This is a genomic window from Streptomyces sp. 15-116A, assembly GCF_025290915.1.
Lineage (GTDB): Bacteria > Actinomycetota > Actinomycetes > Streptomycetales > Streptomycetaceae > Streptomyces.
Window position 1 is genome coordinate 1 of record NZ_JAOCQE010000028.1, and the last position, 41,454, is coordinate 41,454.

The 41,454-nt window shown below is 72.0% G+C and carries 39 protein-coding genes; 22 read left to right on the forward strand and 17 right to left on the reverse strand.

All coding sequences use genetic code 11. From position 1 onward, the window contains the following. Positions 1-519, reverse strand: a 519-nt coding sequence (locus N4P33_RS08005) for a hypothetical protein (RefSeq protein WP_260825615.1), incomplete at its 3' end; no start/stop codon positions are given. A gap of 92 nt (positions 520-611) precedes the next feature. Between N4P33_RS08005 and N4P33_RS08010 the strand changes: the two genes are divergently transcribed. Further along, positions 612-1,007 carry a VOC family protein gene (locus N4P33_RS08010; RefSeq protein WP_260825616.1) on the forward strand — a complete coding sequence of 132 codons (396 nt, stop codon included), beginning with the start codon at positions 612-614 and terminating at the stop codon, positions 1,005-1,007. On the opposite strand, the gene N4P33_RS08015 is transcribed toward N4P33_RS08010, so the two are convergent. The 4 genes from N4P33_RS08015 to N4P33_RS08030 all read right to left on the reverse strand — a co-directional run bounded on the left by N4P33_RS08015 (position 944) and on the right by N4P33_RS08030 (position 4,825). Continuing rightward, the gene (locus tag N4P33_RS08015; RefSeq protein ID WP_260825617.1) at positions 944-2,269 is read right to left on the reverse strand and encodes an MFS transporter; all 1,326 of its coding nucleotides are present in this window, start codon (positions 2,267-2,269) and stop codon (positions 944-946) included. The genes N4P33_RS08010 and N4P33_RS08015 overlap by 64 nt on opposite strands. A gap of 76 nt (positions 2,270-2,345) precedes the next feature. Further along, on the reverse strand, positions 2,346-3,035 hold the full coding sequence (locus tag N4P33_RS08020; protein ID WP_260825618.1) for a helix-turn-helix domain-containing protein: 690 nt from the start codon (positions 3,033-3,035) through the stop codon (positions 2,346-2,348). A 10-nt stretch (positions 3,036-3,045) separates the two neighbouring features. Then, positions 3,046-3,876, reverse strand: coding sequence for an endonuclease/exonuclease/phosphatase family protein (locus N4P33_RS08025; protein WP_260825619.1), 831 nt, complete (start codon positions 3,874-3,876; stop codon positions 3,046-3,048). Continuing rightward, positions 3,866-4,825: an AraC family transcriptional regulator gene (locus N4P33_RS08030; RefSeq protein ID WP_260825620.1), complete on the reverse strand. Its 960-nt coding sequence runs from the start codon at positions 4,823-4,825 to the stop codon at positions 3,866-3,868. Before N4P33_RS08030 ends, N4P33_RS08025 begins: the two co-directional genes overlap by 11 nt. Positions 4,826-4,987: 162 nt before the next feature. On the opposite strand from N4P33_RS08030, the gene N4P33_RS08035 reads away from it, so the two are divergent. Beyond that, positions 4,988-5,806 (forward strand): NAD(P)H-binding protein, encoded by an 819-nt coding sequence (locus N4P33_RS08035; protein WP_260825621.1) that lies wholly within the window; start codon positions 4,988-4,990, stop codon positions 5,804-5,806. A gap of 62 nt (positions 5,807-5,868) precedes the next feature. Here N4P33_RS08035 and N4P33_RS08040 read toward each other — a convergent pair whose 3' ends face one another. Then, the gene (locus N4P33_RS08040) at positions 5,869-7,011 is read right to left on the reverse strand and encodes a YihY/virulence factor BrkB family protein (RefSeq protein WP_260825622.1); all 1,143 of its coding nucleotides are present in this window, start codon (positions 7,009-7,011) and stop codon (positions 5,869-5,871) included. A gap of 85 nt (positions 7,012-7,096) precedes the next feature. Between N4P33_RS08040 and N4P33_RS08045 the strand changes: the two genes are divergently transcribed. From N4P33_RS08045 to N4P33_RS08110, 15 genes are all read left to right on the forward strand, one after another. Then, positions 7,097-8,731, forward strand: coding sequence for an acyl-CoA dehydrogenase family protein (locus N4P33_RS08045; protein ID WP_260825623.1), 1,635 nt, complete (start codon positions 7,097-7,099; stop codon positions 8,729-8,731). Between the two features lie 331 nt (positions 8,732-9,062). Further along, a complete protein-coding gene (locus tag N4P33_RS08050; protein ID WP_260825652.1) occupies positions 9,063-10,343 on the forward strand; it encodes a GAF domain-containing protein in 1,281 nt (426 codons plus the stop codon). A gap of 192 nt (positions 10,344-10,535) precedes the next feature. After that, positions 10,536-11,819 carry a hypothetical protein gene (locus tag N4P33_RS08055; RefSeq protein ID WP_260825624.1) on the forward strand — a complete coding sequence of 428 codons (1,284 nt, stop codon included), beginning with the start codon at positions 10,536-10,538 and terminating at the stop codon, positions 11,817-11,819. Between the two features lie 62 nt (positions 11,820-11,881). Further along, positions 11,882-12,454 (forward strand): GNAT family N-acetyltransferase, encoded by a 573-nt coding sequence (locus N4P33_RS08060; RefSeq protein WP_260825625.1) that lies wholly within the window; start codon positions 11,882-11,884, stop codon positions 12,452-12,454. Between the two features lie 127 nt (positions 12,455-12,581). Continuing rightward, on the forward strand, positions 12,582-12,665 hold the full coding sequence (locus N4P33_RS35545; RefSeq protein WP_310887545.1) for a putative leader peptide: 84 nt from the start codon (positions 12,582-12,584) through the stop codon (positions 12,663-12,665). 129 nt (positions 12,666-12,794) lie between these two features. Then, on the forward strand, positions 12,795-14,492 hold the full coding sequence (locus tag N4P33_RS08065) for a nitrite/sulfite reductase (protein ID WP_260825626.1): 1,698 nt from the start codon (positions 12,795-12,797) through the stop codon (positions 14,490-14,492). After that, entirely contained in the window at positions 14,489-14,668 is a 180-nt protein-coding gene (locus tag N4P33_RS08070; protein WP_260825627.1) for a hypothetical protein, read from the forward strand. The genes N4P33_RS08065 and N4P33_RS08070 overlap by 4 nt, the downstream gene beginning before the upstream one ends. Continuing rightward, complete coding sequence (locus tag N4P33_RS08075) at positions 14,665-15,375, forward strand: phosphoadenylyl-sulfate reductase (protein ID WP_260825628.1); 711 nt, start codon at positions 14,665-14,667, stop codon at positions 15,373-15,375. Before N4P33_RS08070 ends, N4P33_RS08075 begins: the two co-directional genes overlap by 4 nt. Positions 15,376-15,407: 32 nt before the next feature. Next, on the forward strand, positions 15,408-15,944 hold the full coding sequence (gene cysC / locus N4P33_RS08080; RefSeq protein ID WP_399029009.1) for an adenylyl-sulfate kinase: 537 nt from the start codon (positions 15,408-15,410) through the stop codon (positions 15,942-15,944). Next, the gene (cysD, locus tag N4P33_RS08085) at positions 15,941-16,876 is read left to right on the forward strand and encodes a sulfate adenylyltransferase subunit CysD (protein WP_260825630.1); all 936 of its coding nucleotides are present in this window, start codon (positions 15,941-15,943) and stop codon (positions 16,874-16,876) included. The genes cysC and cysD overlap by 4 nt, the downstream gene beginning before the upstream one ends. A gap of 2 nt (positions 16,877-16,878) precedes the next feature. Further along, positions 16,879-18,213 carry a sulfate adenylyltransferase subunit 1 gene (locus N4P33_RS08090; RefSeq protein ID WP_260825631.1) on the forward strand — a complete coding sequence of 445 codons (1,335 nt, stop codon included), beginning with the start codon at positions 16,879-16,881 and terminating at the stop codon, positions 18,211-18,213. Positions 18,214-18,439: 226 nt separating this feature from the next. Further along, positions 18,440-19,540 (forward strand): aliphatic sulfonate ABC transporter substrate-binding protein, encoded by a 1,101-nt coding sequence (locus N4P33_RS08095; RefSeq protein WP_260825632.1) that lies wholly within the window; start codon positions 18,440-18,442, stop codon positions 19,538-19,540. Between the two features lie 37 nt (positions 19,541-19,577). Further along, entirely contained in the window at positions 19,578-20,369 is a 792-nt protein-coding gene (locus N4P33_RS08100) for an ABC transporter ATP-binding protein (RefSeq protein WP_260825633.1), read from the forward strand. Continuing rightward, complete coding sequence (locus N4P33_RS08105; RefSeq protein WP_260825634.1) at positions 20,356-21,273, forward strand: ABC transporter permease; 918 nt, start codon at positions 20,356-20,358, stop codon at positions 21,271-21,273. The genes N4P33_RS08100 and N4P33_RS08105 overlap by 14 nt, the downstream gene beginning before the upstream one ends. A gap of 5 nt (positions 21,274-21,278) precedes the next feature. Beyond that, entirely contained in the window at positions 21,279-22,013 is a 735-nt protein-coding gene (locus N4P33_RS08110) for a sirohydrochlorin chelatase (RefSeq protein WP_260825635.1), read from the forward strand. Positions 22,014-22,026: 13 nt separating this feature from the next. Here N4P33_RS08110 and N4P33_RS08115 read toward each other — a convergent pair whose 3' ends face one another. From N4P33_RS08115 to N4P33_RS08130, 4 genes are all read right to left on the reverse strand, one after another. Next, positions 22,027-22,656, reverse strand: coding sequence for a DsbA family protein (locus N4P33_RS08115; RefSeq protein ID WP_260825636.1), 630 nt, complete (start codon positions 22,654-22,656; stop codon positions 22,027-22,029). 73 nt (positions 22,657-22,729) lie between these two features. Then, positions 22,730-23,347 carry a TOPRIM nucleotidyl transferase/hydrolase domain-containing protein gene (locus N4P33_RS08120; RefSeq protein ID WP_260825637.1) on the reverse strand — a complete coding sequence of 206 codons (618 nt, stop codon included), beginning with the start codon at positions 23,345-23,347 and terminating at the stop codon, positions 22,730-22,732. Then, the gene (locus tag N4P33_RS08125) at positions 23,344-23,709 is read right to left on the reverse strand and encodes a nuclear transport factor 2 family protein (RefSeq protein WP_260825638.1); all 366 of its coding nucleotides are present in this window, start codon (positions 23,707-23,709) and stop codon (positions 23,344-23,346) included. The genes N4P33_RS08120 and N4P33_RS08125 overlap by 4 nt, the downstream gene beginning before the upstream one ends. Beyond that, positions 23,702-24,250 (reverse strand): DUF1697 domain-containing protein, encoded by a 549-nt coding sequence (locus N4P33_RS08130; RefSeq protein ID WP_260825639.1) that lies wholly within the window; start codon positions 24,248-24,250, stop codon positions 23,702-23,704. The genes N4P33_RS08125 and N4P33_RS08130 overlap by 8 nt, the downstream gene beginning before the upstream one ends. 374 nt (positions 24,251-24,624) lie before the next feature. On the opposite strand from N4P33_RS08130, the gene N4P33_RS08135 reads away from it, so the two are divergent. Further along, the gene (locus N4P33_RS08135) at positions 24,625-26,892 is read left to right on the forward strand and encodes an MMPL family transporter (RefSeq protein WP_260825640.1); all 2,268 of its coding nucleotides are present in this window, start codon (positions 24,625-24,627) and stop codon (positions 26,890-26,892) included. A 60-nt stretch (positions 26,893-26,952) separates the two neighbouring features. Here the strand turns inward: N4P33_RS08135 and N4P33_RS08140 are convergent, their stop codons facing one another. The 5 genes from N4P33_RS08140 to N4P33_RS08160 form a co-directional block, all read right to left on the reverse strand. Then, complete coding sequence (locus tag N4P33_RS08140) at positions 26,953-28,200, reverse strand: glycosyltransferase (protein WP_260825641.1); 1,248 nt, start codon at positions 28,198-28,200, stop codon at positions 26,953-26,955. After that, the gene (gene erm, locus N4P33_RS08145; protein WP_260825642.1) at positions 28,197-28,973 is read right to left on the reverse strand and encodes an ErmE/ErmH/ErmO/ErmR family 23S rRNA (adenine(2058)-N(6))-methyltransferase; all 777 of its coding nucleotides are present in this window, start codon (positions 28,971-28,973) and stop codon (positions 28,197-28,199) included. Before erm ends, N4P33_RS08140 begins: the two co-directional genes overlap by 4 nt. Before the next feature lie 318 nt (positions 28,974-29,291). Further along, on the reverse strand, positions 29,292-30,575 hold the full coding sequence (locus N4P33_RS08150) for an ABC transporter substrate-binding protein (RefSeq protein ID WP_260825643.1): 1,284 nt from the start codon (positions 30,573-30,575) through the stop codon (positions 29,292-29,294). Continuing rightward, positions 30,575-31,408 (reverse strand): carbohydrate ABC transporter permease, encoded by an 834-nt coding sequence (locus tag N4P33_RS08155; protein ID WP_260825644.1) that lies wholly within the window; start codon positions 31,406-31,408, stop codon positions 30,575-30,577. Before N4P33_RS08155 ends, N4P33_RS08150 begins: the two co-directional genes overlap by 1 nt. After that, complete coding sequence (locus N4P33_RS08160) at positions 31,405-32,370, reverse strand: carbohydrate ABC transporter permease (RefSeq protein ID WP_260825645.1); 966 nt, start codon at positions 32,368-32,370, stop codon at positions 31,405-31,407. The genes N4P33_RS08155 and N4P33_RS08160 overlap by 4 nt, the downstream gene beginning before the upstream one ends. Before the next feature lie 164 nt (positions 32,371-32,534). On the opposite strand from N4P33_RS08160, the gene N4P33_RS08165 reads away from it, so the two are divergent. Further along, positions 32,535-33,398 (forward strand): phosphotransferase enzyme family protein, encoded by an 864-nt coding sequence (locus N4P33_RS08165; protein ID WP_260825646.1) that lies wholly within the window; start codon positions 32,535-32,537, stop codon positions 33,396-33,398. A gap of 17 nt (positions 33,399-33,415) precedes the next feature. On the opposite strand, the gene N4P33_RS08170 is transcribed toward N4P33_RS08165, so the two are convergent. Both N4P33_RS08170 and N4P33_RS08175 read right to left on the reverse strand, forming a co-directional pair. Next, complete coding sequence (locus N4P33_RS08170) at positions 33,416-34,138, reverse strand: 3'-5' exonuclease (RefSeq protein ID WP_260825647.1); 723 nt, start codon at positions 34,136-34,138, stop codon at positions 33,416-33,418. A 111-nt stretch (positions 34,139-34,249) separates the two neighbouring features. Next, positions 34,250-35,488, reverse strand: coding sequence for an SAV2148 family HEPN domain-containing protein (locus tag N4P33_RS08175; RefSeq protein WP_260825648.1), 1,239 nt, complete (start codon positions 35,486-35,488; stop codon positions 34,250-34,252). 329 nt (positions 35,489-35,817) lie between these two features. Here N4P33_RS08175 and glgX point away from each other — a divergent pair, with 329 nt between their 5' ends. From glgX to N4P33_RS08190, 3 genes are all read left to right on the forward strand, one after another. Continuing rightward, entirely contained in the window at positions 35,818-37,953 is a 2,136-nt protein-coding gene (glgX, locus tag N4P33_RS08180) for a glycogen debranching protein GlgX (RefSeq protein ID WP_260825649.1), read from the forward strand. Between the two features lie 52 nt (positions 37,954-38,005). Further along, positions 38,006-40,438 (forward strand): malto-oligosyltrehalose synthase, encoded by a 2,433-nt coding sequence (treY, locus tag N4P33_RS08185; RefSeq protein WP_260825650.1) that lies wholly within the window; start codon positions 38,006-38,008, stop codon positions 40,436-40,438. Positions 40,439-40,555: 117 nt separating this feature from the next. After that, a partial coding sequence (locus N4P33_RS08190; protein ID WP_260825651.1) for a M14 family zinc carboxypeptidase occupies positions 40,556-41,454 on the forward strand: 899 nt, incomplete at its 3' end.

Consider the following 41,454-nt stretch of genomic DNA (forward strand, 5'->3'; position numbering starts at 1 on the left):
CTCGGTCACCTCGTCCCCCGCCGGTCGATGTATGTCTCTCGCCGCCTCCCGCAGCACGTCCCGCGGCACCCCGGCATCCCCCTCGAGCCGCACCACATGCCCGGCCTTGACCACGAGATACTCCTGCCGCCCGCCCTCCCCGCCGCGGTACCAGACACCCTCCCCGTCCCGCTCGCACCCGGCGTCCTGCTGACCACACCCGGCCTCGGCCCGGGAGCCGCGGTCGACGAACAGCCGTATCTGCCGCCCGCCCTGCCGCGAGACGTACGTGGCGGAGAAGCCGTCCCCGCCGTGGACCCCCACGGACTGCTGAGCGAGGACGAACCCGTCGGGCGCCTCGGTGACGTAGACGAGTTCCGGCGCGACCCCCAGGGCCCGGGCCCGCACACCGAGCTCCCGGGAGACGGCGGCCTCCTCACCGGCGTCCGCCACCCGCCGCTCGGTGCCGCACCCGGCGAGCATCAGAGGGACGACGGCGAACAACACCACAGGCGGCAGCACACGCGGAACACGGATCATGCCCGTCATCCTGCCGCACACACGTTCGCCGCCAACCCCGGACTGTCCGATTCCTTCAAGACGGACCCGCCGCCCCCGCCTACGGTGCTGCCATGACTGCACGATTCGACGCCATCGGCCTGGTCGTCTCCGACATGTCCGCCTCCGTCGCCTTCTACCGGCGGCTCGGCCTCACCTTCCCCGAGGACTCGGAGACCCAGGGTCACGTGGAAGCGGAACTCCCGGGCGGTCTGCGCCTGTTGCTGGACACGGAGGACGTCGTCCGCTCCTTCCATCCGGACTGGAAACCCCCGACGACCGGCGGCCGCACCTCCCTCGCCGTGCGCTGCGACACCCCGGAGGAGGTGGACACCCTCTACGAGGAGCTGACCACCGCCGGCCACCACGGCGAACTCAAACCCTGGAACGCCTTCTGGGGCCAGCGCTACGCCGTCATCCTCGACCCGGACGGCAACGGCGTGGACCTCTTCGCCCCACTGCCCGGCTGATCGGGCAGATCACGCTCGTACCGGATCGGACCGGCGGCCAGGATGAGCCAGCAGACCGCGACGACGCTCGTCATGATCCACATCGCCGGGCGGGGGCCGAGGGCGTCGCCGAGCAGGCCCCCGGCCAGGGCGCCGAGCGGGATGGCGCTGTGGTTGATCACCATGGCGGTGGCCACGACCCGGCCGAGCAGGTGCGGTGGGCAGTAGGACTGCCGGAAGGTGCCGACGACGACGTTCGCCACGGAGATGCCGACGCCGACGAGCAGGGCTCCCGTGGCGAACAGCAGTAGGCCCGGCCCCGCCGTCGTCATCGGCAGGAGCAGCGCGAACGGCGCGGTGGCGAGCTGGGCGAGCAGCAGACCGCGCCCCGTGCCGAACCGCCGGCCGACCCTGGCGGCCGCCAGCGCGCCCACGACGCCGCCGGTGCTGCCGCACGCAAGGAGCAGCCCCACGGCGGCGGGATCGAGACCGACCGTCCGGACCAGGAAGACGACCTGGACGGCCTGATAGCCCATGAGCGCCATGTTGGTGACGGCACCCCAGGCGGCCATCGGCCGCAGGTAGCGGTCACGGGCGACGAAGCGGAGCCCTGCGGCGATCTGCCGGCGCACGGGGACGCGTTCCTCACCGGGATCCCGGTCCGGCTCGGGCACCGGGATCCGCTTCAGGCAGAGCGCGGAGACCAGGAACGTCGCCGCGTCGGCCACGAGCGTGGTGACGGCGCCGAACGCCTGCGCCAGCAGGCCCGCCAGCCCGGGACCTGCGACCTGGGTGGCGGCCTCGCTGCCCTGCAGCCTGGCGTTGCCCTCAAGGAGATCGCGGCCGTCGAGCACGATGCGGATGTACGCGTGGTAGGCGGTGTTGAAGCACACCGCCGATGTGCCGCAGACCGCCGCGACGGCCAGCAGGTGCCCGTAGGTGAGCGCGTCGAGCAGCGCCGCCAGGGGGATGCTGACGAGCGCCACGGCGGACACCAGGTCGCAGGCGATCATCAGGGAACGTTTGCGTCTGCGGTCCACCCACGCGCCGGCCGGCAGCCCCACCAGCAGCCAGGGCAGCCACACCGCCGCCGTGATCAGGCCGACTGCCGTCGCATCGGCGTCCAGCACCACGACCGCGATCAGCGGCAACGCCACCGTGGTGACGCTGTTCCCCAGCCCGCTGACGGTCTCCCCCACCCAGAGCAGACGGAACTCCCGCCGGGCGAACACGCCCCAGCGGTTCCGCGGCGGGCTGCTCGGCAGGTCCTGCGTCGGCTTCACCGGGGCATCATGCCGTGGGGTGTCGGAGGCTGTCGTGCCGGTTTCGGGCGCCGCGAGCTGCTGGGGAGCGGTGGTCTCAGCCCGGCCCCGACAGCAGCTTCCCCAGGGGCAGGCCCGTCAAGTCGCGTACCTCGCGGGTGAGATGGGCCTGGTCCGCGTAGCCGGTGCGGGTGGCGGTTTCCGCGTGTGGGGTGCCGGTGCGGGCGAGGGTGAGGGCGCGGTGGAGGCGGAGGATGCGGGCGAGGGTTTTGGGGCCGTAGCCGAAGGCGGTCAGGGAGCGGCGGTGCAACTGGCGGGGGTGCAGGCCGAGTTCGTCGGCGGTGGTGGCGACTGAGTGGCCCGCGTTCAGGGCGGTGACGATGCGGGTGAGCAGCGGGTCGGGAGGGGCGGTCTCCGCGGCCCAGCGCAGGGCGATGTCCTCCAGACCCGCCTGCGGGGTGGCCGCGGAGTTCACGCGGGACGTGAGGCGGCGGACGTCCGCCCTGGGCCGGAGGTCCGCCAACTCCACTCGCTGGTCGCGCAGTTCGTGCGCCGGGACGCCCAGCAGAGCGGGTGCCGTGCCGGGGAAGAAGCGGACGCCGGCCCAGGCGGTCGGGGTGCCTCCGGTGAGGTACGCCCGCGTGTCGGGGCCGGCGATCAGCAGCCGGCCCTCGTTCCAGAGCAGATCCATACAGCCGTCGGGCAGCACCCGTCCCGTACCGCTCCCGGAGGGCGTGTGGGTCCACACCACCGCCCCGGGCAGCCGCGACGCCCGTTCCTCGTACACATCGGCCAGGTTATGCCGCGTCCACGTCGGCGTGCACCAGGGCGTGGTCCGAGTACGGGGTCGGATGCACTCCGTGCTCGCGCGCGACGATGCCGCCGCGCAGGAAGACGTAGTCGAACCTGGTGTACCAGTCGGTGGTCGTCTCGCAGGTGCCGGTGCGGGACGGGTGGCACTCGGGGTTCGCGTCCGAGGCCAGGTCCCAGATGCCGGTGAGTTCGGGGGCGGCCGGTACGGCGTTGAAGTCACCGAGGACGATCGCCCGGTCGTGGCGGGACACCACGTCGGCGAGCACGCGGGTCTGCTCCGCGCGGACCGACTCCTGACGCCGTTGCGCGAGGTGGGTGTTGAAGACGCGGACGGAACGGCCGTCCACCGTGGTGGTGACCGCCAGGTAGCCGCGGTCCTCCGAACCCCCGTCGGGATACTCGGTGTTGACGGCGTCCGTCATCGGCGCCGCCGAGAGCAGCGCCTGACCGTAGGCCCCGGGACGCCACGGCGCTCCGCCGCAGCGGCTCCAGTTGCGCAGCACCGGCCCGTACTCGACGTGGTAGACCAGCCCGTGCAGGCTCCGAAGGTGCTCCCGGATCCGCTCGACGTCCCGCACGCACGCCTCCTGCAGGCCGATCACCTGGGGCGCGAACCTGGCGATCTCCGCCGCCCGGTGGACGTTGCTCTCCTCGCAGGGGTTGCACAGGTTCCAGGTCATGACCCGGCTCGGCACGACGTCCTGCACGGGTTCGACGGGCAGTGAGCCCGCGCCGCTCGGCGCACTGGGACCGACGAGCAGCGCGCAGACCGCGATCAGGACGCCCGTGAGCAGCCGTACCCCCCTACCGAACACGCTCGCCTCCCTGCTGCGACGCCCGGGTCCGCCATTCCTGCGGGCTGACGCCGTAGGCCCGTTTGAAGGCGGCGGACAGGGCGAACGCGGTGCCGTAGCCGACCTGGTGGGCGATCGCGGCGAGCGTGGCGTCGGTGTCGCGGAGCCGGTCGGCGGCGAGGGCGAGGCGCCAGGCGGTGAGGTAGGTCATCGGGGGCTCGCCGACCAGCTCGGTGAAGCGGCGGGCCAGCGCGGCGCGGGAGACGCCCGCCTTCGCGGCGAGCGCGGCGACCGTCCAGGGGTGGGCGGGGTCGTCCTGCACGAGCCGCAGCACGGGGCCGACGACCGGGTCCGCCTGGGCGCGGTACCAGGCGGGCGCCTCCGCCTCGGGCCGGGCGAACCAGGTGCGCAGCGCCGCGATGACCAGCAGGTCGAGCAGCCGGTCCAGGACGACCTCCTGACCGGGTTCGTCGCGGGCGATCTCCCGCATCAGGTACGGAGTGAGGGGGCAGTCCCACGCGTCGGCGCCGAGGGACAGCAGCGGCGGGAGCGCGTCCAGCAGGCGGCCCCCGATCTCGCCGCGCATCTGGTAGGTGCCGATGAGCATGACCGTCGCGCCGTCCGGCCGGTCGCCCCAGGTGCGGACGCCGAGGTCCATCACGCCGTTCAGGGGCCGTCCGTCCGGGTAGCGGCACTCCTCGCCGGGCAGGATCAGCGCCTGCGGTGCCGTGCCGGGGGCGTCGGCGCAGGTGTACGGGTCAGGGCCGCGGGCGATGGCGAGGTCCCCGGGGCGCAGGTGCAGCGACGCGCCCCGGTCCGGGATGATCCGGGCCTCGCCCCGGACCAGCAGCATCACCGACAGCGGCGCCTCGTCCTCGATGCGTACCGCCCAGGGCGGGTCGAAGCAGGCCCGGATCATGAACGCGCCCCGGGCGCGCGGGCCTTCCAGCAGGCCGGTGAGTGCGTCCATGGAGTCAGCGTAGACGCGGGCGTATGGGAATGAGCCGTTCGGCGATGGTTGCGTGCGCGGGGCGGGAGTTGACTCGGTGCCATGACACAGGACATGAGGAAAACGGCGAACACGAACACAGTGGACACAGCGAATGCAGCAGGCATAGCGGGCACACCGGGGATGACCCTCGTCGTCACGGGTGCCTCCGGGCGCACCGGAAGCCGCGTGGCGCGGGCGGCCGAGGCGGCGGGGCTCGGCGTACGGGCGGCATCCCGGGCCAACGGATTCGACTGGGCCGACGCCACGACGTGGGCGGACACCCTGCGCGGTGCGGACGCGGCGTATCTGGTGCACCCCGCCGATGTCGGGGCCCCGGGGACGGCGGAGGCCGTCGGCGCGCTGGCCAGGGAGGCCGTGGGGCTCGGGGTGCGGCGGCTGGTGCTGCTGTCGGCGCGGGGCGAGGACCAGGCGCTGCCCACCGAGGAGGCGCTGCGTGCGTCGGGCGCGGACTGGACGATCGTACGGTCCGCGTGGTTCGCGCAGAACTTCAGCGAGGGGCCGCTGGTGGCGGAGCTGCGGGAGCGCGGGGAATTGGTGTTCCCGGCCAGTGAGGTGCCGGAGCCGTTCGTGGATCTGCGGGATGTCGCGGACGTGGTGGTGGCCGCGCTGACGGACGGGGACCGGTACGCGGGGCGGGTGCTGAGCGTGACGGGGCCGCGGCTGCTGACGTTCGGCGGGGCGGTCGCGGAGATCGCCGCGGCGACGGGGCGCACACTGACGTACAGGGCCGTGCCGCCCCGCGACTACGGCGAGGCGCTGCTCGGCTTCGGGGTGCCGCCCGAGGAGGCCGGGTTCCTCACCGAGGTGTTCGCCACCCTCCTCGACGGCCGCAACGCGCGCGTGGAGGACGGGGTACGGGAGATCCTGGGCCGGGAGCCACGCGACTTCACCGGCTTCGTGCGGGAGGAAGCGGCGGCCGGTACCTGGAAGACCGGCTGACCCTCCCGGGGGACGACGGCGCCCCGCCGCTCACTCGCCTCACCGGACGCCGGCCCCGCCGCTCACTGCTCCTCGTCCCTCGGCTTCTCCCCGTGCTTCGCGTGGATGTTCTTCGCGGAGTGGCCGCGCAGGCGGGCCGTGACGTCCTCCGGGGGCAGGAAGCGGGACCAGCGTTCGGGGAACTCCGAGGGCATGTCGGGGTCGGACTCGCCCAGCGCGGCGGTGCGGGCGACGTACTCGGCGACCTGGGCCTGGCGCAGCCGCTCGTTGGCCTCGCGGGCGGCGGCGGTGGCGGCGGCGGGCCAGACCCGGTCGATGGCGGCGTTGACGGCGGCCCCCACGAGCACGGCGAACGCGGACACACCGATCCACAGCAGCACGGCGACGGGCGCGGCGAGGGAGCCGTAGATGGTGGGGCCCTCGACGGTGTTGGTGAGGTACAGGCGCAGCAGGAAGCTGCCGAGCACCCACATGCCGAGGGCGACCAGCGCGCCCGGCACGTCCTCGATCCACGGCGAGCGCACCGGCACGGACACGTGGTACAGCGTGGTGAGGAAGGCGATGGACAGCAGGATCACGACCGGCCAGTACAGGATCTGCACGACGGTCGTGGACCAGGGGACGATGCGGACCACCGCGTCCGGCCCGGCCACCATCAGCGGCAGCGCGACCGAGCCGATCAGCAGCGCCACGATGAACAGCAGGAACGCCAGCAGCCGGGTCTTCACGATGCCGCGCACCCCGTCGAGGCCGTACATGACGGTGATCGTGTCGATGAAGACGTTCACCGCGCGGGAGCCCGACCACAGGGCGAACAGGAAGCCGACGGAGATGACATCGGGCCGGCCGCCCTTCATCACGTCGCGCAGGATCGGCTCGGCGATCTGGTTGACGCCCCGGTCGGACAGCACGGTGCGGGAGGCGTCGAGGAGGTTGCGCTGCAGGCTCTGGATGGTGTCGGCGCCGGTCCAGGCGTCGACGTAGCCGAGCAGCCCGATCATGCTCAGCAGCAGCGGCGGCACCGACAGCAGGGTGAAGAAGGCGGCCTCGGCGGCCAGGCCGAGGATGCGGTACTCGATGCAGGAGTTGACGGTGTCCTTGAGCAGCAGCCACGCGGTCCGGCGTTTGGAGACGTTCCGGTAGAGGGCCCGGGCCCGGTGGAGGCGGCCGGAGGGGGCGTCGGGGGTTTCACTTGCCTGCTGCACGACCTAAAGGTATCCGTCGTGCCTGGTCGCCCTCACCCACAGGTCTCCAGGTGAGCAATGCGGCGGCGCGGGTAGGTTCGCTCACATGGCGCGCACCACCCACACCGTGACCAACCAGGCTCCCCCGCTCGTCCAGTACGACGTCTTCACCGCCGATCGCGCACTGGTGGAGGCCGTCGAACGGCATCTGGACCCGGCCGTCCTGGACGAGGTCCTGTCCGAGCTGTCGGCGCTGGGCCGCACCTCCGGCTCCGCGCAGGTGCAGGAGTGGGCCGTCCAGGCGAACGAGTTCCCGCCCCGGCTGCGCACCCACGACCGCTACGGCCACCGGATCGACGAGGTCGACTTCCACCCGGCCTGGCACCGGCTGCTCGGCAAGGGCGTCGGGGCGGGGCTGACGGCGGCCTGGGGCCGGCCCGGCGGTCACGTCCGCCGGGCGGCGGCGTTCCTCGTGTGGACGCAGGCCGAGGCGGGCAACGGCTGCCCGCTGTCGATGACCCACGCGGCCGTCCCCGCCCTGCGCACGGACCCCGCCCTGGCCGCCGAGTGGGAGCCACGGCTGACGTCCATGGTGTACGACCGCGGACTGCGCCCGGCGCACCAGAAGGCCGGCGTGCTCTTCGGGATGGGCATGACGGAGAAGCAGGGCGGCAGCGACGTACGGGCCAACACGACGACCGCGCGGCCGCTCGCCGAGGACGGCGCCTACGAGCTGACCGGGCACAAGTGGTTCTGCTCGGCCCCGATGTCGGACGCCTTCCTGTTGCTGGCGCAGGCGCCGGGAGGCCTCACCTGCTTCCTGGTGCCGCGCGTGCTGGAGGACGGCTCACGCAACGTGTTCCTCATCCAGCGTCTCAAGGACAAGCTGGGCAACCGGTCCAACGCCTCCGCCGAGGTCGAGTTCGACGGCACCTGGGCCCGCCGGGTCGGGGAGGAGGGCCGCGGGGTGCGCACCATCATCGGCATGGTGGCGGCGACCCGCCTGGACTGCGTCCTCGGCTCGGCGGGCCTGATGCGGCAGGCGGTGGCCCAGGCGATCCACCACTGCACCCACCGGGAGGCGTTCGGCGCGAAGCTCGCCGACAAGCCGCTGATGCGCAATGTCCTCGCCGACCTCGCCCTGGAGTCGGAGGCCGCGACGACGCTCGCGCTGCGCCTGGCCGCCGCGTACGACGACGGCGGCGAGCGGGAGCGGGCGCTGCTGCGCATCGCGGTCCCGGCGGCCAAGTACTGGGTGACCAAGCGGTGCGCCCCCGTCGCGGTGGAGGCGGCCGAGTGCCTGGGCGGCAACGGCTACGTGGAGGAGTCGGGCCTGCCCCGCCTGGTCCGCGAGTCCCCCCTGAACTCCATCTGGGAGGGCGCGGGCAACGTCCAGGCCCTGGACGTCCTGCGCGCCCTCACCCGGGAACCCCAGGCCCTGGACGCCTACCTCCGCGAAGTCGGCCGGGCCCGCGGCGCCGACCACCGCCTGGACGCGGCGATCAAGAACTTGCTGACCGACCTGTCCGACCTGGAGGGCATGGAATCCCGAGCCCGCCGCCTGGTGGAACGCCTCGCGCTCGTACTACAGGCCTCATTGCTGGTCCGCCACGCACCCCCGGAGGTGGCCGACGCCTTCTGCGCCTCCCGCCTGGGCACAGACGCGGGCCTGTCCTTCGGCACACTCCCCCACACGCTGGACCTGGCGAAGCTCGTGGACCGGGCTCGCGCAATCGACTGACGCCCAGGGCACATCCCTCAAGGGGCGCGGGGAACTGCGCGCCAAGCCACAACGCAACCCGCACCCGCCAACGACGAGCACCCGGCACCCCACTGGGCGCCCGGCCCAACCCGACCGGTAGGGGTGATGCTGCGCCGACACGGCACCACCCCCACCGCACTGGCCCCTTGACGAGCCGTGAACGCCGCTCGGGACGGCGTCGCTCAAGTTTCAATCACTCCGGAGCGTCCCGCCAGGGTTGCAAGGGGTTGCAACTTCACCCGAAGCACACGGCACTATGGACGGACAGCAAGTAACGGATCCCGGGGGAGGACCCGTGGCGCTCTCGCCCATGGACGTGACGCACCTGGCCGCCGTCGACGCGACCCGCGCCGCGCGGGTGCTGGACGAGGTCCGCTCCGCCAAGCTCTCCGGGCAGCGGACCCCCGTACCGCCCCGCCCGGTGATCGAGCAGTCCTGGCAGCGGATGCTGCGCAGCGGCGTCGACCCGGAGCACGACTTCCGCTCGGGCCTGCTGCCGCGCGAGGAGGTGCAGCGGCGCCGGGAGACGTCGGTGCTGCGGCACGTCCTGCCGGTGCTGCGCGAGGGCCTGCTCTCCGTCGCCGACGTCGCCCACCACATCATGGTCGTGGCCGACGAGGAGGGCCGCGTGCTGTGGCGGGAGGGCAGCGCGCCGGTGCTGCGCAAGGCGGACGGCCTCGGCTTCGAACTGGGCGCGGACTGGCGGGAGGACGTGGTCGGCACCAACGGCGTCGGCACCCCGGCGGTGGCCCGCCGCCCCGTGCAGGTCTTCGCCTCGGAGCACTTCGTCCGCTCGCACGCCACCTGGACGTGCGCCGGCGCGCCCATCACCGACCCGAGGGACGGGCGGCTGATCGGCGTCGTCGACGTGAGCGGCCCGCTGGAGACGATGCACCCGGCCACGCTGTCCTGGGTGGACTCGGTGGCCAAGCTCGCCGAGGCCCGGCTGCGCGAGATGCATGTGCGCTCGCTGGAGCGGCTGCGGGCGGTGGCGGCGCCGGTGCTGGCCCGGATCGAGGGGCGCGCGCTGGTGGTGGACCGGGACGGGTGGACGGCCGCGGTGACCGGCATGCCGTACACCGAGCGCCTCGCACTGCCCAAGTCCGTCGCGGCCGGGATGCGGTGGCTGCCGGCGCTGGGCCGGTGCTCGCTGGAGCCGCTGGCGGGCGGCTGGCTGGTGCGGGCGGCCGACGAGCCCGTGGCGGCGGACGGCGCGACCCGGATCGTGCTCGATCTGCGCGGGCCGCGCCGCTGGACGGTGGAGGTGTCCGGCGGCGCGGGCTCCTGGACGCGGGAACTGAGCCCCCGTCACGCCGAGTTGCTGTATCTGCTGGCGGTGCACCGCGCGGGCCGCAGCGCCTCGGGCCTGGCCGAGGACGTCTTCGGCGACCCGGCCCGTACGGTGACGGTCCGCGCGGAGATGTCCCGGGTACGGCGCTACCTCGGCAGCTTCCTGGAACACCGCCCGTACCGCTTCGCGGACCACGCCGACGTGGAGGTCCTGCTCCCGGACGACCCCCGTGACCTGCTCCCCCACTCGACGTCCCCCGCGCTCGGCAGGCAGCGCGGCGTGACGGCGACGGGGAGTTGAACCAGCTGCGGGCGTCGGTCGTGGACTGCCGTCGCCCAGTGAGTCGTTGATTGCCGTTGTGTATATGTGCAGGGTCTTCGTCCCCTTCGGGGCCCGGCTGCCGTAGCATCCCCCTACGGGCCTGCCACCCCACCTGCTCCACGGTCAACCCGCGGACCGCCGGACGCAGTTGGCTCGTCTCGGGAGGACGTCATGAAGCATCGGGGCCGACATCGCCGACGCCGGCGCGGCAGAGCGCTGCGTGCCGCACTGGCCGGAACCGCTCTCGCGCTCACCGCAGCCGCCACCATGATCAGCGCCTCGCAGGCCACCGACACCGACGACCCCGGCCCGCTGAAGCCGCTCACCGCGCCCGCGGACACCGCGCCGCTGCGGCTGGCCGAGGAGCCGGTGCCCCGTCCGTGGCTGGACCGGCTGTCCGACGAGATGGGCCGGCCCGTAGGGATCACGACCGTCCTCGCCGACAGCGACAGTTCCCTGCGCGAGGCGCGGGACTGCCCGGCCGAGGACCGGCGGGCGCTCCCGGTGGAACCGGCCGCCACGCGCGCGTACTGCTTCGGCGTCGGCGACACCACCGGCCTGCGGCCCGGCGCGGTCACCACCTCCGGCGACGCGGACGACGACGGGCACTGGGGTGCGCACCGGGTGGTCCTCTCCGGCTGGAGCGAGAACGCCGAGGCGGCGGCCGGGCAGGGGCTCGCCCGGGTCGCGGTCGTGGACGCCGAGGAGCGCGGCTACACGTGGGCGCTGCTCGCCGTGCCGGCGGACGGCGGCCGGGACTACCGCGCGCTGGGCTCGCCGGTGTCCGGCATGGTCTGGTACCAGGACAAGCTGCTGGTCACTGCCGGGCCGGGCGACGACAGCGTCCTGTATGTGTACGACGTCCACCGGATCCAGCGGGCCACCGTCGACGGCCCCGCGGTCGGCCGGGTGCCCGGCGGCTGGTCGGCGGCCGGGGCGCGGTACGTCATGCCCGCCGTCGCCTCCTACCGGATGGCGGCCGGTGCGGACGCCCCGCGGCCCGGCGGTATCTCCCTGGACCGGAGCACCGCCCCCGACAGTCTGGTGGTGCACGAGGCGGCGCCCGAGGACGGTGACGGGCCGACCCGGGTGTGGCGGTACGCGTTCGGCGACGACCCCGCGCGGTCGGGTCTGCTCGCCACGGACTCGCTACTGCGGGCGGACGCGGTGGAGGCGTACGAGACGGAGCTGGACGAGGTGCAGGGCGTGCTGTCGTACCGGTCGGCCCTGTACCTGGGCCGGGCGTCCGGGGCGCCGGACGAGCGGGGCACGCTGTGGCGGCAGGACGCGGACGGGGCGCGGCCCACGCGGTGCGGGGCGGACGAGTCGCTCCGCTGCTGGAGCGGGCCCGCGGCGTCCCTGTCCCTGTGGCAGGAGACCGGTGAGGTCTGGGCTCAGTCGGGCCGGGCGCTGTTCGCCTTCCCGCTGACCTCGGTGGAGCGCGCCCCGGACTGACGCCTCGCACCGGCTGATCAGGCGTTCGACAGAAACGCGTACCGGGTGGTTCCCTGTCGGTCATGACGAGCATCGCCGTGACCACCTGGTCCCTGGAGCAGACCGCGCCCACCGATCTCCTGCCGGCCGCCACGCCCGACGGGGACGTGCGCGTCGTCCGCTCGGAAGTGCCCTCGCCCGAGTTCAGCCGTTTCCTGTACGCCTCGGTCGGCGGGGACATCCGCTGGACGGACCGGCTGGGCTGGACGTACGCGCAGTGGCAGGAGCACCTGGACCGGCCCGGCGTGGAGACGTGGGTGGCCTACGACCGGGGAACGCCCGCGGGCTATGTGGAGCTGGAGGCGCAGGACGGCGGTGTCGTGGAGATCGTCTACTTCGGGCTGATCCCCGCCTTCCGCGGGCGCCGCATCGGCGGTCATCTGCTGTCGTACGGCACCGCCCGCGCCTGGGATCTCGCCGAGCGGTGGCCGGGCGTGAAGCCGACGACGCGGGTGTGGCTGCACACGTGCAGCAAGGACGGCGAGCACGCCATGGACAACTATCTGCGCCGGGGCTTCAAGCTGTTCGACACCAAGGTGGAGGACGAGCCGGAGGTGGCTACTCCGGGTCCGTGGCCGGGGGCCTACCCCGCCTGACCAGCGCGGACAAGACCACCCGCGCCGCTTGTGACCAAGGACACCCTTGTCTCGCCCTACGAGACAAGGGTGTCCGCATGATGGACGAAGCTGGACTGTGTCCAGATCGCCGTGACACGCTTCCGTCATGCCTGGAACTGGAATCGCCTTGGTGAGTCGGCGGCACGTCGACCTCGGCCGCATGTCCAGCGCCATCTGTCCGGCGCGCTGAGACCACCTCCAGCAGCGCCCGACACCCTCTCCCGCTTTCCTCCCGCGCAACGACGCGCACATCTGCCCGCGCGCCCATTTTGCGCAGGCCAGAGCCGCATTCCCGCCTGTCCCGAAGGACGTATCCACCATGGCCGCCACCCCGCAGAAGCCTGCCGCCGCGACTCCCCGCCGCAAGGTGAGCCGTCACCGCGGCGAGGGCCAGTGGGCCGCGGGGCACTTCACCCCGCTCAACGGCAACGAGCAGTTCAAGAAGGACGACGACGGTCTCAATGTGCGGACACGCATTGAGACGATCTACTCCAAGCGGGGCTTCGACTCGATCGACCCCAACGACCTGCGCGGCCGTATGCGCTGGTGGGGCCTGTACACCCAGCGCAAGCCCGGGATCGACGGCGGCAAGACCGCGATCCTGGAGCCGGAGGAGCTGGACGACGAGTACTTCATGCTGCGGGTGCGCATCGACGGCGGCCGGCTCACCACGCAGCAGCTCCGCGTGATCGGTGAGATCTCGCAGGAGTTCGCGCGGGGCACCGCGGACATCACCGACCGGCAGAACGTGCAGTACCACTGGATCCGGATCGAGGACGTGCCCGAGATCTGGAACCGGCTGGAGGCCGTCGGACTGTCCACCACCGAGGCGTGCGGTGACACGCCCCGCGTGATCATCGGCTCCCCCGTCGCGGGCATCGCCGAGGACGAGATCATCGACGGCTCCCCGGCCATCGAGGAGATCCACCGGCGGGTCATCGGCAACCCGGCGTTCTCCAACCTGCCCCGCAAGTTCAAGTCCGCGATCTCCGGCTCGCCGCTGCTGGACGTGGCGCACGAGATCAACGACGTGGCGTTCGTGGGCGTGAACCACCCCGAGCACGGCCCCGGCTTCGACCTGTGGGTCGGCGGCGGTCTGTCCACCAACCCCAAGATCGGCGTCCGGCTGGGTGCCTGGGTGCCGCTGGACGAGGTCCCGGACGTCTTCGAGGGCGTCATCTCGATCTTCCGTGACTACGGCTACCGGCGGCTGCGCACCCGCGCCCGCCTGAAGTTCCTGGTCGCCGACTGGGGTGCGGAGAAGTTCCGGCAGGTGCTGGAGGACGAGTACCTCAAGCGGAAGCTGACCGACGGTCCGGCGCCCGCCCAGCCGGTGGAACGTTGGCGCGACCACGTCGGTGTGCACCGGCAGAAGGACGGCCGCTACTACGTGGGCTTCGCCCCGCGCGTCGGCCGGGTCGACGGCACCACGCTCACCAAGATCGCCGACCTCGCGGAGGCGCACGGCTCGGGCCGGGTGCGCACCACCGTCGAGCAGAAGATGATCATTCTCGACGTCGAGGAGGGCCAGGTCGACTCGCTCGTCGACGCCCTGGAGGCGCTGGACCTCACTGCCAAGCCCTCCCCGTTCCGGCGCGGCACCATGGCCTGCACCGGCATCGAGTACTGCAAGCTCGCCATCGTCGAGACCAAGGCGCGCGGCGCCTCGCTGATCGACGAACTGGAGCGCCGCATCCCGGACTTCGACGAGCCGATCACCATCAACCTCAACGGCTGCCCGAACGCCTGCGCCCGTATCCAGGTGGCGGACATCGGTCTCAAGGGGCAGCTGGTCCTCAACGACGCCGGTGAGCAGGTCGAGGGCTACCAGGTGCACCTCGGCGGCGCGCTCGGCCTGGAGGCCGGGTTCGGCCGCAAGGTGCGCGGTCTGAAGGTGACCTCCGAGGAACTGCCCGACTACGTCGAGCGGGTCCTCAAGCGGTTCCAGGCCGAGCGCGAGGACGGCGAGCGGTTCGCCGCCTGGGCGGCCCGCGCGAGCGAGGAGTCGCTGTCATGAGCGAGCGTGCGGCGCCCTTCTACTGCCCCTACTGCGGGGACGAGGACCTGCGGCCCAGCGAGGAAGGGCATGGCGCCTGGGAATGCGGGGCGTGCAACCGAGCCTTTCAGCTGAAGTTCCTCGGGCTGCTGGCCCGGGGGGCCCAGCGATCCGACACGGGAGGGGACCGGATATGACGGCCGTTCAGGAAGAGCGCGACACCGAGGAGTTGAAGGCGCTCGCCGAGCAGGCGGGACGGGACCTGGAGGACGCCTCCGCGCTGGAGATCCTCCGCTGGGCCGCCGAGACGTTCGGCAAGCGCTTCTGCGTGACCTCGTCCATGGAGGACGCGGTCGTCGCCCACCTCGCCTCCCGCGCGATGCCCGGCGTCGACGTGGTGTTCCTCGACACCGGCTACCACTTCCCGGAGACCATCGGCACCCGGGACGCGGTGGAGGCCGTGATGGACGTCCACGTCATCACGCTCACCCCGCGTCAGACGGTCGCCGAGCAGGACGCCGAGTACGGTCCGGAGCTGCACGACCGCGACCCCGACCTGTGCTGCAAGCTGCGCAAGGTGCAGCCGCTGGAAGAGGGCCTGACGGGCTATCAGGCGTGGGCGACCGGCCTGCGCCGCGACGAGTCCCCGACCCGGGCGAACACCCCGGTCGTCGGCTGGGACGAGAAGCGGCAGAAGGTCAAGATCTCCCCCATCGCCCGCTGGACCCAGGACGACGTGGACGCCTACGTCGCCGAGCACGGCGTGCTCACCAACCCGCTGCTGATGGACGGTTACGCCTCCGTCGGCTGCGCCCCCTGCACCCGCCGGGTCCTCGAGGGCGAGGACGCCCGGGCCGGGCGCTGGGCGGGCCGCGCCAAGACCGAGTGCGGGCTGCACGGATGACCACGACGACCACCGAGACCCAGGAGAACCACGTGACGACCGGAGCCACCGTCTGGCTCACGGGTCTGCCGAGCGCCGGCAAGACCACGATCGCGTACGAGCTGGCCGGCCGGCTGCGCGAGCAGGACCGGCGCGTCGAGGTGCTCGACGGCGACGAGATCCGCGAGTTCATCTCCGCGGGCCTCGGCTTCAGCCGCGAGGACCGGCACACCAATGTGCAGCGCATCGGCTTCGTCGCCGAACTGCTCGCCCGCAACGGCGTGATCGTGCTCGTCCCGGTGATCGCGCCCTACGCCGACAGCCGCGACGCGGTGCGCAAGCGGCACGAGGCGAACGCGACGCCGTACGTCGAGGTGCATGTGGCGACCCCGGTCGAGGTGTGCTCCGTACGCGATGTGAAGGGCCTGTACGCCAAGCAGGCCGCGGGTGAACTCACCGGCCTGACCGGGGTGGACGACCCGTACGAGGAGCCCGAGGCGCCCGATCTGCGGATCGAGTCGCAGCACCAGACCGTGCAGGAGTCCGCGGCGTCCGTGTACGCCCTGCTGAACGAGAGGGGACTGGCATGACGACCGCGGCCACCATCGCCGAGGAGACCGACAGCCCGTACGCGCTCTCCCACCTGGACGCCCTCGAGTCCGAGGCCGTGCACATCTTCCGTGAGGTGGCGGGCGAGTTCGAGAAGCCGGTGATCCTGTTCTCCGGCGGCAAGGACTCCATCGTGATGCTGCACCTGGCGCTGAAGGCGTTCACGCCCGCGCCGGTGCCGTTCTCGCTGCTGCACGTGGACACCGGGCACAACTTCCCCGAGGTCATCGAGTACCGGGACCGCACGGTCGCGCGGCACGGGCTGCGGCTGCACGTCGCCTCCGTGCAGGACTACATCGACCGGGGAGTGCTCAAGGAGCGCCCCGACGGCACCCGCAACCCGCTGCAGACGCTTCCCCTCACGGAGAAGATCCAGAGCGAGAAGTTCGACGCCGTCTTCGGCGGCGGGCGCCGGGACGAGGAGAAGGCCCGCGCCAAGGAGCGGGTGTTCTCGCTGCGCGACGAGTTCTCCCAGTGGGACCCGCGCCGCCAGCGCCCCGAGCTGTGGAACCTCTACAACGGCCGGCACGCCCCCGGCGAGCACGTGCGCGTGTTCCCGCTGTCCAACTGGACCGAGCTGGACGTGTGGCAGTACATCGCCCGCGAGAACATCGAACTGCCCGAGATCTACTACGCGCACGAGCGCGAGGTGTTCGCCCGCAACGGCATGTGGCTGACCGCGGGTGAGTGGGGCGGCCCGAAGCACGGCGAGACCGTCGAGAAGCGGATGGTGCGCTACCGGACCGTGGGCGACATGTCCTGCACCGGCGCGGTGGACTCCGACGCCGACACCATCGAGAAGGTGATCACCGAGATCGCCGCCTCCCGGCTCACCGAGCGCGGTGCCACCCGCGCCGACGACAAGCTCTCCGAGGCCGCGATGGAAGACCGCAAGCGCGAGGGGTACTTCTAGACATGAGCACCACCACGACCGAGGAACTCTCGGCCACCACCCTGCTGCGGTTCGCCACCGCCGGTTCCGTCGACGACGGCAAGTCCACGCTCGTCGGCCGGCTGCTGCACGACTCCAAGTCGGTCCTCGTCGACCAGCTGGAGGCCGTGGAGCGCGCGTCGCTGAGCCGCGGCCAGGAGGCCCCGGACCTGGCGCTGCTCACCGACGGTCTGCGGGCCGAGCGGGAGCAGGGCATCACCATCGACGTGGCCTACCGCTACTTCGCCACGCCCCGGCGCCGGTTCATCCTCGCCGACACCCCCGGCCATGTGCAGTACACGCGCAACATGGTCACGGGCGCGTCCACGGCCGAGCTGACGGTGATCCTGGTCGACGCCCGCAACGGCGTCGTCGAGCAGACCCGCCGGCACGCGGCGATCGCGGCCCTGCTGCGGGTGCCGCACGTCGTGCTCGCCGTCAACAAGATGGACCTCGTCGGCTACGAGGAGTCCGTGTTCGCGGCCATCGCCGAGGAGTTCACGGCGTACGCGACCGAGCTGGGCGTCCCCGAGGTCACCGCGATCCCGATCTCCGCGCTGGTCGGCGACAACGTGGTGGAGCCGTCCGCGCACATGGACTGGTACGGCGGTCCTACGGTCCTGGAGCACCTGGAGACCGTGCCGGTCAGTCACGATCTGGCGCACTGCCACGCCCGGCTGCCCGTGCAGTACGTGATCCGGCCGCAGAGCGCCGAGCACCCCGACTACCGGGGCTACGCCGGTCAGATCGCCGCCGGTACGTTCCGGGTCGGCGACTCGGTGACGGTGCTGCCGTCCGGGCGGTCGACCACGATCACCGGCATCGACCTGCTGGGCAAGCCGGTCGACATCGCGTGGACGCCCCAGTCGGTGACGCTGCTGCTGGCCGACGACATCGACATCTCGCGCGGCGACCTGATCGTGCCGAGCAAGGATGCCCCGGCCACCACGCAGGACCTGGAGGCGACGGTGTGCCATGTCGCCGACGAGCCGCTGACCGTCGGCCACCGGGTGCTGATCAAGCACGGCACGCGCACGGTGAAGGCGATCGTCAAGGACATCCCGTCCCGGCTCACGCTGGACGACCTGTCGCTGCACCCGCACCCGGGGCGCCTGGTCGCCAACGACATCGGCCGGGTGAAGATCCGCACCGCCGAGCCGCTTCCCGCCGACTCCTACTCGGACTCGCGGCGCACCGGTTCGTTCATCCTGATCGACCCCAGCGACGGCACCACGCTCACCGCGGGCATGGTCGGCGAGTCGTTCGCGTCGCCGGAGCCCGTCAAGGACGAGGCAGACGACGACGGGTGGGACTTCTGAGCATGAACTCCACAGATTTCTACGCCACGTTCGCCAAGGAGGGCGGTCGCGTCGGCAGCGGTGCGCTCGGCAGCGGGCAGGGCGGAGTCGCCCGATGTGCGCGATGAGCCGCGCGCGCCACCCGGGCCTGCGCGCACCCCACCGCCGTAGACGAAAACCTGCCGACCTCCCGGCCGCGTACTGACCTCAGCGCGTGACCGCCGGGCCTGGTGAGAGGAACCCCTCCGTGCCTGCCACGACCGCCCTGCGCCGCCTCCTCGCGGTGCCGGCCGTGCTTCTGCTGTTCACCCTGGCCGCCTGCGGCTACGGGTCCCAGGCGAAGGACGGCGGCTCCGTCGAGATCGCCGCCGGGGCGAAGAAGATCGACGGTCTGGATCAGGTGCGGATCGGCTACTTCGGCAACCTCACCCACGGCACCGCGCTGGTGGGCAACCGCAAGGGCTTCTTCCAGAAGGCGCTGGGCGCGACCGAGGCGCGGTACGCGGTGTTCAACGCGGGGCCGTCGGAGATCGAGGCGCTCAACTCCGGTTCGATCGACATCGGCTGGATCGGGCCCTCCCCCGCGATCAACGGCTATATCAAGTCCGGGGGCACCAACCTGCGGATCATCGGGGGTTCCGCGTCGGGCGGGGTGAAGCTCGTCGTGAACCCCGGCAAGGTGAAGTCGCTGAAGGACGTCAAGGGCAAGCGGATCGCGACCCCGCAGCTCGGCAACACGCAGGACGTGGCGTTCCTCAACTGGGCGGCCGAACAGGGCTGGGACGTCGACCCGCTCAGCGGCAAGGGCGATGTCACGGTCGTGCGCAGCGACAACAAGGTCACCCCGGACGCCTTCGCCTCCGGGTCCGTCGACGGGGCGTGGGTGCCGGAGCCGACCGCGTCGAAGCTGGTCGCGGAGGGCGGCAAGGTGCTGCTCGACGAGGCCTCGCTGTGGCCGGACGAGAAGTTCGTCATCACCAACATCGTCGTACGGCAGGAGTTCCTGAAGGAGCACCCGAAGGCCGTCGAGGCGGTGCTGAAGGCGTCCCTCGAGACCAACCGGTGGATCAACGCCCACCCCGACGAGGCGAAGGCCGCCGCGAACGAGCAGCTGGCCGCCGACGCCGGCAAGGCGCTGCCCGCCGAGGTGCTGGACCCGGCGTGGGAGTCGATCCGGTTCACCGACGACCCGCTGGCCGCGACCCTCGACGCGCAGGCCGCCCACGCCGTCAAGGCCGGTCTGCTGAAGCGGCCCGACCTGGACGGCATCTACGACCTCACCCTCCTCAACAAGCTCCTCGAGGCTGAGGGCCAAGACCCGTTCGACGACGCCGGCCTCGGCGCCTGACCGCCCGCATCCCGAAGAGTCCCAGGAGGTGACGACCATGGCCACGACCCTCGCCAAGGCCGCCGACGGTACGGAGACCACGGCCGCGCAGGCCGCCCGGATCGAGCACGTCTCGAAGTCGTTCGCAGGCCCGGCCGGACAGCAGCTCGTGCTGGACGACATCAGCCTCGATGTCGCGCCCGGCGAGTTCGTGACGCTGCTGGGCGCCTCGGGCTGCGGCAAGTCCACGCTGCTGAACCTGGTCGCGGGCCTGGACCGGCCCAGCGCCGGCACCATCACGACGGACGGGCGTCCGGCGCTGATGTTCCAGGAGCACGCGCTGTTCCCGTGGCTGACCGCCGGCAAGAACATCGAACTCGCCCTGAAGCTCAGGGGCGTACCGAAGTCCGAGCGCCGCGACCGCGCCGAGGAACTGCTGGAGCTGGTGCGGCTCAAGGGCGCGTACGGCAAGCGGGTGCACGAGCTGTCCGGCGGTATGCGCCAGCGGGTCGCGATGGCGCGGGCGCTCGCGCAGGAGAGCAAGCTGCTGCTGATGGACGAGCCGTTCGCGGCGCTGGACGCCATCACCCGGGACGTGCTGCACGACGAGCTGACCCGCATCTGGCGCGAGACGCGGCTGTCGGTGCTGTTCGTGACGCACAACGTGCGCGAGGCCGTACGGCTCGCCCAGCGGGTGGTGCTGCTGTCGTCGCGGCCGGGCCGGATCGCCCGCACGTGGACGGTGGACATCCCGCATCCGCGCCGTATCGAGGACACCGCGGTCGCGGAGCTGTCCGTCGAGATCACCGAAGAACTCCGTGGGGAGATCCGCCGACATGGCCAGCACTGAGACGACCGCCGCCCAGGACGCCAAGGACGCGAAGGACCGCGAGGGCAACGATCTCGCCGGTCTGGAGGCGGGCCTGGACGCCCTGGAGACGGTGCAGACCGGCCGCAAGCCGCTGCGGCAGACCTTCACGGAGAAGATCCTGCCGCCGGTCATCGCCATCGCCCTGGTGCTGGCGGTGTGGCAGGCCCTGGTCTCCTTCAAGATCGTCGACGATCCGACGAAGCTGCCCTCGCCGGGCGCGGTGTGGGAGGTGCTGCGCCAGGCGTGGCTCCAGGGCGAGCTGCTCGGCTACATCTGGACCAGCGTCTCGCGCGGTCTGCTCGGCTTCTTCTTCGCGCTGCTGATCGGCACCCCGCTGGGTCTGCTGGTGGCGCGGGTGAAGGTGGTGCGGGCGGCGATCGGGCCGATCCTGTCCGGCCTGCAGTCGCTGCCGTCGGTCGCCTGGGTGCCCCCGGCGGTGATCTGGCTGGGCCTGAACAACCAGATGATGTACGCGGTGATCCTGCTCGGCGCGGTCCCCTCGATCGCCAACGGCCTGGTCTCCGGCGTCGACCAGGTGCCCCCGCTGTTCCTGCGCGCGGGCCGCACGCTGGGCGCGACGGGTCTGAAGGGCACCTGGCACATCGTGCTGCCGGCCGCGCTGCCCGGCTATGTGGCGGGTCTGAAGCAGGGCTGGGCGTTCTCCTGGCGCTCCCTGATGGCCGCGGAGATCATCGCGTCCTTCCCGGACCTCGGCATCGGCCTCGGCCAGCTCCTGGAGAACGGCCGCAACGCCAGCGACATGGCGATGGTGTTCGAGGCGATCCTGCTCATCCTGACCGTCGGTATCGCCATCGACCTGCTGATCTTCAGCCCGCTGGAGCGGTGGGTGCTGCGCAGCCGCGGCCTGCTGGTGAGGAGCTGAGGGGCATGAAGCCGGTCCTCGTCGTCGTCGCCCACGGCAGCCGCGACCCGCGGCACGCCGCGACCGTCCACGCCCTGGTCCAGCAGGTCCGCGCACTGCGGCCCGGGCTGCGCGTGGAGACCGGCTTCCTGGACTTCAACGTGCCCTCGGTGCCGAGCGTGCTGGAGTCCCTGGCGGCGGAGGGCGTGCGTGACGTGGTCGCCCTCCCCCTGCTGCTGACCCGCGCCTTCCACGCGAAGGCCGACATCCCGGCGGTCCTCGCGGACGCCCCCGCCCGGCTGCGCATCCGCCAGGCGGACGTGCTGGGCCCGTCCCCGCTGCTCCTCGCGGCGCTGGAACGCCGGCTGTACGAGGCGGGCCTGAGCCCCGCCGACAAGTCCTCGACCGGGGTCGTGCTGGCCTCGGCGGGGTCCACCGACCCGGAGGCGATCGCAGTGATCGCAGACATCGCGCGGGAGTGGCGGCACACCGGTTGGTGCGCCGTGCGACCTGCGTTCGCCTCCGCATCTCTCCCCCGCACCGAGGACGCGGTACGCGAACTGCGTGCTCTTGGCTGCGCGCGCGTCGCCGTCGCCCCGTACGTCCTGGCCCCCGGCTTCCTCCCGGACCGTATCGCCCGGGGCGCGGCGGACGCGGACGTCCTGGCGGACGTCCTGGGCCCGGCGCCGGAGGTGGCGCGGGTGCTGCTGGACCGCTACGACGCGGCGCGGACGCCTCTGCTCACGGCGATCGGCGCCTGACGGCCCCGTCGGCTCAGGCGAAGGACAGTCCGCCCGTGCGGGTCCGCTTCAGCTCGAAGACGTCGGGGTGAGTGGCCAGGGCGCGGACGCTGTCGAAGAGCCGGGCCGCCTGCTCGCCGCGCGGGATCGCCCGGAGGACCGGGCCGAACCACACCGTCCCGTCGATGTGCAGGGTGGGCGTGCCCACGTAGCCGCCCGAGTCCGGCTCCGCGCCCGCCTCGTGACTGCGGCGCACGGCGTCGTCGTACGCCGGGTCGTGCGCGGCGGCGGCGAGGTCGGCGGGCAGACGGAGTTCGGTGAGGGACTCGGCGATCACCGTGTCGAAGTCGTCCTCCATGCCGCGCTCGTGGATACGCGTGCCGAACGCCGTGTACAGATCACGCAGCACCTTCTCGCCGTGCCGTTCGGCAGCGGCGACCGCCACCCGCACCGGGCCGATCGAGCGGTCGACCAGGTCCCGGTACCAGTCGGGCAGGTCGTTGCCGAGGTTGTGCAGGTAGAGGCTCATCACGCGGAAGCGCAGGTCGAGGGGGCGTTCGCGTTCGACCTCCAGCAGCCAGCGGGAGGTGATCCAGGCGAAGGGGCAGGCGGGGTCGAACCAGCAGTCGACACGGGTGGGTGCGGAGGCGTCGGCGTTCGTCATGGGTCGACCGTACGGGGCAGGCGGCCTGCCGGCCTGGTCCACTTCCGCGCGCTGTCGCTGGGCCAATCGTCGGTCACAGGCGGGCGAGCAGGCCGTCGAGGGGCGCCGGTACGCGGTCGGGGTCGAGGGCCTCGACGAGGACGCGGCCGTAGTGGATCTTGCGGCCCTTCTTCGTGCCGAAGAAGCGCCGGTACTGCTGCTGGGGGGCGCGGCCCTGCTGGGCCGGCTGCCGCAGGAAGGTTCGCAGGGGACGGAACTCACCCTGTTCCCGGACCAGTTCCGCCACCCGGGTCACGCCCAGCGCGCGGATCAGCTCGTCCTCCAGGTCGGCCGCGCAGACGAAGATGTCCTGCTGGGCCGCACCGGCGCGTTCGAAACCGCGGACGTAGTAGGGGCGTTCCGCCACGTCGCACAGGCCCGTCACGCGGAGACCCAGGCCGGGTGCGCCGAGGAGTGAGGCGTAGCGCGCGACGCTCATCGCCCCGTCGATCGACAGGACCGAGACGCCCTCCGCCGCGAGATCCCGGCCTCGGCGCTCCGCGAGCGCGTTGACCGCGGCGACATCGCTGCGCCCTTCGAGCAGGACGACCGTCTGCAGGGACAGCTCCCTGGCGAGTTCGCGCGCGGGCTCACCGGATCCGCCCGCCGCCCACGCGGTGACCGCTTCCTGGAACGTCCCCATGGCCGTCATCCCCCGAACAGGGTTCCTTGGTGGAAGTACATCTGCCAGCCGTCCTTGGTCCGGCGCCAGATGGAACTGCGGTGGACGCGGCGGCCGTCGAGCTCCGTGTCGAAGGTGAGGTGGACGACTCCGGGCGCGAGTTCCACGCCGTCCATCCCCGAGACGACGACGGGCCGGGGCCCCGGGTCCTCGCCCTCGAGCAGCGCCTCGATGATCGACGTCCGGTCCCAGTACCGACCCGAGGCGCCGAACTCCCGGAACTCGGGGTGCAGCAGCTCGTCGAGCAGCTCCGGCGACGACCGGACCTCCGGCTGGAGCAGGCGCAGTTCGCCCTCGATCGCCGCCTGCACGGAGTCCGATGCCTCACTCACGGGTCATCTCCACAAGTTTGATCACGGTGTTCCAGTTCCGCGTGGTGGCCATCAAACCCTTGTTGAAGCGCGGGCGCGACAGCATTTCGGCGAGCTTGGAGCGGCCGAGGCCGTTCGGCGCGTAGAGGTAGAGCACGCGGTCACCGAGGCGGAACTCCTCCGGGAGGAAGGCGGCCTGGTCGATCTCCGCGAAGCGGCCGGCGTCCACCGGGGCGGAGAAGTAGGTGACGTGGAGCTGCTTGGCCTCCAACTCCTGCGCCGGGTAAGGGCAGTTGTCGGCGACCGCCTTCAGATACGCGTGGTCGCGCACGATCACGTCCACGGTGAAACCGAAGTGCTTCTCGATCGCCGAGGCGAGCTCCGCCGCCAGCGACTCCTCGTCGCCGTGGGCGGAGGTGAACACCGCCTGGCCGCTCTGGAGGTAGGTGCGGACGCCGTCGTAGCCGAGGCCGGTCATCAGGGTGCGCAGGTCGGCCATCGGGACTTTTCTGCTGCCGCCCACGTTGATCCCGCGCAGCAGGGCCGCGTATGTCGTCGCCATGCGCCCACCCTAAGGCGGCCGTCGTGCCCCGTGGGGGCGGGCACGACGGCCGCCGTCCGCGATGAGCGGACGTGCGCGAAACTCTGGCGGAACGACGCGGCGCGAGCAACCGGTACACGCGTCTCTCCACACACCTGTGACTTATTCAACAACATTGCGAAAAGACAAACCTTGATCAACCTCCGCGAGGGCCCCCTTTAGATGTAAGGGGCCAATGTCCTCCCCAGTGGGGAGAAGACGGGGGCCGAGCGGATGAGGGCGGGCCTTCCGGCTTCACCGGGCAGCACGACGAGATGGCCTGATCCGGCCCATACCTTCGAAAAGTCGAAGGTGGCGGCAGGGGTCGCTGCCGCACACGAGGGAGCGAGCCCGTCATGGGGAACGGAGATTCGCGGGTACGGGGCTTCGCCGCCCGGGCCGGCGGCTGGAGCGCCCGGCACCGATGGGCGGCCGTGGGGATCTGGGTGCTGTTCGTGGTGCTGGCGATGGGACTCGGATCGGCAGCCGGCCGGGTCGACGTCAAGGACAGCGATCAGCTGGGCGGCGAGACGCACACCGCGGCCCGCATCATCGAGGACGCCGGGATCGAGGAGCCGGCCAGTGAGACCGTACTGATCCAGGCCAAGGGCGACGGGGTGAAGGCCACGGACGCCGAGTTCCGGGCCGCCGTCACCGCGGTCGTCACGGCCGTGGAGAAGACCGGCGAGGTCACGGACGTCACCTCGCCGTACGAGAGCGACACCATCTCGAAGGACGGGCGCAGCGCGCTGGTCCAGTTCGACATGCGCGGCGACTCGGACACCGCGGGCGAGCGGGTCGAGCCGGTGCTGAACGCCGTGGAGGAGGTCCAGAAGGACCACGAGTCGCTGCGGATCGAGGAGATCGGCGGCGCCTCCATGATGAAGACGTTCGACGACGCGTTCGGCGACGACTTCAAGAAGGCCGAGTTCTCGGCGGTGCCGGTGGCGTTCGGCATCCTGCTGATCGCGTTCGGCGCGCTTGTGGCTGCGGTGCTGCCGGTGATCCTCGCCCTCACCGCGATCATGGCGACGATGGGGCTGATGGGCATCGTCAGCCATCTGCAGCCGATGAGCGACACCGCCAACTCCGTGATGCTGCTGGTCGGCCTGGCCGTCGGCGTCGACTACTGCCTCTTCTACCTGCGCCGTGAGCGCGAGGAGCGCGAGGCCGGCCGGGACGCGCAGACCGCCCTGAGGGTCGCCGCCGCCACCAGTGGCCGCGCGATCATCGTGTCCGGCGTCACGGTGTGCGTGGCGATGGCGGGCATGCTGTTCACCGGTCTCGCCGAGTTCGAGGCGATGGGCCTCGCCTCGCTGATGGTCGTGGCGGTCGCCATGGTCGGGTCGGTGACAGTGCTGCCGGCGCTGCTGTCGCTGCTGGGCGAGCGGGTCGAGAAGGGCAAGATCCCCTTCCTGCACCCGGAGAGCAAGCTCCGTCGCAACCGGGGGCGCGGCAACCGCGAGAGCCGGTTCTGGACGGCCGTACTGAAGGGCGTGCTCGCCAAGCCCGTCGTCTCGGTCGTCGTCGCGGCCGGTGCGCTGCTCGCCATCGCGGCTCCCGCACTCGGCATGAAGACCCAGCAGCTCACGCTGGACCAGGAGTTCGGCGACTCGCTGCCCATCGTGCAGACGTACAACCGGCTCAACGAGGCCTTCCCGGGCGGTTCCGAGCCCGCCGAGGTCGTCGTCAAGGCCGACGACATCAACGCTCCCGAGGTGAAGTCCGCGCTCGCCGACTTCCGTGAGCGCGCCATCAGTTCCGGCGCCTCGCGCGGCCCGGTCGACATCAAGCTGCACGACGAGCAGAACGTGGCCTTCGTCTACGTCCCGCTGGTCGGCGGCTCCGACCTCGACAAGGCGGGCGCGAGCCTGGACAAGCTGCGCGACGAGGTGCGCCCCGCCACGCTCGGCAAGGTCGACGGCGTCGAGGCGCCGATCACCGGACAGGTCGCCGGTTCGAAGGACTTCAACGACCAGCTGGGCGGAGCGGTGGTCCCGGTCTTCGCGTTCGTCGTGGTCTTCGCCTTCGGGCTGATGCTGCTGTCCTTCCGCTCGCTGACGATCGCCGTCACGTCGATCGTGCTGAATCTGCTGTCGGTGGGCGCGGCCTACGGCATCCTCGTCGCCGTCTTCCAGCACGGCTGGGGTGCGTCCCTGGTAGGCGCGGAGGGCGTCGGCGCCATCATCAGCTGGCTGCCGCTGTTCCTGTTCGTGATCCTGTTCGGCCTGTCGATGGATTACCACGTGTTCGTGGTCTCGCGGATCCGCGAGGCTCGGCTGCGGGGCCGTACGACGAAGGACGCGATCCAGCACGGCGTGGTCACCACGGCCGGGGTCGTCACCAGCGCCGCGGTCATCATGGTCGCCGTGTTCGCGATCTTCGGCACGCTGTCCATGCAGTCCATGAAGCAGATGGGCGTGGGCCTCGCGGCCGCGGTGCTCATCGACGCGACGATCATCCGGGGCGTGCTGCTCCCGGCGGTGATGGCGCTGCTGGGCGAGCGCAACTGGTATCTGCCGAAGTGGCTGAACCGGCTGCCGGACCTGACGCACGACGAGGCGCCGGAGGCCGTGACGCGGGGCGCGGCCCGGGACGACGAGGGTGAGCGGGTTCCGGCCTGAGCCTGCCTGCCCGTGAAGCGGGGCCCGTCGACTACAGGGGAGTCGACGGGCCCTCCCCGTTCACTTCCGGGGGAGCTCCGCCTCGATGAGGTCGGCCGCCCGCCGCGTACCGCCCTCCTTGACCATGCCGGCCTGGATGTCCTTCAGGCGCCGGGCGACCTCCGGGTCGTCGACGAGTGCGAGGACGGCTGCGCGCAGGGCCTCGGCGGTCGCCTCCTCTGTGGGGAGGTGGCGGGCGACGCCGAGGGACTGGAGTACGTCCGCGTTGCCGAACTGGTCGGCGGCCTGCGGTACGGCGACCATCGGTGTGGCCGTCGCGAGCCCTTCCTGGCTGCCGCCGGCACCCGCGTGCGTGATGAAGCCGTCGGCATGCTTCAGGATGGCCAACTGCGGTACCCAGTACCTCACTTCCACGTTGGCGGGGATCTCGCCCAGCTCGGCCGGGTCGACGTGCCTGCCGATCTGGAGCACCATGTGCCAGCCGGGCAGGTCGCCGAAGGCCTTGACGCACTCGCGGTAAAAGCCGGGCTGCTTGGTGAAGGCGGAGCCGAGGGAGACGAGGAGGACCTTGTCCGCGCCGGCCGGTCGCCGCCAGTCGCCCTCGGCCGAGCGGTCACCCTGACAGGCGCCGACGAAGGTGTAGCGGCTCTCGTCGACCCGGTCGGCGTTCCACTGCAGCGCCTTGGGGATGAGGACGAGCGAGCGGTCGGGTCGGCCGCCGAAGGAGTCGGGATCCTGGTCGATACCGTTCTCGTCCAGCCAGCTCTGGAAGCGGGCGTAGTAGGCCTTGCCGCGCTCGGTCCTCTTCGGCTCGGCCCACATGGGTTCGGCGACCTCCTGCTCGTAGCCGTCCCAGGCGACCATGTGCGGGGAGAGCGAGATCGCCTTGACACCCCAGCGGTGGGCGAGGACCCGGCCCGGATAGGAGGCGGTGTCGTGCAGCACGAGGTCGGGTTCGTCGCCCTCGTACGCCTCGATGAGCTGGGGCAGCGCCTGGATCGCGTCGTCCAGGAACGGCTCGACGTTGTCCAGCAGGGTGCTCCCCCAGGCTTCCGGGTCGGCGTCGGGGCCGGGCAGCGTGGAGTTCCACGGCTTGGGTTCGGCGCCGGTCTCGGCGACCTTCTCCGCGAAGGCCGGCGGGATCGCGTACGTCACCCGGTGGCCGCGCGCGACGAGTTCGCGGATCACCTCCAGGCTGGGGTTCACGTGACCGTGCGCGGCGATGGAGAACATGGCGATGTGAGCGGGGCTGGTCATGCGACGACCGTACGCGAGACGAGACGTCTCGTGCAAGTGTGGACCGGTCATGCCGCCAGCACCTCGTGCAGGCGCAGCCAGCTCCCTGGTGCCACCTCGCCGACGAGCACGCCGGGGTCGAGCCGCGCGGCCCGGAACGCCGCGTCCACCCGCCGCCTCGGATGGGCACGGCGCAGGGAGGCGTGCAGCGAGCCGCCGACTCCCGAGAAGCCCAGCTCGACCAGGTGCCGCCAGTCGCGGTAGGCGCCCGCGTCGAGCAGCGGAGTGCGGCGGCACTCGATGCGCACGATCCCGGCGTCGACCCTCGGCACCGGCCGGAAGCTGCGCCGGCCGATCCGCCCGAGAAACCGCCACTCGTAGCGGGGCCAGGTGCGCACGGTGAGCAGCGTCCAGGTGCCGTAGTCGCCGGTGCGTTTGCGGGCGTACTCGAGCTGGGTGAGGAGCGTGGCGTCGGTGAGCGCGGGCGCGCGCAGACACCAGTCCACGACGGCCGCGGTGCGCGAGAACGGCACGTTCCCGGCGACGGAGAACGGGGTGCGCGGGGGGCGGGCGGCGAGGAAGTCCGCGCCGATGACACGGACGTGGGGTGCGCCGGAGAAGCGCTCGCGCAGCACGGGTACGAGGCGCGGGTCGATCTCGTACGCGTGCAGCTCACGGCAGCGGGCGGCGAGCGCGTCGGTCAACGCGCCCTTGCCCGCGCCGACTTCGAGCAGCAGGGGGACGGTGCGGCCGTCCGGGACGGCGAGGTGGGCGAGCCGGCGGGCGCCGGCGCGGTCGAGGAAGTTCTGCGAGAGCGCGCGCGAGGTCGCGGTGGGGCGGGCCATGGCCTGCGGTCCTTGTCTTCCGTGGGAGTGGAGAAGGGCAGCCGAAGGCCCTGACCGGAAGACAGAGGAATGAAGAACGGAGGGAGGCGTGAGACGGCCGCCGCGCCGGATCAGCGGGCGGCGGGGCTCCCCGGGCCGGTCAGGGCTCCGGGGCCACGACGCATCCGGACGGAGTGCGTGCAGCCCCGGCCGAGACCGGAGTTGAAGATCGCGTTGAACGCTGCCACGGAGGGGACGTTAGGTGCGGGCCGTGGCGGTGCGCAAAAGGTTTTCGGCGCGCGACGGGTTTCGGCGGGCCCGACCCCCCGTGTGCGGTGGTCAGCGCTGATAGCGGGCGAGTACGAGATTGCCGTCCTCCTCGATGCGGTGGCGCAGCTCGTCGAGGCCGATGGCGCCGCTGTAGTACTCCTGGAGTGCCGGGGTGGCCACCTTGTCCTTCCACTCGGGGTAGCCGCGCACGGTCTGTGCGGGCGCCGGGCGCAGATGGGCGGCGAGGGCGGTGCCGGTGGCCCAACCGTGTTCGGCGGTGCGCAGGGCGGGGTCGGCGAGGGCCTCGGTGCCGGTGGGCAGCATCCAGTCGCCGAGGGCGAGGCGGACCATGTTGCGCGGCTGGAGCAGGAAGTCGAGGAAGGCGGCGGCCTCCTTCTTGTGCGGGCAGTCCTCGGCGATGGAGAGGGTCTGCGGGCTGACGCCTTGGGCGAGTCCCTCGGGCCCGGCGGGGGCGGGCAGCACCGTCCAGTCGAAGCCCTCGGGCGCCTGCTGGACGATCTGCTGGCGGTAGGAGAAGCCGAGCGGCACCATCGCGTACCGGCCGCCGAAGAATCCGGGCAGGGTGTCGGAGCCGCCGCTGCCGAGGGTGGTCGGCGAGGCGCTGTGGTCGGTGTTCACCTGGTCGTGGATGGTGCGCGGGACGATCTCGTCGCCCTCGCCGAAGCGCACGGTGACTTTGCCGTCTGGGTCCCGGTGAAAGAGCTCGCCACCGGCCGACAGCGAGAGGTTGAGTGTCGCGGACACCGGCTCCTTCAGCGGCCAGGCGATGCCGTACGTGCCTTCACCGGAGCCGAGTTCCTTGGTCACCGCCCGGAACTCGGCCCAGCTCCACGGCCGTTCGGGCGTCGGGATGCGCACGCCGGACTTCTTCAGCCAGGTGGTGTTGGCGATCAGCACGCGAGGTTCCTGCAGGAAGGGCACGCCGTAGATGCCGTCGCCGAAGGTGGTGGTCTGCCAACTGCGCTCGGGGATGTCGGACTTGAGGCGGGCGGGCAGCAGCCCGGTGAGGTCGGCGAGGTAGCCGCCGTAGGCGAAGTCGGCGAGGTCGTCGGAGGCGTCATGGATGATGTCGGGGGCCTCGCCGCCCTCGAAGGAGGTGAGCAGCTGGTCGTGGACGCTGTCCCAGCTCCCCTGGACGTACTCCACCTGGACGTCGGGATGGCGGGCGTTCCACTCCGCCACCAGCTCCTTGTTCGCCTCGACGGACTCCTCCTGCCAGGCCAGGGACTGGAAGCGCAGGGTGATCCGGCCGTCGTCGCGGGTGCCGCCGGACGAGCAGCCCGCGAGCAGCAGGACGACGGCGAGCGCCGCCACGAGCAGTCTGATCCGCATCAGCTCTTCACCGCCCCGGCGAGCATGCCGCCCGTGATCCGGCGCTGGATGAGCGCGAAGACGACCAGTGACGGCAAGGTCGCGAGGAAGGCCGCCGCCGCCAGCGGGCCGAGGTCGGCGACTCCCTCGGCGCCGATGAAGTGGGTGAGGACGACCGGCAGGGTCTGTCTCTCCGCGGTCTTCAGCAGCACCAGCGCGAAGAAGAACTCGTTCCACGCGGTGATGAACGCGAACAGGGCCGTCGCCACGATCCCCGGCGCCAGCAGCGGCGCCGTCACCGACACCAGGGTCCGCAGCCGCCCCGCCCCGTCGACCGCCGCCGCCTCCTCCAGCTCGGCCGGTACGGCCCGCACATACCCGGTGAGCATCCACAGCGCGAACGGCAGCGCCCACACCACGTACACCAGCACCAGCCCCGGCACGGAGTTGATCATCCGCAGGTTCTTCAGTACCAGGAACAGCGGGATGATCAGCAGTACGAACGGGAACGCCTGGCTGACCACCACCCAGCCGGTCGCGGCCCGGGCGAGGGCGGTGCGGTGGCGGGCCATGACATACGCCATGGGCGTGGCGATCACGACCGCGATCAGCGCCGCCGAGGACGCCGCGAGCAGGGAGTTGAGCGCGGCGCGCAGCAGCGGCTGCTCGTCGAATGCCTGGCGGAAGTTGGCGAGCGTGGGGTCCTGCGGGATCCAGGTGGGATGCAGACTGGCCAGCTCGCGCGGGGGTTTGAACGCGGTGGAGATCAGCCAGAGGAACGGGAAGGCGAGGAAGACGAGATAGGCGAGCAGCGCCGCGTACTGACCGGCGCGGGCGGTCCGGCTGGTCCTCATGACGCGTCCCCTCCCCCCAGCCGGCCCACGAGGAAGACGGGCAGCATGATCGAGACGGCGGCGACCATGACGCAGCCCATCGCCGCCGCGTATCCGAACTGTCCGTAGCGGAAGGCCTCTTCGTAGGCGAAGAGCATGGGCAGCCGGGTGCGTCCGCCGGGGCCGCCGTTGGTGAGCACATAGACCAGGGCGAAGGAGTTGAAGTTCCAGATCAGGTTGAGTGCCGTGATGGCGAGGGCGATGGGGCGGATCGCGGGCCAGGTGACCGTGCGGAAGCGGCGCCAGGCGCCGGCGCCGTCCACGGCGGCCGCCTCGTGCAGTTCGCGCGGGGTGTTCTGCAGTCCGGCGAGCAGCGCGACCGTCGTCTGCGGCATCCCGGCCCATACGCCGACGACGATCACCGCGGGCAGGGCGGTGGCGAGGCCGCTGAGCCAGTCCCGGCCGTCGCCGAGTCCGACGTCGCGCAGGGTCTCGTTGAGGATGCCCGCGTCCGGGTTGTAGACCAGCCGCCACATGATGCCGACGACGACCTCGGGCATCGCCCACGGGACGATCGCGAGGGCGCGGGCCAGCCAGCGCAGTCTCAGGTCCTGATGGAGCAGCAGGGCGAGGCCGAGCGCGAGCAGGAACTGCGGCACGGTCACCCCGACCGCCCACACGAGGCCGATCCGGAACGACTCCCAGAACAGCGTGTCGTGCAGCAGGTCCTGGAAGTTGAGGGTGCCGATCCACTGGGTGGGCTCGGTGCGGCCGGACTGGGCGTCGGTGAACGCCAGCAGGATCCCGTACAGCAGCGGTCCGACACTGAGGACGAGGATCGGCAGCAGCGCGGGCAGCACCAGGAACCAGGGGCTGTGGTCCAAGGCGCGCCCCGGCCGCCACGACTGCCGCCCCCGCCGCCCCCGCCGCCCCCGGCCGGGCTCCTTGCCCGCCGGTCTCCTCACCTCGGTCACCGATGTCACGGAATCAGCCCCTTTGCGCGGCTCGGGGTGGGCCAGGTCATGGTCGTGAAGGGTTTCCGCGTCGTCAAGGGCACGCGCATGCCGTCCGACCTGTGCGAATGGGAAACTGAGCGGACGGATGGCCGGATCCCGGCGGCGGGACGTCAGAGAGGCAGGACGGACGGATGGACGAGGCACGGGCGCGTGAGGTGCTGGCCGCTTCGGGGGTGCTGCCCGGCGCGACCGGGGACGCGCGGCTGCTCGCCCTGGGCGAGAACGCGGTGTTCGCCGCCGGTGACCTGGTCGTCAGGGTGGGCCGCGACGCCGAACTGCTGGACCGGGCGCGCCGCGAGCTGGACATCGCGCTGTGGCTGGCGGACGCCGGGGTGCCGGCGGTGCGGGCGGCCGCGCCGGAGGCGCTGCTGGTCGAGGGGCACGCGGTGACCGTGTGGCACCGGCTGCCCGAGGCGGTGCGGCCCGCCGAGCCGCGTGATCTGGCCGGACTGCTGCGGGTCGTCCACGCACTTCCCGCTCCTCCCTTCACGTTGCCGCCCCGCGATCTGCTGGGCGGTGTGGAACGCTGGCTGCGGCTCGCCGGTGACGCGATCGACCCGGCGGACGCGGCATATCTGCGCGAGCGTCGGGACGGGTTCGCGTCGGCCGCGGCGGCGCTGACGCCCCATCTGCCGCCGGGCCCCGTCCACGGGGACGCGCTGCCCCGCAATGTGCATGTGGGGCCGGACGGGCCGGTGCTGGTGGACCTGGAGACCTTCTCCGCCGACCTGCGGGAGCACGACCTGGTGGTCATGGCCCTCTCCCACGACCGCTACGGGCTCCCGGACGAGGCGTACACGTCCTTCACGGAGACCTACGGCTGGGATGTACGGGCGTGGGAGGGCTGCTCGGTGCTGCGCGGCGCACGGGAGACGGCCAGCTGCGCGTGGGTCGCGCAGCACGCGCCGAGCAATCCGAAGGCTCTGGCGGAATTCCGGCGCCGGGTGGCGTCACTGCGGGACGGTGACGAGACGGTGCGCTGGTATCCGTTCTGAGCAGGGCGGCAAGCGCCTCAGACCCGTTCGCCCGCCGGCTCCCGCAGGGGCCAGGCCCCGTCGATCGTCGCCGTGGCGTCGCCCTTGCGGCGCAGGAAGTTCTGGAAGTCCGCCGCCCATTCGGCGTACCACTCGATCTGGCGGCGGTGCAGTTCCGCCGGGCCGAGGGATGCGACCTTCGGGTGGCGGACGGCTATCGCGCAGGCGAGGCGTGCGGCGGCGAGGGCGTCGGCCGTCGCGTCGTGTGCGGAGTCGAGGGCGACGCCGTACTCGGCGCAGACGGCTTCCAGGTTGCGTTTGCCGCGGCGGTAGCGGTCGACGGAGCGGTCGATCGTGTACGGGTCGATGACCGGGGCGGGGTCGATGCCGCCGAGGCGGTCGCGCAGGGACGGCAGCCCGTAGCGGCGCAGTTCGGCGGAGAGCAGGGTCAGGTCGAAGGCGGCGTTGTAGGCGACGACCGGGACGCCCGTCTTCCAGTACGTGGTCAGGACGTCCGCGATCGCGTCGGCCACCTGGTCGGCGGGTCTGCCGTCGGCCGCCGCGCGCTCGTTGCTGATGCCGTGCACCGCGACCGCGTCCGCCGGGATCGGCACGCCCGGGTCGGCCAGCCATTCCCGGCGGCCCGTCGGCTCCCCGTCCCTGACCTCGATCACGGCGCCCGTGACGATCCGCGCCTCGCGCGGGTCGGTGCCCGTCGTCTCCAGGTCGAAGCCGATCAGCAGCTCCCGGTGCCAGCCCATGGGCTGCCCCCCTTCTGTGTGGTGCGTTCCCCCAGTGGTCCCCACCTTCGCACGCACCACTGACAATCCGAGGATCGCCTTCCGCTTACCGGCCCTCGGGAGGGCTCACGTTCACGACACCGGGCGCGAATCCGCCCACATCTGCTCGAACTCCTCGCGGTACGTGGGGAAGAGCCCGCCTTCCTCGACCTCGCCCGGTTTGACCACCTTGTTCCCGTTGCGCAGCACCAGCACCGGGGCCTCCATGCCGCGGGCGCGGCGCAGATAGTGCTGCACGACGGCGATGCCGTCCGCGCCGTCGCCGTCCACGAGGTAGGTCGTGCAGCGCGGTGTCTCGTCGTAAACGTGGATCTCGAAGGCGCCCGGGTCGCGCAGGCGGGAGCGGACGCGGCGCATGTGCAGGATGTTCATCTCGACGGAGCGGCCCAGCTCACCGCGTTTGAGCCCGAGTTCGCGCTCCCGGCGTTTGACCGCGCTGGAGGCCGGGTTGAGGAACAGCAGCCGCACCCGGCAGCCGGACTCCGCGAGGCGGACCAGACGGCGGCCGGAGAAGTTCTGCACCAGCAGGTTGAGGCCGATGCCGAGCGCGTCCAGGCGGCGGGCGCCGCCGAAGATGTCCTCGGCGGGGAACTGGCGCAGCAGGCGCACCCGGTCGGGATGGACGGCGACCACGTCGGCGTACCGGTCGCCGACCAGGTCCTCCACCGCGTCCACGGGCAGCCGGCGGGCCGAGGGGACGTCGCCGCCCGCGCCGAGCATCTCCAGCAGGCGCGCGGAGGCGCGTTCGGCCTGGTTGAGCACCGCCTCGGACAGCGCGCGATTGCGGGAGACGACGTTGCGGGTGACCTCCAGCTCGTCCAGGGCGAGTTCGACGTCGCGGCGGTCGTCGAAGTACGGCTCGAAGCACGGCCAGTGCTGGACCATCAGCTCGCGCAGCTGCGGGAGCGTGAGGAAGGACAGGACGTTGTCGTCGGCCGGGTCGAGGAGGTAGCCCTTGCGGCGGCTGACCTCGCGGACGGCGACCGCACGCTGCACCCACTCCTGGCCGGCGGGGCCGGCGGCGGCGACCACCCAGTCGTCGCCGTGGACGGGCTTGTAGATGGGGCGCAGCACGGCCGCGACGACCGCGCGCAGACGTTGTTCGACGAGGTTCAGCCAGATGTAGGCGCGGCCGGCCCGCTGGGCGCGGGTGCGTACCTCGCGCCAGGCGTCGGCGCCCCAGTCCAGTTCCGGCCCGATCGAGCCCGCGTCCATCGGCCGTGCCAGGGACACCGCACCGGGCGGGACGTCCGTGGAGTTCCCCTCGTGACCCTCGTCACCAGGGGGCAGCTCCAGCCCTCCCGAGCCCACCCGCGCACCGCCTTCCACTCCCCTGGGCCTCCCCGGCCCGACGATCAAGGAGAGTACTCCGCATGGGGCACGGGGTGCAGCCCGATGGACAGGCTGGTTTCTCAACTTCCTTCTTCGGCAGGAATGTTCTATGGGTGCGGGGCTTTTGCGGGTGAGCGGATTCATACCGTGGGCCGGGGTCCCGTGCGTGGGCGGCCGCGGGACGCCGGGCCGGCCGGTCGAGCATCACACACGCCAGTGGGGCATCAGTGGTAGTGGTCGCCTCACTTTGGGGAGACTCGGAGCCAAGGCGTCCACACCGGCGCCCCACACCTGAAAGAGTCGTATCCATGCAGGTCTGGCCTGGCGAGGCGTATCCGCTCGGTGCCACGTACGACGGCGCCGGAACGAATTTCGCGGTCTTCACGGAGGCCGCGGACCGAGTAGAGCTGTGTCTGCTGCACGACGACGGCTCCGAGACGGCGATCGAGTTGCGCGAGAGCGACGCGTTCGTGCGGCACGCGTACGTGCCCGGGATCATGCCCGGGCAGCGGTACGGCTTCCGTGTGCACGGACCGTACGCACCCGACCGCGGACTGCGCTGCAATTCCGCGAAGCTGCTGCTCGACCCGTACGCGCGTGCGATCAGCGGTTCGATCCAGTGGGGCGAGGAGGTGTACGGCTATCACTTCGGCGCGCCGGAGAAGCGCAACGATCTGGACTCCGCGCCGCACACGATGACGTCGGTGGTGGTCAACCCGTACTTCGACTGGGGGGACGACCGGCGGCCCCGTACGGAGTATCACCACACGGTGATCTACGAGGCCCATGTCAAGGGGCTGACCATGCGGCATCCGGCGCTGCCGGAGGAGCTGCGGGGCACGTACGCGGGGCTGGCGCATCCGGCGGTGATCGAGCACCTGAGCGAGCTGGGGGTGACGGCCCTGGAGCTGATGCCCGTCCATCAGTTCGTCAATGATCACCGGCTCGTGGACATGGGGCTCAGCAACTACTGGGGCTACAACACGATCGGGTTCTTCGCCCCGCACAACGCCTACGCCTCCTGGGGCGACCGCGGGCAGCAGGTGCTGGAGTTCAAGTCGGCGGTGAAGGCGCTGCACGAGGCGGGCATCGAGGTGATCCTCGATGTCGTCTACAACCACACCGCCGAGGGCAATCATCTGGGGCCCACGCTGTCCTTCAAGGGGATCGACAACCCCTCGTACTACCGGCTGATGGACGACCGCCGGTATTACATGGACACGACGGGGACCGGGAACTCCCTGCTCATGCGGTCGCCGCACGTACTGCAGATGATCATGGATTCGCTGCGGTACTGGGTGACGGAGATGCATGTCGACGGGTTCCGGTTCGATCTGGCGGCCACGCTGGCCCGGCAGTTCCACGAGGTGGACCGGCTGTCGTCGTTCTTCGACCTGGTGCAGCAGGATCCGGTCGTCTCGCAGGTGAAGCTGATCGCCGAACCGTGGGACGTCGGCGAGGGCGGCTACCAGGTGGGCAATTTCCCGCCGCTGTGGACCGAGTGGAACGGCAAGTACCGGGACACCGTGCGCGACCTGTGGCGGGGCGAGCCGCGGGCGCTCGCGGAGTTCGCCTCGCGGCTGACCGGGTCGTCGGATCTCTACCAGGACGACGGGCGGCGCCCGCTGGCCTCGATCAACTTCGTGACCTGCCACGACGGCTTCACGCTGCACGATCTGGTGTCGTACAACGACAAGCACAACGCGGCCAACGGCGAGGACAACCGGGACGGCGAGAGCCACAACCGGTCCTGGAACTGCGGGGTGGAGGGGGAGACCGACGACCCGGACGTGCTGCGGCTGCGGACCCGGCAGATGCGGAACTTCATCGCCACGCTGATGCTGTCCCAGGGCGTGCCCATGATCAGCCACGGCGACGAGCTGGCCCGCACCCAGCGCGGCAACAACAACGCCTACTGCCAGGACAACGAGCTGGCCTGGGTCGACTGGCCCGAGCCGGAGGACGGGGAGGGCGACGAGGACCTCCGGCGGCAGCTGCTCGAGTTCACCCGGGCGATGGTGTGGCTGCGCAAGGACCACCCGGTGTTCCGCAGGCGCCGCTTCTTCCACGGCCGGCCGGTGGAGGGCACCCACGACGATCTGTCGGACATCGCCTGGTTCACCCCCGAGGGCGCGGAGATGACCCAGCGGGACTGGGACTCCGCGCGGGCGTCGGCGCTGACGGTGTTCCTCAACGGCAACGCGATCTCCGAGCCCGGCCCGCGCGGGGAGCGCATCACGGACGACTCCTTCCTGCTGATGTTCAACGCCTCGCCGAAGCCGCTGGACTTCGTGGTGCCGGTCGACCACGGCCGGCAGTGGCAGGTGGTGGTGGACACCGCCCGCGCGGACGGGGTCCCGCCGGGCACCGGGCCCAAGGTGCACGCCGGGGACCGGCTGACGCTGACCGACCGGAGCATGACGGTGCTCCAGCGGCCGGTGTAGTCGTGCGGCGGGTGATGACAGGAAACGCGGCAGGGCGGGTACGTACGTCTGCATGACCTCTGAGCGGACTGTTGAGCGGACCCTTGCGCGCCCCGATGCCGCGGTGCCGACGGCCACGTACCGGCTTCAGCTGCAGCCCGGCTTCCCCTTCGGGGCCGCGGCGGCGGCCGTGCCGTACGTGGCCTCGCTCGGCGTGTCCCATCTGCATCTGTCGCCCGTCCTGGAAGCCGTGCCCGGTTCGCTGCACGGCTACGACGTCGTGGACCACGCACGCGTGCGGGAGGAGCTGGGCGGGGAGGAGGGGCTGCGGGCGCTGGCGCGCATCGCGCGGGAGCACGGGCTCGGGCTGATCGTCGACATCGTGCCGAACCACATGGCGATGTCGCCGCGCCACAACCGGGCCCTGTGGGAGGTGCTGCGAGAGGGGCCGGACTCGCCGTACGCGCGGTGGTTCGACATCGACTGGGAGGCGCAGGACGGCCGGGTGCTGCTGCCCGTGCTCGGCGGGCCGCTGGGCGCGGAGCTCGGCCGGATCAAGGCCGACGGCGACGTGCTGCGCTACTACGACCACGAGTTCCCGCTGCGGGAGGGCACCGCGGGCCTGGAGCCGCCGGAGCTGCTGGACGCGCAGTGGTACCGCCTGGGCTGGTGGCGGCTGGCCCGCACGGAGCTCAACTACCGGCGGTTCTTCAGCATCTCCGAGCTGATCGGAGTGCGGGTGGAGGACCCGGAGGTGTTCGACGCCACGCACGCCACGATCCTGCGGCTGCTGCGCGAGGGCGTGATCGACGGGCTGCGCGTCGACCACCCGGACGGGCTCGCCGACCCGGACGGCTATCTGCGGCGGCTGCACGAGGCGACCGGCGGCCGGTGGACGGTGGTGGAGAAGATCCTCTCCGACGGCGAGCCGCTGCCCGCCTCCTGGCCGGTCGCGGGCACCACCGGCTACGACGCCCTGCGGCACGTGGACGGCCTGTTCCTGGACCCTGCGGGCTTCGGGGAGCTGCTGGGCCAGTACCGGCGGTTCGCGGCCCCGCAGACGGACCGGGGCGGTGACTGGGACGCCACGGTGCGGCGGGCCGCGTACAAGGTGCTCACCCATGAGCTGGCCACCGAGGTGGACCGGCTGACCCGGGTGGCGAGCCGGCTGTGCGCGACCTCGCCGGAGCCGGCGCTGCGCGACCGCGCGCCCTGGGCGCTGCGCACGGCCCTGCTGGAGCTGCTGGTCCGGCTGGAGGTGTACCGGCCCTACGCCTCCGTGGACGCGGCCGGGGTGGTCACCGAGGAGGCCGCCGCCGAGGCCCGGCTCGCGTTCGCGGTGCCCGAGGAGGCGGGCGCGGTGGACGCCGTGCGGGATCTGGTGCTCGGGCGGTACGGCGACGGGCCGCAGCACGTGGAGTTCCGTACGCGGTTCGCGCAGACGGCGTCGGCGCTGCGGGCCAAGTCCGTGGAGGACACGGCGTTCTACCGCTATGTGCCGCTGCTGTCGGCGACCGAGGTCGGCGGGAATCCCGGCGCTCCCGCGCTGCCGGCGGAGGCGTTCCACGCGTACTGCGCGCGCGTGCAGCGCGACTGGCCGACGACCGGCACGGTGGTGTCCACGCACGACACCAAGCGCAGCGCCGATGTACGGGCCGCGCTGCACGTGCTCACCGAGTGCCCGCAGCGCTGGGCGGACGTCCTGACGGAGGTGACCCGCGGCGGCGAGGGCGTGCCGGACGCGCAGCTGGCGTGGGCGGCCTGGCAGACGGTGTTCGGTCTCGGCCCCGCCGAGGAGGAGCGGGTGCAGGGGGCGCTGCTGAAGCATGTGCGCGAGGCGGGCCTGTACACCAGCTGGACCGAGCAGGAGCCGCCGTACGAGGAGCAGGTGGCCCGGTTCGTGGCGGCGGGGCCGTGCGGGCGGCCGGGTGAGCGGGTGGCGGCGTTCCGTGCCTCGCTGGAGCCGCACATCCGCGCGAACGTGCTGGGCACGGCGCTGGTGCATCTGACGATGCCGGGCGTGCCGGACGTCTATCAGGGCACGGAGCGCGAGTACCGGGCGCTGGTGGATCCGGACAACCGGAGGGCGGTGGACTACGGTGACGGGGAAAGGGATGGGGACGGCGGGGGCGTCCTGGGTGGTGACGGGGGTGACAGCGGTGGTCTGAGCGGGGAGAAGCGGGCGGTCACCCGGGCGGCTCTGCGGCTGCGTGCCCGGCGACCGGAGGTCTTCGGTGACACGGCGTCGTACGAGCCGCAGCCGGCCGAAGGTCCGGCGGCGGCCCACTGTGTGGCCTTCGTGCGCTCGGGGCGGGTCCTCACGGCCGTGACCCGTCTCTCCTTGCGGCTGGCGGAGGCCGGCGGCTGGCGGGACACCCGGCTGGCCCTCCCGCCGGGCCGCTGGGCGGACGTCCTGGACCCGGGCCGGGAGTTCACGGGGCACGCGCGCGTGGCGGACCTTTTCGCGCCGCTGCCGGTGGCGCTGCTGGAGCGGACCGGCGACTGAAATCCGCCGTTTCCGTGGGTTCGGTGAGGTGTTCGGGGTGACCGTTGGGGCGCCCTTGACACCGTCTCGTGGCCGTGGGGTACTGCGCAGAGCGGCGTCGCGTGGTCGGGACGGGGGGTGAGTCTGCTGCCGGAGCTGCGGTATCCGACGGTGGCCGAACTGGTGAGCTCCGCCCGCGCCCTGGCCGATCAGCGGCCCGAGTTGTGCGCGCTGCGGCAGGTGGGGGTCTCCCGCGCCGGGCGTCCGCTGCATCTGCTGTCCATCGGCCACGCGCGGCGCGCGGTACTGGTGGTCGCCGGCGCGCACGCCAACGAGCCGGCCGGCGGGGGGACCCTGCTGGTACTGGCCCGGCGGATCCTGGAGATGCCGGAGCTGCGGGACGGCATCTCCTGGCATCTCCTGCTGTGCGCGGACCCCGACGGGGCGAGCCTCCACCGGGCGCCGACACCGCGCAGCCTGTACGAGTACCACCTGGGCTTCTTCCGTCCGGCGGGCCCGGAGCAGCCGGAGTGGGCGCCGTCGCTGCTGCCGCCGGACCGGCTGCCGCCCGAGACGCGCGCGCTGACCGGGGTCATCGACGAGCTGCGGCCCTACCTCCAGGTCTCGCTGCACGGCACCGATCTGGGCGGCAGCTGGGTGCAGCTGACGAGGGACGTGCCGGGGCTGGCGGAGCCGTTCGCCAAGTCCGCGGCGGAGCTGCACATCCCGGTGGAGACGAGCGCGTCGGACGCGGCGGGGTGGCCGGCGTCGGGGCCGGGGGTGCATGTGATGCCGGCGGCCGGCACCGGGCCGGCGTATCCGAGCCTGCCGGACGACGCGCGGCACAGCACCTGGTACCACGCGCACCGGTACGGCGGCCTGACCGCGGTGATCGAGGTGCCGATGTGGGCCGGAGGCGTGGTGGACGATCCGGCACCGCATCCGGCACCGGCGGCGGCGCTGCGGCATCTCGCGCGGCGGCTGCTGGGGGACGCCGGTGAGGTGCTGCGGGTGGTCGAGGACGTGCGGCCCCGCCC

Bases quoted from the DNA above. Each gene is read 5' to 3' on its own strand.
- N4P33_RS08010 (WP_260825616.1), top strand. From the start codon at position 612: ATGACTGCACGATTCGACGCCATCGGCCTGGTCGTCTCCGACATGTCC.
- N4P33_RS08030 (WP_260825620.1), bottom strand. From the start codon at position 4,825: ATGGACGCACTCACCGGCCTGCTGGAAGGCCCGCGCGCCCGGGGCGCG.
- N4P33_RS08035 (WP_260825621.1), top strand. From the start codon at position 4,988: ATGACCCTCGTCGTCACGGGTGCCTCCGGGCGCACCGGAAGCCGCGTG.
- N4P33_RS08045 (WP_260825623.1), top strand. From the start codon at position 7,097: ATGGCGCGCACCACCCACACCGTGACCAACCAGGCTCCCCCGCTCGTC.
- N4P33_RS08050 (WP_260825652.1), top strand. From the start codon at position 9,063: ATGGACGTGACGCACCTGGCCGCCGTCGACGCGACCCGCGCCGCGCGG.
- N4P33_RS08055 (WP_260825624.1), top strand. From the start codon at position 10,536: ATGAAGCATCGGGGCCGACATCGCCGACGCCGGCGCGGCAGAGCGCTG.
- N4P33_RS08060 (WP_260825625.1), top strand. From the start codon at position 11,882: ATGACGAGCATCGCCGTGACCACCTGGTCCCTGGAGCAGACCGCGCCC.
- N4P33_RS35545 (WP_310887545.1), top strand. From the start codon at position 12,582: ATGCCTGGAACTGGAATCGCCTTGGTGAGTCGGCGGCACGTCGACCTC.
- N4P33_RS08065 (WP_260825626.1), top strand. From the start codon at position 12,795: ATGGCCGCCACCCCGCAGAAGCCTGCCGCCGCGACTCCCCGCCGCAAG.
- N4P33_RS08070 (WP_260825627.1), top strand. From the start codon at position 14,489: ATGAGCGAGCGTGCGGCGCCCTTCTACTGCCCCTACTGCGGGGACGAG.
- N4P33_RS08075 (WP_260825628.1), top strand. From the start codon at position 14,665: ATGACGGCCGTTCAGGAAGAGCGCGACACCGAGGAGTTGAAGGCGCTC.
- cysD (WP_260825630.1), top strand. From the start codon at position 15,941: ATGACGACCGCGGCCACCATCGCCGAGGAGACCGACAGCCCGTACGCG.
- N4P33_RS08090 (WP_260825631.1), top strand. From the start codon at position 16,879: ATGAGCACCACCACGACCGAGGAACTCTCGGCCACCACCCTGCTGCGG.
- N4P33_RS08100 (WP_260825633.1), top strand. From the start codon at position 19,578: ATGGCCACGACCCTCGCCAAGGCCGCCGACGGTACGGAGACCACGGCC.
- N4P33_RS08105 (WP_260825634.1), top strand. From the start codon at position 20,356: ATGGCCAGCACTGAGACGACCGCCGCCCAGGACGCCAAGGACGCGAAG.
- N4P33_RS08110 (WP_260825635.1), top strand. From the start codon at position 21,279: ATGAAGCCGGTCCTCGTCGTCGTCGCCCACGGCAGCCGCGACCCGCGG.
- N4P33_RS08115 (WP_260825636.1), bottom strand. From the start codon at position 22,656: ATGACGAACGCCGACGCCTCCGCACCCACCCGTGTCGACTGCTGGTTC.
- N4P33_RS08120 (WP_260825637.1), bottom strand. From the start codon at position 23,347: ATGACGGCCATGGGGACGTTCCAGGAAGCGGTCACCGCGTGGGCGGCG.
- N4P33_RS08130 (WP_260825639.1), bottom strand. From the start codon at position 24,250: ATGGCGACGACATACGCGGCCCTGCTGCGCGGGATCAACGTGGGCGGC.
- N4P33_RS08135 (WP_260825640.1), top strand. From the start codon at position 24,625: ATGGGGAACGGAGATTCGCGGGTACGGGGCTTCGCCGCCCGGGCCGGC.
- N4P33_RS08140 (WP_260825641.1), bottom strand. From the start codon at position 28,200: ATGACCGGTCCACACTTGCACGAGACGTCTCGTCTCGCGTACGGTCGT.
- erm (WP_260825642.1), bottom strand. From the start codon at position 28,973: ATGGCCCGCCCCACCGCGACCTCGCGCGCGCTCTCGCAGAACTTCCTC.
- N4P33_RS08150 (WP_260825643.1), bottom strand. From the start codon at position 30,575: ATGCGGATCAGACTGCTCGTGGCGGCGCTCGCCGTCGTCCTGCTGCTC.
- N4P33_RS08155 (WP_260825644.1), bottom strand. From the start codon at position 31,408: ATGAGGACCAGCCGGACCGCCCGCGCCGGTCAGTACGCGGCGCTGCTC.
- N4P33_RS08165 (WP_260825646.1), top strand. From the start codon at position 32,535: ATGGACGAGGCACGGGCGCGTGAGGTGCTGGCCGCTTCGGGGGTGCTG.
- N4P33_RS08170 (WP_260825647.1), bottom strand. From the start codon at position 34,138: ATGGGCTGGCACCGGGAGCTGCTGATCGGCTTCGACCTGGAGACGACG.
- glgX (WP_260825649.1), top strand. From the start codon at position 35,818: ATGCAGGTCTGGCCTGGCGAGGCGTATCCGCTCGGTGCCACGTACGAC.
- treY (WP_260825650.1), top strand. From the start codon at position 38,006: ATGACCTCTGAGCGGACTGTTGAGCGGACCCTTGCGCGCCCCGATGCC.